Below are 57671 nucleotides of genomic sequence, written 5' to 3'. Positions count from 1 at the left end.
CCTGTATCAGGCGGAAGACGATCATGGCGGGCATCGACCACGCGAAGCCCGCGAGTATCGACCCGACGAGAAAGATGGCGATGCCGGCGAGTATCGCGGGCTTGCGGCCGTAAAGATCCGCGAGCTTGCCGAATACGACGGTAAGCGCGGTCTGCGTCAGCAAGAACGACGAGAACACCCAGCTATACAGATTGAGGCCGCCGAGTTGCGTAGCGATCTGCGGCATGGCGGTCGAAACGATGGTGGCTTCGATCGCCACCATGGCCATCGAGGCCATCACTGCGGCGATGACGAGGGGACGGACGGTCTGCTTGTGTTGGGGCATGCGGTCGGAAGCTGATGAAAGAGGACGCCGATCCGCAGCGGGCATGCGCGGTTCGACTCGTCATGGTATCCCGGTGGGCCACGCGCTGCTTGCGCGGTCTAACTTACCGCCTTTGCGGCACAACGTCGTCATGAGGCGAGGAAATTTCGGCTCGACACGCATGCGTTCGTCAGCACACGATGCCTTTCTTGCAAGCCACTGCCGCGCCGCACCATCCCGTGCTATCTTGTTTCATAGGGATTTCATACGGAACGCAGCGGATTCGCTGACGTACCTCTCGTCGAAACGTCCTTCGTGAGCGCCGCCATGAACGATGTGCCTCGTACCCTGAGTGCCCGGGACCGCGTTGAATTGCTCTGCTGGCTGACATGCGGCAGTCTGGGCGCGTTCTATCTGAACGGAGACTGGCCGGCGGCGGCTTTCCACGTGCAGGCCGCGCACAAGTGGCTCGACAGGCATGAACGGCTCGCGGACTGGCTGACGGTCGCGAAGCTCGCCGCCATTGCGCGCGAGCTGGCCGCGCGTCATTGCGCGATACTCGAGGCGGACTGGGCGCGAGATGCCGTCGAGGAGATACTCGACAGCGAAGACCTCAACTATCAGTCGGATGTGGTGAGACAGGTCTTCGACGACTGCCGCCGCGCACTCGCGGAAAAGCGCGCGGCAGAGTAGCCGCTGAAGCGTCGCTGGAGGGCCGCTGGCGAAAATCACTGTATGAATGTACAGTAAGCCATTTTCGACTTCGGCCCTAAGCGCTCTTGCTCTTGCTTTTGCGCTCGCCTTTCGCCGTCGATGGACGCCTCACTGCCTTCTTCGTTCGCTTCGCAAACGCCGCCGCGCCGTATCGCGCATCTCGACATGGATGCGTTTTTCGCATCCGTCGAACTGCTGCGCTATCCGGAATTACGCGGCGAGCCGGTGGTGGTCGGAGGCGGCCGGAATGCCGCGCCCGAGACGCTGGCGGACGGCACGCGACGCTTCAAGCGATTGCGCGACTATGCGGGCCGCGGCGTGGTGACGACGTCCACCTACGAAGCGCGCAAATTCGGCGTGTTCTCTGCAATGGGCATGATGAAAGCGGCCCAGCTCGCGCCCGACGCCATTCTTCTTCCGACGGATTTCGAGTCTTACCGGCATTACTCGCGGCTCTTCAAAGCGGCGATTGCCGGATTCACCACGCAAATCGAGAACCGCGGCATCGACGAAATCTATATCGACGTCACCGACATGCCCGGCGACTCCGCGGACATCGGTCAGCGCATGAAAGACGCGGTGCGCGAAGCGACCGGCCTCACGTGTTCCATCTGCATCGCGCCGAACAAGCTGCTCGCGAAGATCGGCTCGGAACTGGACAAGCCCGACGGTCTCACCATTCTTACGATGAACGACCTGCCCACGCGCATCTGGCCGCTGGCCGCGCGCAAGGTGAACGGCATCGGGCCCAAGGCGAATGACAAGCTCGCCGCGCTCGGCATCGTGACCGTGGGCGATATCGCGGCCGCCGACCTCGGCCTTCTGCAATCGCATTTCGGCCCGACTTATGCGGCGTGGCTCGCGCGCATCGCGCAAGGCCAAGACGAGCGGCCCGTCGTCGTCAGTTCCACGCCCAAGTCCATGAGCCGCGAGACCACGTTCGAGCGCGACCTGCATCCCAAACACGACCGCGCCACGCTCTCGGCGGAATTCACGGGCCTGTGCAAGCGCGTGGCGGACGATCTCGTGCGCAAAGGTTACGTGGGGCGCACCGTCGGTATCAAGCTGCGTTTCGACGACTTTCGCACCGTCACCCGCGACTTGACGATTCCGGTCGCCACGGCCGATGCATCCGAGATTCGTCGCGCAGCGACCGAGTGCCTCAAGCGCATCGTGCTCGACAAAAGGCTGCGCCTGCTCGGCGTGCGCGTGAGCGCGCTGGAGTCCGCTGACGAAGCCGGCGGTTCGGTCGCGCCGGTGCAGGTCGAATTGCCTTTCGATGCAATCGAAGACTGAGCTTTCGCGGTCTTAGCATCGCGCCAGATAACCAAATCGCGCATCGTTCGTTGCCGCGTGCGCGTGCCGGGCGTAGATTATTCGTCTGTCCGCCGCTTTTCATTACACCGTGACCATTCTTTCGCCGACTCACGACGCTGCCGAGGCCGTCGAGCAACATATCGTCATTCGTCCTTTCGACGGCCCGCTGGGCGCAGAGGTCATCGGGCTCGACCTGTCGCAGCCCTTGTCCACTGAGGATTTCACGCGCATTCATCGCGCTCACCTCGACCATCACGTGCTCGTGTTCCGCGAACAGCGCATCACGCCCGCGCAACAGGTCGAATTCAGCAAGCGGTTCGGGCCATTGCAGATTCACGTGCTGCACCAGTTCGGACTGGCTGGTTATCCCGAAGTGCTCGTGGTGTCGAACATCATCGAAAACGGCAAGCCCATTGGACTCGGCGACGCCGGCCACTTCTGGCACTCGGATCTCTCGTACAAAGAGAAGCCGAGCCTCGGCTCGATGCTTCATGCGCAAGAGCTCCCATCGACAGGCGGCGACACGCTGTTCGCGAACCAGCATCTCGCGTGGGAGACGTTGCCCGCGCATCTGAAGAACGCGGTCGAGGGGCGCTTCGCGGAGCACACGTATCTCGCGAAGTATGCGGAGCTGCAAAAGCGCAGTCCGTGGCGTCCGAATCTGACACCGGAGCAGATCGCGCAGGTGAAGCCTGTCGTGCAGCCCATCGTGCGCACGCATCCGGAGACGGGTCGTCAGGCGCTCTTCGTGAGCGAGCACTTCACCACGCGCATCGTCGACATGCCGGAAGACGAAAGCCGCGCATTGCTCGACGAAATCTTCGCGCACAGCGTGCGGCCCGAATTCGTCTATCGGCATGTTTGGCGCGACCACGACATGGTGTTCTGGGACAACCGCTCGGTCATGCATCTGGCGGCGGGCACGCCGGACGATCAGCGCCGCAAGCTGTATCGGACCACCATCGAAGGCGATGCGCCTTTCTAAGCCGAAACACAAATAGGTCTACAAACACGGGGTTTTTCGATGAATTCTCGAAAAGGGAAGGGCGCGTTGCGCGCATTTGTCTGCGCGTTGGCGCTTTCGCTCGGTGGCACTTGCAACGCGTTCGCAGAAGGCACACTGCGCATTGCGGAGCAATATGGCGTCGTCTATTTGCTATTGAACGTCGCGCGCGACCAGAAGTTCATCGAACAGGAAGGCAAGAAGCAGGGCATCGATATCAAGGTGGATTGGGCGAAGCTCTCCGGCGGCGCGAGCATCAACGACGCGCTGCTGTCCGGTTCCGTGGATATTGCAGCGGCGGGCGTCGGGCCGCTCCTGACCATCTGGGACCGCACCCACGGGCGCCAGAACGTGAAGGGCGTCGCTTCGCTCGGCAATCTGCCGTATTACCTCATATCGAATGATCCGCGCGTAAAGACCATCGCCGACTTCACGGACAAGGACCGTATTGCGTTGCCCGCGGTGGGCGTATCGGTGCAGTCGCGCATTCTGCAATATGCCGCCGCGAAGCAATGGGGCGACAAAGAATATGATCGCCTCGACAAGCTGACGCAAGCGGTGCCGCATCCGGATGCAGCGGCCGCGATCATCGCGGGCGGCACGGAAATAAACTCGCATTTCGGCAATCCGCCGTTCCAGCAACAGGAGTTGGCGGGAAATCCGAAGGCGCACATCGTTCTCAGTTCCTACGACGTGCTCGGCGGACCCAGTTCCGCAACGGTGCTCTATGCGACCGAGAAGTTCCGCAACGCCAATCCAAAGACCCATCGCGCGTTCGTCGATGGTTTAGCCGATGCCGCGCGCTTCGTGACGCAGCATCCGAACGAAGCAGCGGACATCTATCTGCGCGTGAATCAGGCCAAGATCGACCGCGCCTTGCTCGTCAAGATCATCACGGACCCTTCGGTGCAGTTCAAGATCGCGCCGCAGAACACCTTCGCGCTCGCGCAGTTCATGCATCGCGTGGGCGTCATCAAGAATGAACCGAAGTCGTGGCAAGACTACTTCTTTAGCGACCCCGCCACGCGCGACGGAAGTTGAGCGATTGGAGCGAGCGCCTTATCCGCGATCGTGCATTGGATATGCGCAATCATTGGTTAGGCGCTGAAACGCGCGCCGGTATCTTGATGGTTTGCGTTTCTGCACTGCGATCATGGCTGCCAATCCTCATGTGCTTTATCCGGTCGAAAGCAACAAGGCCGTTTCATCGACCACCAAGCTGTTGAGCGCGCGCAATGTCTCGCTCGAATACCGCACGCCGGAGCGTCTCGTGCGCGCGACGCATGACGTGAGCTTCGATGTCTATGGCGCCGACCGCTTCGTGCTGCTGGGACCGTCGGGGTGCGGCAAGTCCACCTTGCTCAAGGCAGTGGCGGGATTCATTCAGCCGGTGGCCGGCAGCATCGAAATCGACGGCGAGCGCGTGCGCGGACCGGGCGTGGATCGCATTGTCGTGTTTCAGGAGTTCGATCAGCTTCCGCCGTGGAAGACGGTCCTGCAAAACGTGGCCTTTCCGTTGCGCGTCGCGCGCAAGCTGGGCCGCGCGGAAGCCCGTGAACGGGCGCTTCACTATCTCGACAAGGTCGGCCTTGCGCATGTGGCCGACGCCTATCCGCATACGCTTTCCGGCGGAATGAAGCAGCGTGTCGCGATTGCGCGGGCGCTTGCCATGCAACCGCGCGTGCTTCTCATGGATGAGCCGTTCGCCGCGCTCGATGCGCTCACGCGCCGCCGCATGCAGGAAGAACTGCTGCGGCTGTGGAGCGATGAACGCTTCACGTTGCTGTTCGTGACGCACTCCATCGAGGAGGCGCTGATCGTCGGGAATCGCATTCTGCTGTTGACGCCGCATCCCGGCCGCGTGCGCGCCGAATTGAACAGTCACCAGTATTCGCAGGAGAGCGTGGGCCGAGGCGATTTTCAACAGAGTGTCGCGCGTATCCATCGTCTGTTGTTCGAAGAGGAGATCGCGCAATGAGCACGCCGCAATTGATCGAACCGCCGGTGCGGCCCGAGTTCGAACGGCATCCGTCGACATTCGCGCCCACAGCCGATGTTACGCAGCGCGACGCGACGTTGCCGCTTGCGACACGTCTTTTCGACCGCGCGTGGCTGCGCAAGTTGCTGATCGCGGTCGTGCTCATGGCGTTATGGGAAGGCATCGCGCGCTTCGTCGATAACGACTTGCTCTTGCCCACCTTCAGCGCGACCTGCGTTGCCTTCGCGCAGGGCATGATCTCCGGCGAACTGATCGCGAAGACCGCGATCTCGCTGTCCGTGCTGCTGCGCGGTTATCTGCTGGGCGCGGCGCTCGCGTTCGCTCTGACATCGCTTGCGGTATCGACACGCATCGGCCGTGACATTCTTTCGATGCTCACCGCCATGTTCAATCCCTTGCCCTCCATTGCGTTGCTGCCGCTCGCGTTGCTGTGGTTCGGGCTCGGCACGGGCAGTCTTCTTTTCGTGCTCGTGCACTCGGTGTTGTGGCCGCTCGCGCTCAATACGTATGCGGGATTCCAGGCGGTGCCGTCGACGCTGCGCATGACCGGCCGCAATTACGGGCTCACGGGCCTGCGGCACGTCGTGCTGATTCTCGTGCCCGCCGCGTTGCCTTCCATTCTCGCCGGCTTGCGAGTGGGTTGGGCGTTCGCGTGGCGCACCCTGATTGCAGCGGAGCTCGTGTTCGGCGCGAGTTCGGGCAGGGGCGGGCTCGGCTGGTACATCTTCCAGAACCGCAACGAACTCTATACGGACCGCGTGTTCGCGGGGCTGGCAGCGGTCATCGTGATCGGGCTGGCGGTCGAACACCTGGTGTTCGATACCATCGAACGCGCGACCGTGCGGCGCTGGGGCGTTCAGTCGTAGATTGCAATGGGTTGAGTTTTCTCCCAATCCTCCGAGGTCATCGGTGGCGGCACGCATCCTGCGATGCGTGTACGATCGACGGCGCTAAGCGCCATGACCGATGGAGACCGCTGGATGAAAATCGCGACCTTCAACATCAACGGCATACGCTCGCGTCTCGATGCCTTGCTCGCATGGCTCGAACGCGAAGCGCCGGATGTCGTCTGCTTGCAGGAACTCAAGGCCACCGACGCACAGTTCCCCATTTCCGCCATACAGGCTGCCGGTTATGGCGCGGTGTGGCACGGACAGGCATCGTGGAACGGCGTGGCGATACTGGCGAGGGACGCCGAGCCGGTCCTGAGCCGTCGCGGCTTGCCCGGCTACGAAGACGACACGCACAGCCGCTATATCGAAGCAGCGGTGCATGGCATCCTGATCGGCTGTCTTTATCTTCCCAATGGCAACCCGCAACCGGGCCCGAAGTTCGATTACAAGCTCGCATGGTTCGAGCGCTTCAACGCCCACGCGAAGACGCTTTTCGACAGCGGACACCCGGTGATACTGGCGGGCGACTATAACGTCGTGCCGACCGACGAAGACATCTACAACACGCGCTCATGGCTCAAGGACGCTTTGCTTCAGCCGGAAAGCCGCGCGGCATACGCGCAACTGCTCGCGCAGGGCTGGACGGATGCGCTGCGCAAGAAGCACCCGCATGAGCGCATCTACACGTTCTGGGATTATTTCCGCCAGCACTGGCAGACGAACTCGGGGCTGCGCATCGATCACATCCTGCTCAGCAAGGATCTTGCGCCCCGGCTTCAGGATGCGGGCGTCGATACGTGGGTGCGCGGCGAGCCGCACGCGAGCGACCATGCGCCCACGTGGGTCGTGTTGAAGGAGCCGCGTGGGAAGAAGAAGGCGGCCGAGTAAGACCGCCTCGGGTGCTTAGCCTTGACGACGCGACGACGAACGCGGCGGCTTGACCGGCGCGCTCTGCGCTTCTTCCGCCGGCAGGACCAGTTGCTTGGTTTCTTCGGCGGACTCGCTGGCGGCTTCGTTCGCGATTTCGCCGCTTGCGTCGAGGATCACGCCGCTCGTGTTCGCCGCTGCTTCGCTCGTCGTTTCCGCGAGATTGGTCACGACGAGGCTCGTCGATTCCGTCGTCTCCTGAGCCGCTTGTGCGCCGCTGTCGAACAGGCCTTTCAGCGTGATGCCGTTGCGCTCGTACTGGCTGCGCACTTCGCCGAGCATGTCCGCTTCGGTCGACGTGATGATCGACAGCACATGCTGTCCATACGAAGCCGCTTTTTGCGGCAATTGCGCGAGCATTACCGATTGCCAGCTCAACACTTCGCCGGGGCTCGTATCGTCGCCGGTGCGCAGCAGCGAATTGCTTTCCTCGATGACCGTGCGTACCGTCTGCACATTCAGTTCTGTCAGCGCATGCAGGCCGTTCGCGAAACGCTCGCTGGCGTTGAGGAACGCCTGAAGATTGGCGCGTGCGATCGACGGCATTTGATAAGCGATGAGACCGGGATACTGAAACATTGACCGCTCCTTTCCTTAAGCCGAATATCAATCGGTAAATAACGAATGCGGGGCGGGACAGCCGCGCCTTGTGAGTTGGTTCTGACGAAGCACATGCTACGCGGTTCCCGTATGAAGCCCGATTTTTTCAAGCACGGTCGGTCACGTTGCGTCGGAGATTTTTTGGCGGTCGCGCGCGCTCACAGAGGCCAGAAACTGCATGACGTGTGTGCGCCCGCCGTTGCGCCATGCATCGAGATGGTCGGCGTCTTCGATCATCGCCAGATGTTTGTCGCCGCGCGCTGCTTCGAAAAGACGCTGAAAGTGAACAGGCGGCACCACGAAGTCCCGCGTTCCGCCGTAGATGAGAATAGGCGCGCGTATCGAAGCGATCTTCGAGAGGTTGTCATAGCGGTCGCGTGCGAGCGCGCGCACCGGAAAGAAGCGGAAGCGCGCGGCCGCCACATCCACGATGCTGGTGAAAGGCGCTTCCAGTATCAGCGCGAGTACGCTCGCTTCGCTCGCGAGCTGCACGGCTACGCCCGATCCCAGCGAATAGCCGTGCAGCACGATCAATCGCGAACGCGCGCGAGCGTAGGCGTAAGCGGCGCGCGCATCCGCATAAAGCCCGGCCTCGTGCGGTTTGCCGGGATTGCCGCCATAGCCGCGATATTCGGCTAGCAACACGCCGTAGCCGGCTTCGATCATCTCGTGCGCAATGTGCGCGCGTTGCGTCAGGTCTTCTCCGTTGCCGTGAAAAAGCAGCACGGTCGGCGCGTGCGCGTCGGGCGGCGCGCGATAACGCGCTTTCAATTCCAGACCGTCTTGCGTTTGCAGCGTGATGACTTCGGTGCTCTGTTCGAGCGTCGCATCGACGAAAGCCTGAATGTGTTCGAGCGGATACACGAGCCGGCCTTGCAGCCAATACAGTGCGGCGAGCGCGGAGAGATACGCCAAAGCAACGGCCGCAAGCAAAACGCATAGTGCTTCGATCATGAGTCGCTGCAATGCAAGGGGTTTGTCATTCGCGCGGGCGCATGCGGGCTTCATCGCTTTGCCGCAGACTCAACGGCATGTCCGCCGCAATGTCGCGCTGCACGGTGTCCGCAGATTCTCCGCGATTGAACAGCGCGTTTAAACAGATCGCGAAGATGGCGGCAAGCGTAATGCCGCTATGCGTGAGCGGGCCGGCCCACGCGGGCATCTGCGCGAAGAACGTCGGCGCCGCGAGCGGAATGACGCCGACGCCGAGACTGATGGCAATGATGAGCAGGTTGTTCTTGTTTTCATAATCCACTTTGCTGAGGATCTTGACGCCGGTGGCCGCGACCATGCCGAACATCGCGATGCCCGCGCCGCCCAACACGACGACCGGTATTGACGCAATGAGATTGGAGAGCTTCGGCAATAGCCCGAGCAGCATCAGGATAACGCCCGATACCGCGACTACCCAGCGGCTTTTGACGCCCGTAATGCCGACGAGCCCGATGTTCTGCGAAAACGACGAATGCGGGAACGTATTGAACACGCCGCCGATCACGGTGCCGAGTCCGTCCGTGCGAAGGCCGCGCGTGGCATCGGCGCGCGTGACGGGGCGCATCGCGAGATCGCCGAGCGCGAGGAACATGCCGAGCGATTCGACCATGATGACGATCATCACGAGGCACAAGGACGCAATCGCGGCGATGTCGAAGGTCGGCAAGCCGAACGCGAACGGCCGCACCGGCGCGAACCACGCGGCACGCCCGACGCCCGAGAAGTTCACGAGGCCCATCGGCAGCGCGACGAGAAAGCCGATCGCCATGCCGAGCAGCACCGAGATGTTGGCGACGAAGCCCTTCAGATACTTGTTGATGAGCAGAATGGCGAGCAGCACGATGCTTGCGATCATCAGGTTCTTCGGTTCGCCGAAATGCGGCGCGCCATGCCCGCCGCCCGCCCAGTTGATCGCGACGGGAAAGAGCGTCATACCGATGGTCAGGATGATCGTGCCGGTCACGATAGGCGGGAAGAAGCGCATCAGCCGCCCGAAGAACGGCGCGATGACGATGGCGAACACGCCCGCGGCGATGGTTGCGCCGAAGATGGCGGGCAGTCCCGCGCCCGACGAAGCCATGGCGACCATCGGCCCGACCGGCGCAAAGCTGACGCCCATGATGACGGGCAGCCGGATGCCGAACTTCCAGATGCCGATGCACTGGATCAGCGTGACGATGCCGCATGCAAAGAGGTCCGAACTGATGAGGAAGGCCACCTGATCCTTCGGCAGCTTGAGCGCCGCGCCGATGATCAGCGGCACCGCGATGGCCCCTGCATACATGACGAGCACGTGCTGTATGCCGACGGCGAGCATTTGTCCGAGGGGCAGCACTTCGTCGACGGGATGAGGGGTCTTGGCCATGTGCGCTCCGGCGGCAGGTGAATCGCGTTGTGCTACCGAGTATTGCACCCGCTGGCGCGCAAAAAAATAATGCCGCCGCTATACGCCGCATCGCACATTCGATGAAAAGCGGCAAGGACTTATGACCGCCTTTTGTCCATACCCTAACGAACGCGCGGCACATTTTGCCGCCTTACCGATACTGCGCGATCAATCTTCGCAGGAATCGCGTTAACTCTTGCAAATCAAGGCGGAGCGCACTGTCGAATTTCGAGATGGCGTGCTACATTCCGAGCGCCTTTGCGTTGCGCGGGGGCGGGCGCGACATACGCGGCCCGATGCTTTCAACGCAAATAACGGCGACATCCGGGGCTTTGGCGCCCATAAAAAATCATCATTCGCACAGGGATCTCGGCATGGAAATGGTCGGCGGAACGCGACTCGCCCAACTCTTTACTTCGAATCAGGCGGAATTGCTCGCTGAATGGATCACGCAGCAGCACGCCATTGCGTCGCGGCGCGGACTCGTCGGGGAAGCCGAGTTGCGCAACCAGTTCGGACAGTTCATCTCGTTGCTGCTGACTGCGCTCGATGCCTCCGATCGCGTCGATTTCAAGGCGTCGCACTGGCAGGAAGTGCGCGCGTTTCTCGCGGACATGTCGGGGCAGCGCGCCCGTCAGGGCTTTTCGCCGGTCGAAACTGCGATGTTCGTGTTCTCGCTGAAGCAACCGCTCGTCGCGCGTCTGCGTCAACAGCTCGCCAACGAGCCGGTCGTGCTCGCCGATCTCACGTGGACCGTCAGCTCGCTTTTCGACGAACTCGGCCTCTATACCACCGAAGTGTTTCAGGCGAGCCGCGAGCAAGTGATCGTGCGCCAGCAGCAGGAACTGCTCGAATTGTCGACGCCGGTCGTGCAGCTGTGGGACGGCATTCTCGCGCTGCCGCTCATCGGCACGCTGGACTCGGCGCGCACGCAAGTCGTGATGGAGAACCTGCTGCAGAAGATCGTCGAAACCGGCGCGGCCATTGCGATCATCGACATCACGGGCGTGCCGACCGTCGATACGCTCGTCGCGCAGCATCTGCTCAAGACGGTCGCGGCGGCGCGGCTCATGGGCGCCGACTGCATCATCAGCGGCATTCGTCCGCAGATCGCGCAGACCATCGTGCATCTGGGCGTGAACCTGTCGAACGTGACGACGAAGGCGTCGCTCGCGGCGGCGTTCATCGTCGCGCTGCAGCGCACCGGCAAGTCCGTGACGGCGGCGGGCGCGCAAGACAACGCCGCGCGCAACGGCGCGGGCGGCTTGCACGATTCGTCGCTGCCGGAATGACGGCGCGCGAGATCGACAACCGCATGCAACGCGACTGAACAGGGCCCCAAGCGATGGATCGCATTCCAATTCTCACGATGGGCAAGCTGCTGCTCGTCACCATTCAAGTGGACATGCACGACCGCCTCGCGCTCGCGCTGCAGGACGATCTGACGAGCCGCATCGTCAAAGACGGCGCGAAGGGCGTGCTGATCGACATCTCGTCGCTCGACGTGGTGGATTCGTTCATCGGCAGGATGATCGGCAACACGGCGGCCATGGCGCGCGTGCTGGATGCGGAGACGGTCGTCGTCGGCATGCAGCCGTCGGTCGCGATCACGCTCGTGGAACTCGGGCTCACGCTCTCGGGCGTGCGCACGGCGCTCAATGTGGAAAAGGGCATGGCGCTGCTTACCGGGGGCGGCGCGGTCTGACGGCCGCCCAGCGAACCATTCCATGATCACCTTCGATTCCTCGGCAGCGCGCGCTGCCTCTTCTCCGGCCGAGACGCTGCCGATCCGCTCGGACGAGCAGATCGTGCGGCTGCGTCAGTTCGTGCGCGAGAAGGCGGTGGCGCAGGGCTTGTCCCTCATCGACCAGACCAAGTTCGTGACGGCGGCGAGCGAACTGGCACGCAACACGCTCATCTACGGTGGCGGCGGCGACGTGCACTGCACGCTTGTCGAGCGCAATGGCCGCCGTGGCCTCAAACTCGAATTCGTCGATAACGGGCCCGGCATTCCCGACATCGCCCGCGCGCTCTCGGACGGCTACACGTCCGGCAGCGGGCTGGGACTAGGTCTCGGCGGCGCGAAGCGCCTGTGCGACGAGTTCGATATCCGCTCTGCGCCGGGTGAAGGTACGCACGTCTCGATCACGAAATGGAAACCGTTCTGAAGGAATCGATGGCCGCGCAACAGCGCCACGAGATCGCGGAGGCAAGCCAGATCGCCTTCGCGCGACGCTCGATCGGCGAACTGGCGCGCGGACTCGGTTTCAACGAGACAGTCGCGGGCGAGCTCGCGATTGTCGTCACCGAATGCGGCACCAATCTTCTCAAGCATGCAGGCAGCGGCGAGCTGCTCGTGCGTCCGCTCTTGGACGCAGGCGACCGTTACGGCATCGAGGTTCTGTCCGTCGATAGCGGCCCCGGCATCCACGATCTTTACCGCTGCTTCGAAGATGGCTACACGACGGCCGGCAGCCCCGGCAACGGCATGGGCGCGATCCGGCGTCTGTCCGGCGAGCTCGACATCTGGAGCAGGCCGCAACAGGGTACGGTGATGCGCGTCGTCTGCTGGAACCGTGCGCCCGCGCCTCTGCCGAAGCTGACCGATGCGCGCGTGACCTACGGCGTCGTGAACCTGCCGCTTCAGACCGAGACGGTGTGCGGCGATGCGTGGTCCTGTAGCACGGGCGAAAACGGCTTCACCGTGCTGGTGGCCGACGGCCTCGGCCACGGTCCGCTCGCGAACGTCGCGGCGGTCGAGGCGGCGCGCGTGCTGGGCTGCCACGGCGATGCGCCGCTGGAACGCATCATGGAGCTCGCCAACGATGCCTTGCGTTCGACGCGCGGAGCGGCGGTCGGCATCGCGCGCATGCCGGTGCTGGCGAGCGCCGCGTCGGCGGGCAGCGCGAAGGTCGCGTTCACCGGCATCGGCAACATCGCGGCGAGCGTGTGGACGGAGGATTCGCACCGGCATCTGGTGTCGCACAGCGGCATCGTCGGGCACGGGGCGCGACGCGTTCAGCAATTCGACGTGCCGTATCCGCCGAACGCGCTCGTCGTGCTGCATTCGGATGGAATCGGTTCGCGCTGGGATCTCGCGCGCTATCCGGGCCTGAGCGCGCGGCATCCGGCGCTCGTCGCGGCGGTGCTGTACCGCGATTTCGCGCGTGGCCGCGACGACGTCACCGTGTTCGTCGCCCGCGCGGCCGGGAGCGCGTGATGACGCTCCCGCTCTACTCGATGCAGATCGACGGCGAGCACGACATTGTCGCGGCTCGCCGCAAGGCGCGCGACGCGAGCGCGGCGCTCGGCTTTTCGGCGCAGGACCAGACGCGCATTTCGACCTCGGTGCTCGAAGCGGCGCGCACGGTGCTGACCGCGGGCGCCCGGGCGCGGGCGGATTTTGCGGTCGACGACGCGACGTATCCGCCGCGCTTCGTCGTGCGCTTTCTGGCGTGCGCGGGCGCGGGCGAGCGGCTTCGCGCGATGAAGAACGACGATTCGCAAGCCGCGCTCGGCCTGCTCGCCGCGCAGCGACTGATGGACCAGTGCGCGATCGCCGACGAAGCCGGCGGCGGCACGGCCATTTCGCTCGCGAAGACGCTGCCCGACAACGCGCCGGTCGATGCCAGCGCGGTGCAGGCCATATCCGCCACGCTGTCGCGCCAGGACAGCGATGATTCGACCGCGGAACTCGCGCGTCAAAACCGCGAGTTGATCGGCGCGCTCGCCGACTTGCGCGAGCGCCAGGAAGAACTCACACGCCTCACGCGCGAACTCGAAGACACGAATCGCGGCGTCGTCGCGCTGTACGCCGAACTCGACGCGCGCGCGGATCATCTGCGCCGCGCGGATGAGTCGAAATCGCGGTTCCTGTCGAACATGAGCCACGAATTCCGCACGCCGCTTTCGTCGATTCGCGCGCTGTCCAAGCTGCTGCTCGAACGTATCGACGGCGATCTGACGGAAGAGCAGGAAAAGCAGGTGCGCTTCATTCGCAAAGCGGCTGAAGATCTCTCCGAAACGGTCGACGATCTGCTCGACCTCGCGAAGATCGAAGCCGGGAAGATCGAAGTGCGCGCCGCGGAATTCGAAGTCGATACGCTCTTTTCCGCGCTGCGCGGCATGCTGCGCCCGCTTACGCCGGGCGGCGCGGTGGAACTCGTCTTCGAATCGTGCGAAGGGCTTCCGCCCATTCGCACCGACGAAGCGAAGGTCGCGCAGGTGCTGCGCAACTTCGTGTCGAATGCGCTGAAGTTCACCGAGCGCGGCGAAGTGCGCGTGTCGGCGAGTTATGACGAAGTGCGGCGCCTCATCACGTTCGCGGTAAAGGACACGGGCATCGGCATCGCGCCCGAGCATCAGCACGTCGTCTTCGAAGAATTCGGACAGGTCGAGAACCGGCTTCAGCAATACGTGAAGGGCACGGGACTCGGCCTGCCGCTGTGCAGAAAGCTCTGCAAGCTGCTCGGCGGCGACGTCTCGCTCGAGAGCGAACTCGGGCGCGGCTCCACCTTCATTGCGACGATACCGGCCGAGTACGGCGCACCGGACAGCGGTCATGCCGCGCACGGCGACGCGCGTGCTACGGTGCTTGTCGTCGCGAGCAACCCGATCGAGCGGCTCGATTGCGAAGCCGCGCTCAAGGCTTCGCCGTATCGCACGGTGAGCGCCGCGACGCTCGACGAAGCGAGCCGCGCGCTCGCGCGCACGCCGCCGGCCGCGCTGCTGCTCGCGGTGCGGCCTGCGGCGTCCGAAGCATGGATCTGGCTCGCCGCGTTGCGCGCGCAGGCAGCGACACGCAATGTACCGGTCGTCGTGCTCGGTGAGTCCGAGGACCGCAACGAGGCCGAGGCGCTCGGCGCGGCCGCGTTCATCCAGAAGCCGATCTCCGGCGGCGAACTGGCCGGCGTGCTGGACATGGTGTCGAAGGCGATGGACGGCTTGCGTCGCGGGGAAGGACTGGCGACATGAAAAGCGACTGGACAGAAGTGCTGATTCTCAACGTCGACGACAACGACGGCGCGCGCTACGCGAAGACGCGCATTCTTTCGCGTGCGGGATTCAACGTGATCGAAGCGGGAACCGGCACCGCCGCGCTGGAGCGCGTGCGCGCCGAATCGCCGGATCTCGTGCTGCTCGACGTGAAGCTGCCCGATATCAACGGCCTCGAGGTGTGCCGGCAGATCAAGGCGTCGGCGGAGACGGCGGGAACGCTCGTGCTGCAAACGTCGGCGGCGGCGGTGCATAGCATGGATCGCATTCGCGGGCTGGAAGGCGGCGCGGATAGCTATCTGACGGAACCGGTCGAGCCCGCCGAACTGATTGCGCACGTGCGCGCGCTGCTGCGCGTGCGGCTCGCGGAAAACGCGTTGCGCGAGAGCGAGGAGCGGTTTCGCCAGCTGGCGGAGAACATCGACGACGTCTTCTGGATGCTCGATCCCGCCGCGAATCGCCTGCTTTACGTGAGCCCCGCTTACGCCCGGCTGTGGGATTGCGGCGATGGCGCGCCGACGCCCGAGCCCGGTCCGGATCACTGGTCGGGCGAGATTCATCCGCTGGATCGTGAGCATGTGGCGGCGGCGTACCGGCAATTGCTCGCGAGCGGCGCGCCGTATCAGGTCGAATATCGTATTCCGCGCGCGCACGGCGAACCGCGCTGGGTGGCCGAGCGGGCCTCGCTCGTGAAAGGGGCGCACGGGCGGCCGGCGCGTATCGCGGGCATCGTCAACGACATCTCGGAGCGCAAGGCCGCGGAGATGCTGTTACGCGACGCCGACCGCCGCAAGGACGAGTTTCTCGCGATGCTCGCGCACGAGTTGCGCAATCCGCTCGCGCCGATTCGCAATGCCGTGGACCTGCTCGACCCCGAACGCGCGCCCTCGCCGCAGAACTTCTCGACGGTGCGCGCGATCATCGACCGGCAGGTGCGGCATCTGAGCCGTCTCGTGGACGATCTGCTCGACGTGGCGCGCATCACGCAGGGCAAGATCACGCTGCGGCGCGAAGTGGTGGATATCGCGGCGGCGGTGGAAGCGGCCGTCGAAACGGCGCAGCCCGCGCTCGACAGGAAGCGTCACCGGCTCACGATGAAGCTCTCGGATGCGCCGCTCTTCATTATCGGCGACAGCGTGCGGATCGCGCAGGTGTTCGGCAATCTGCTGTCGAACGCGTCGAAGTACAGCGTCGAAGAAGGCGAGGTCGCCATCGAGACCGAGCAGGTCGGCGACGAAGTGCGCATCACCGTGCGCGACAAGGGCATCGGCATTGCGGCGGACATGCTGCCGCATATCTTCGATTTGTTCGTGCAGTCGGAGACATCGCTCGAACGCTCGGAAGGCGGCCTCGGCATCGGCTTGCCGCTGGCGAAGACGCTCGTCGAATTGCAGGGCGGGCGTATCGACGCGCATTCGGCCGGGCCGCATCAGGGCAGCGAGTTCGTCGTGTGGCTGCCGCTCGCGAAGGGGGCGGAAGTCACGCCGCGTCCCGTCGAACGTGCGCCGGCGAGTGTGAGCGGCGGCATGCGCGTGCTGCTCGTCGATGACAGCGTGGATGCGGCAACGGCGATGTCCTTGTTGCTGGAGGACGATGGCTTCGATGTGCGCACCGCGCACGATGCGACCACGGCGCTCGCCATCAGCGATGGCTTCGCGCCGCAGATCATATTGCTCGATATCGGACTGCCGGGAATGGACGGTTACACGCTTGCGGCGGAGATGCGTTCACGTCCCGCGACGAAGGATGCGCTGATGCTCGCGGTAACGGGCTATGGGCAGGCGAATGATCGGCAGCGATCGAGGGAAGCGGGCTTCGATCATCATCTGGTGAAGCCGGTGGCGTTCGCGGAGATTTTGAAAGCCGTGCGGGATCGGTTTGGCGGGTGACGGGCTTGTTGGCCTGTCGGCTTGTGATGCGGCAGGAACGGTGATGCGCGTTGTGGCAACGGTTGTGGGATTGAGCGGCGCGCGTCCTTTCGTCTTTTGCCTCGTAAGGGGGCACGCCTAAGCTTGAGATCGTAAGTACTTCTACGTTATTGGGCGCCAGTGATGCATCCACGCTATTGTGCGGCGCGTTTCTCTTCGCAAGCGGAAGACCTGTTGGGCGATAGCCAACACGTGTGACGAATACGTATCGCATGCGAGTCCTTCTCGGCATGGAATAGATCGCGATGTGCCGCGGTTAACCATTCGAAGCCTCAATGCTTGGAACCCGGGCCGAGCGAGGTTAGCGGATCGCATGCGATCCACGTCAACCCTACTCGTCGGAGTTGCACTCACCATGAATACCATCGCCAAGGTTGTCTTGTCGGTCGCCGCTGTCATTGCGCCGACGTTTGCATTCGCGCACGATCAGACTGGCCCGGTGACTCGTGCGCAGGTCAAGGCTGAACTCGTGCAGTTAGAGCGGGCGGGATTTTCGCCAGCCACGGGAGAGAACGCGTCATACCCCGCGGACATTCAGGCGGCGGAGGCCAAGGTCGCGGCGCGGAACGCGCAGGAGGCTTACGGCGGCATGCCCGTGGGCGCAACTGCGTCGGGGTCGATGCGGCGCGGTGGCTCGTCGGCTGCGGCGGCGGATTGCGTCGGTCCTGCGGGCTTCTGCGTTCCGTTCTTCGGCAACTGAGCGTTCGAACTTATCGATGCTCTGCGCGCCAGCGGATATCTTGCTGTGAATGCACGCACTGGCGCGCTTTTTACTGCCTTTTTTAGTGCCTACTCGTCGCCCGAAAATAATTTGGAAAAAGGGGTTGACCTATGTGTCTTGCGCCAGTCATAATTCGCCTCCCGTTAGATGACGGCGCGCAAGAAAGCAAGCAAATAAGCAAAGCGATTCTTGTGCAATTGCTCTTTAAAAACTAACAGCCGATAAGTGTGGGCGCTTGATGGTGAGTGCGGCCGGTTCTTCGGAGCCGGGCAAGCAAAAGTATCAAGAGTCTCACACGAAGTATTAGAGGAAGGTTTATCTGTCGAGAGACGGATTAATCATCGTCAGTACGTTGAGTGAGCGACCGGTTGGTAAGACAACCGAAAACAGTAACAGGGTTTGAACTGAAGAGTTTGATCCTGGCTCAGATTGAACGCTGGCGGCATGCCTTACACATGCAAGTCGGACGGCAGCGCGGGCTTCGGCCTGGCGGCGAGTGGCGAACGGGTGAGTAATACATCGGAACGTGTCCTGTAGTGGGGGATAGCCCGGCGAAAGCCGGATTAATACCGCATACGATCTACGGAGGAAAGCGGGGGATCTTCGGACCTCGCGCTGTAGGGGCGGCCGATGGCAGATTAGCTAGTTGGTGGGGTAAAGGCCTACCAAGGCGACGATCTGTAGCTGGTCTGAGAGGACGACCAGCCACACTGGGACTGAGACACGGCCCAGACTCCTACGGGAGGCAGCAGTGGGGAATTTTGGACAATGGGGGCAACCCTGATCCAGCAATGCCGCGTGTGTGAAGAAGGCCTTCGGGTTGTAAAGCACTTTTGTCCGGAAAGAAAACTTCGTCCCTAATATGGATGGAGGATGACGGTACCGGAAGAATAAGCACCGGCTAACTACGTGCCAGCAGCCGCGGTAATACGTAGGGTGCGAGCGTTAATCGGAATTACTGGGCGTAAAGCGTGCGCAGGCGGTCTGTTAAGACCGATGTGAAATCCCCGGGCTTAACCTGGGAACTGCATTGGTGACTGGCAGGCTTTGAGTGTGGCAGAGGGAGGTAGAATTCCACGTGTAGCAGTGAAATGCGTAGAGATGTGGAGGAATACCGATGGCGAAGGCAGCCTCCTGGGCCAACACTGACGCTCATGCACGAAAGCGTGGGGAGCAAACAGGATTAGATACCCTGGTAGTCCACGCCCTAAACGATGTCAACTAGTTGTTGGGGATTCATTTCCTTAGTAACGTAGCTAACGCGTGAAGTTGACCGCCTGGGGAGTACGGTCGCAAGATTAAAACTCAAAGGAATTGACGGGGACCCGCACAAGCGGTGGATGATGTGGATTAATTCGATGCAACGCGAAAAACCTTACCTACCCTTGACATGGTCGGAATCCTGCTGAGAGGCGGGAGTGCTCGAAAGAGAACCGGCGCACAGGTGCTGCATGGCTGTCGTCAGCTCGTGTCGTGAGATGTTGGGTTAAGTCCCGCAACGAGCGCAACCCTTGTCCTTAGTTGCTACGCAAGAGCACTCTAAGGAGACTGCCGGTGACAAACCGGAGGAAGGTGGGGATGACGTCAAGTCCTCATGGCCCTTATGGGTAGGGCTTCACACGTCATACAATGGTCGGAACAGAGGGTTGCCAAGCCGCGAGGTGGAGCCAATCCCAGAAAACCGATCGTAGTCCGGATCGCAGTCTGCAACTCGACTGCGTGAAGCTGGAATCGCTAGTAATCGCGGATCAGCATGCCGCGGTGAATACGTTCCCGGGTCTTGTACACACCGCCCGTCACACCATGGGAGTGGGTTTTACCAGAAGTGGCTAGTCTAACCGCAAGGAGGACGGTCACCACGGTAGGATTCATGACTGGGGTGAAGTCGTAACAAGGTAGCCGTATCGGAAGGTGCGGCTGGATCACCTCCTTTCTCGAGCTTCGCACGAAACTAGCAAGCGCTCACGCTTATCGGCTGTGGTTTAGAAACAGGCTAAGGGTCTGTAGCTCAGTCGGTTAGAGCACCGTCTTGATAAGGCGGGGGTCGTTGGTTCGAATCCAACCAGACCCACCATACCGGGGGATTAGCTCAGCTGGGAGAGCACCTGCTTTGCAAGCAGGGGGTCGTCGGTTCGATCCCGTCATCCTCCACCAATCTTCAATGCCAAGTGTTTGACACGAGCACTTGGCATTGGCGATTGCTAGCCAGTTGATGCTGTGGGTATTGCAAGACACCTATCGGCTAAACGTTCTTTAACAATCAGGAAGAAGTAGTAAAGAGATTATCTGAAAGCACTTAGAGATGGGTGTGAGTAGGGTAGTCAGGGTAGTGATTGTATCGAGTATGAAAAGTGATCTTAATTGATGACTTGGAATACGGCACAACGCGAATACTCAGCCTGTAGCGTGTGAGTCTAGAGCAGCAAAGAGACACACTCGTTATAGGGTCAAGCGAACAAGTGCATGTGGTGGATGCCTTGGCGATCACAGGCGATGAAGGACGCGGTAGCCTGCGAAAAGCTTCGGGGAGCTGGCAAACGAGCATTGATCCGAAGATGTCCGAATGGGGAAACCCACTCCGTATGGAGTATCCATAGCTGAATACATAGGCTATGTGAAGCGAACGCGGTGAACTGAAACATCTAAGTAACCGCAGGAAAAGAAATCAACCGAGATTCCCAAAGTAGTGGCGAGCGAAATGGGAAGAGCCTGTACTCTTTATTTGTATTGTTAGCTGAACGCTCTGGAAAGTGCGGCCATAGCAGGTGATAGCCCTGTAAGCGAAAACAGTATGAAAGAACTAGGGGTACGACAAGTAGGGCGGGACACGTGAAATCCTGTCTGAAGATGGGGGGACCATCCTCCAAGGCTAAATACTCGTGATCGACCGATAGTGAACCAGTACCGTGAGGGAAAGGCGAAAAGAACCCCGGGAGGGGAGTGAAATAGATCCTGAAACCGCATGCATACAAACAGTCGGAGCCCTGTCAAGGGGTGACGGCGTACCTTTTGTATAATGGGTCAGCGACTTACGTTCAGTAGCGAGCTTAACTGATTAAGGCAGGCGTAGCGAAAGCGAGTCCGAATAGGGCGATCAGTTGCTGGGCGTAGACCCGAAACCAAGTGATCTATCCATGGCCAGGTTGAAGGTGCGGTAACACGTACTGGAGGACCGAACCCACTAACGTTGAAAAGTTAGGGGATGAGCTGTGGATAGGGGTGAAAGGCTAAACAAACTTGGAAATAGCTGGTTCTCTCCGAAAACTATTTAGGTAGTGCCTCGTGTATCACCTTCGGGGGTAGAGCACTGTCATGGTTGTGGGGTCCATTGCGGATTACTACGCCATAGCAAACTCCGAATACCGAAGAGTGCAATCACGGGAGACAGACATCGGGTGCTAACGTCCGGTGTCAAGAGGGAAACAACCCAGACCGCCAGCTAAGGTCCCAAAGATTGGCTAAGTGGGAAACGAAGTGGGAAGGCTAAAACAGTCAGGAGGTTGGCTTAGAAGCAGCCACCCTTTAAAGAAAGCGTAATAGCTCACTGATCGAGTCGTCCTGCGCGGAAGATGTAACGGGGCTCAAGCCAGTCACCGAAGCTGCGGATGCGTGTTTTACACGCATGGTAGGAGAGCGTTCCGTAAGCCTGCGAAGGTGCGTTGAAAAGCGTGCTGGAGGTATCGGAAGTGCGAATGCTGACATGAGTAGCGATAAAGGGGGTGAAAAGCCCCCTCGCCGTAAGCCCAAGGTTTCCTACGCAACGTTCATCGGCGTAGGGTGAGTCGGCCCCTAAGGCGAGGCAGAAATGCGTAGCTGATGGGAAGCAGGTCAATATTCCTGCACCATTGTTAGATGCGATGGGGGGACGGATCGCGGAAGGTTGTCCGGGTGTTGGACGTCCCGGTCGCTGCATTGGAGAAGGTGCTTAGGCAAATCCGGGCACATAATTCAAGGGTGTGGCGCGAGTGACTTCGGTCACGAAGCAATTGGAAGTGGTTCCAAGAAAAGCCTCTAAGCTTCAGTCTAACGATGACCGTACCGCAAACCGACACAGGTGGGCGAGATGAGTATTCTAAGGCGCTTGAGAGAACTCGGGAGAAGGAACTCGGCAAATTGGTACCGTAACTTCGGGATAAGGTACGCCCTGGTAGCTTGACTGGCCTGCGCCAGGAGGGTGAAAGGGTTGCAATAAACTGGTGGCTGCGACTGTTTAATAAAAACACAGCACTCTGCAAACACGAAAGTGGACGTATAGGGTGTGACGCCTGCCCGGTGCCGGAAGATTAAATGATGGGGTGCAAGCTCTTGATTGAAGTCCCGGTAAACGGCGGCCGTAACTATAACGGTCCTAAGGTAGCGAAATTCCTTGTCGGGTAAGTTCCGACCTGCACGAATGGCGTAACGATGGCCACACTGTCTCCTCCCGAGACTCAGCGAAGTTGAAGTGTTTGTGATGATGCAATCTCCCCGCGGCTAGACGGAAAGACCCCATGAACCTTTACTGTAGCTTTGCATTGGACTTTGAACCGATCTGTGTAGGATAGGTGGGAGGCTATGAAACCGGAACGCCAGTTTCGGTGGAGCCGTCCTTGAAATACCACCCTGGTTTGTTTGAGGTTCTAACCTTGGTCCGTGATCCGGATCGGGGACAGTGCATGGTAGGCAGTTTGACTGGGGCGGTCTCCTCCCAAAGCGTAACGGAGGAGTACGAAGGTACGCTAGGTACGGTCGGAAATCGTGCTGATAGTGCAATGGCATAAGCGTGCTTAACTGCGAGACCGACAAGTCGAGCAGGTGCGAAAGCAGGTCATAGTGATCCGGTGGTTCTGTATGGAAGGGCCATCGCTCAACGGATAAAAGGTACTCTGGGGATAACAGGCTGATACCGCCCAAGAGTTCATATCGACGGCGGTGTTTGGCACCTCGATGTCGGCTCATCTCATCCTGGGGCTGTAGCCGGTCCCAAGGGTATGGCTGTTCGCCATTTAAAGAGGTACGTGAGCTGGGTTTAAAACGTCGTGAGACAGTTTGGTCCCTATCTGCCGTGGGCGTTGGATATTTGAAGGGGGCTGCTCCTAGTACGAGAGGACCGGAGTGGACGAACCTCTGGTGTACCGGTTGTCACGCCAGTGGCATCGCCGGGTAGCTATGTTCGGAAGAGATAACCGCTGAAAGCATCTAAGCGGGAAACTCGCCTTAAGATGAGATATCCCCGGGGCTTCGAGCCCCTTGAAGGGTCGTTCCAGACCAGGACGTTGATAGGTCAGGTGTGTAAGTGCAGTAATGCATTGAGCTAACTGATACTAATTGCCCGTAAGGCTTGATCCTATAACCAGTGTGTTTTGTCGGTCAAAGTTAGCGCTTCAACGCTTACTTGGACCCCACCCTCGAAGAGGGCGCCACTGGTCGAGTAACAGCGTGTGCGACAATCGCCACCCGAAACACTACTTCTTCCCCGATTGGTTGTAGCGCCCCCACAGGCGATACAACATCCCCTTTATGCCTGATGACCATAGCGAGTCGGTCCCACCCCTTCCCATCCCGAACAGGACCGTGAAACGACTCCACGCCGATGATAGTGCGGATTGCCCGTGTGAAAGTAGGTAATCGTCAGGCTACCCCTTGCCACAAACAAAAACCCCACCCCGAAAAGGTGGGGTTTTTGCGTTTGGGGCGGCGAAATATAGCAAAAGTCCCGACCCTGACGCTTGCCGGACGCGGCAATTCTGTCGGTAGAATGGCATCGGCAGGCGTACTACAACGCCGATATCACCGGAGCGCACATGAGAACGAGCCTGTTGATCGCCGCTGTCAGCGTCGTGCTGTTGGCTGCGGCCTGTGGCAAAAAGAACGATGCGAGCGAGTCCACGTTGGGCGATGCTATTTCCGCTGACATGAAAACTAACCGCGGCCTGCTATGTCTGAATCGCAGCGGCCGGGGTGCCTTCACATTTCCGTCTACCTATAGCAATCGCGATCTCAACGAATATTCGGCCGCCGCGTTGCGCGAGCAATTGGCGGCGCTCGAAAAGAGCGGCCTGATCGCGCGCACTGCCGCCGCGGCGCCCGCCAACGCCAATGCAAAGCAGGACGGCGTCGCGTACAGCTTGACGGGCGAAGGTCAGAAGTATGCGGTGGAAACCGTGCGTCAGGCAGGCGACCCTAACGCCACAGCGGACTCCCGCGTCTCAATGATCTGCTACGCGCGAGTCAAGCTCGACAAAGTAACCGCGTGGACAGAGCCCGACCCGAACACGCATCGTTCGGATGTCACATACACGTACAAGCTCGACAACGTCGCGCCCTGGGCCGACGACCGCGACATCAAGCGCGCGTTTGCCGACCTCACCGCCGCCGACCGCGAAGCCGGCGAAACGAAGCTGCACGTCACGCTCGAGCAGCGTCCGGACGGCTGGGTGAGGGTCGATTGAGCAACGTATCTGCTACTGCCGAAGATTTCCCTCGCGTCCCGCCGCGCATGTCAGACGTCGCGCGGCTTGCCGGCGTCTCGAAGATGACGGTGTCCCGCGTGCTGGCGGGTCATAGCGTTGCATCCGCGACGCGTGAACGCGTACAGCAGGCCATCGACGAACTCGGCTACGTGGCCGATGCCGCAGCAGGCGCGCTCTCGTCCGGGCGCTCCGAGTTCGTCGCAGTCATGGTGCCGTCGCTCGCTAGCTCCAACTTTTCCGATACCGTCCGCGGCCTCGCTGCCGCGCTGGAGCCGCACGGTCTGCAATTGTTGATCGGCGACACCGACTATCACCTCGACCGCGAAGAGAGCCTGATCCGCTCGATGCTGCGGCACCAGCCGCGCTGCATCGCGCTGACCGGCTCGCGTCATACGGATGCGACCCGCACGTTGCTGCGCCGCTCAGGCGTGCCTGTCGTCGAGATGTGGGACTTCCCGAGCGATCCCATCGATGCCGCGGTCGGCTTCTCCAACGTCAATGCCGCGCGCGAGATGGTGCGCTATCTCGCCGAGCGGGGCCACGAGCGCATTGGCTTTCTGGGCGGAGCGAGTGAACTGGATCGACGCGGCCTCGACCGGCTCAAAGGCTTTCGCATGGAGATGAAGGCACTCGGCCTCGACGCCGAGCGTGTCGTGCGTCTCGGCGAATCGCCGATCACGATGAGCCACGGCGGACCCGCCATCGCGTCGCTGCTCGCGGCGTGGCCCGACACGCAGGCCGTGATGTGCGTGAGCGACATGTCGGCCTTTGGCGCGATAATGGAGTGTCACCGGCGTGGGCTTTCGGTTCCCGGCGACATCGCAGTGGCCGGCTTCGGCAACTTCGAGGTCGCGGCATGTTGCACGCCTTCGATCACGACCGTATCCGTCGATGCGTATGGCATCGGCTTGCGCACGGGCGAGGTATTGCTGGCCGCACTCGAAGAACGCGAACAGGGCGCCGTCAAACACGCGAGCAAGCGGGTGCGAATAGCGTATCAGGTGCTGGCACGAGAGAGCGCCTGAGCCTTAGACGTCGCACGAATGCGTGCTAACATGTTCCGATGTTACCGGTAACTATACCGGCTCGCCCGCGAAAAAACGCGAGAGCGCGAGAGCAAACCCCACGGAGAGAGACGCCATGTCCCAACAGACACCCCGCCGCCTGCGCAGTCAGGAATGGTTCGACGACCCTTCGCACGCCGACATGACCGCGCTGTATGTCGAGCGATTCATGAATTACGGTCTCACGCGCGAAGAGTTGCAGTCCGGCCGCCCGATCATCGGCATTGCGCAGACCGGCAGCGACCTTGCGCCGTGCAACCGGCATCACATCGAGCTTGCAGTACGCACGAAAGCCGGCATCCGCGATGCCGGCGGCATTCCGATGGAATTCCCCGTGCATCCGCTCGCCGAGCAAAGCCGCCGCCCGACCGCCGCGCTGGATCGCAACCTCGCGTATCTCGGTCTCGTCGAGATCATGCATGGCTTCCCGCTCGATGGCGTCGTGCTGACGACCGGTTGCGACAAGACCACGCCCGCATGCCTGATGGCGGCGGCAACGGTCGACATGCCGTCGATCGTGCTATCCGGCGGCCCGATGCTCGACGGCTGGTACGAAGGCAAGCGCGTCGGCTCCGGCACGGTGATCTGGCATGCGCGTAATTTGCTCGCGGCCGGCGAGATCGACTACGAAGGCTTCATGCGCCTGACGACGGCTTCGTCGCCCTCGATCGGGCACTGCAACACGATGGGCACCGCGCTCTCGATGAACAGCCTTGCCGAAGCGCTCGGCATGTCCTTGCCGACGTGCGCGAGCATTCCCGCCGCATATCGCGAGCGCGGACAGATGGCGTACGCAACGGGCAAGCGCATCGTCGATATGGTGCGAGAGGACATGCGCCCGTCGAAGATCATGACGCGCGATGCGTTCATCAATGCGATCGTCGTTGCGTCCGCGCTCGGCGCGTCGACCAATTGCCCGCCGCATCTGATCGCGATTGCGCGGCACATGGGCATCGAACTGAGTCTGGAAGACTGGCAGCGTTACGGCGAAGAGATTCCGCTCATCGTCAACTGCATGCCCGCGGGCGAATATCTGGGCGAGAGCTTCCATCGCGCGGGCGGGGTGCCTGCGGTGCTGCGTCAACTGGATGCAGCGGGGCTCTTGCGTCGCGATTGCTTGACGGTATCGGGCCGCAAGATCGGTGAGATCGCCGATGAAGCGCCCGTCGCCGATCAGGACGTGATCCGTACCGCCGACGAACCGCTGATGCACGGCGCGGGCTTCATGGTCCTGTCGGGCAACTTCTTCGACAGCGCGATCATGAAGATGTCGGTGGTCGGCGATGCATTCAGGAAGACCTATCTGAGCGAGCCGGGCGCGGAGAACGTGTTCGAAGCCCGCGCGATCGTCTTCGATGGTCCGGAGGACTATCACGCACGCATCAACGATCCGTCGCTCGAAATCGACGAGCACTGCATTCTCGTCATCCGCGGCTGCGGCACGGTGGGTTATCCGGGAAGCGCGGAAGTGGTCAACATGGCGCCGCCCGCGGAACTGATCAAGCGAGGCGTCGATTCCCTGCCGTGCATGGGCGATGGCCGGCAAAGCGGCACGTCGGCGAGTCCGTCGATTCTCAATATGTCGCCGGAAGCAGCGGTCGGCGGCGGCCTCGCGCTGTTGCGCACCAACGACCGCATCCGTGTCGATCTGAACGCGCGCTCCGTCAACGTGTTGATCGACGAAGCGGAACTGCAAAGCCGCAGCAAGGACGCGGCGTTTGCCCCGCCGGTCGCGCAAACGCCGTGGCAGGAGCTTTATCGGCAGACCGTGGGTCAGCTATCGACGGGCGGATGTCTCGAGCCCGCGACGCTTTATCTGAAGGTCATCGAAACGCGCGGCAACCCGCGGCATTCGCACTGAGCAGCCAGGTCACAGACGCGCGTCGCGCTGGCGCGCGGTCTGTGGCTTAGCCTTGACCTTCGGCATCTTGCCTTTCTCGATGTAGTCCTGCACCGTGTCCGCTGCGTCGTAGTAGTCGCGCTCGTCGAGCCAGTGCCACACGGCCGCGAGAAAGAGCCCGAGCCCGGCGTGTCCGCAATGCGCGATCACGGCGGCGATGCCTTCTGCAAGTGCTTCGTCGCGTCCGCTTTCCGTGAACGCGCTTGCAATATGCGACGCGCTGCGCGAAACCAGCATCGCGTGCATCGGATGAAGTTGTGGGTTGAACGTGCGTGACGCAAGACTTTTGTATTTACTGCTGCCCATGGGGCCCCCGTGTATTGCTGGCGTACTGCGCGATCCTGCATGCGCGCCGCTGTTGGTTTCGTTAGGTCGCTGAGATCAGCGCCGCAGACATAGGCAAGAAGCGGGCCGAGGGCGCGCATATTGCTCTCGGGCCTTTGTACGTTGGGCTAGCGTCTACCGTGTCGTTCACGGGGACGTCTTGCAAACGGGGCATAGTGTCCCTTTCTACATTCCGTATGAACGATGTGCAATGCGGAATCTCACCTCAAGATCCCGCCATGCGCTTCGCCTATGCTGCCGCCCGTGTTGTTAGAGCCCAGACGCGGATTGCCGTCTGTACGCTCGCGCTCATGACAGGATGCGCGACTGGACGAACCGCTGCGAGCGGCGAAGCGCCCATGACGTCGAACGAACCGCAACCGCTGCATCACGCGAAGCACACGTCGTCGGGCTTCGAAAACAACTACGGACATCTGCCGCGCGAATCATTCTTGAAGTGGCAGTGGCAGCGCTTCACGCAGGGTCTGCCGAAGCCGCCCGCAAACGGTTATCGCTTTCCCTCTGCGCGTCCGGACGTTGCCTTTCTGAAGTCGAACCGCAGTGTCGATACGCTCACGTGGATCGGTCATTCGACTGCACTCGTGCAGATAAACGGCGTCAACGTGCTGACCGACCCTGTGTTCTCCGAGCGAGCATCGCCGTTCACGTTCATCGGGCCGAAGCGCAAGACGCCGCCCGGGCTCGCGCTCGATGAGCTGCCGCATATCGACATCGTGCTGATCTCGCACAATCACTACGATCATCTCGACAAGGCGAGCGTTGCCGCATTGAACCGTCAAGCGGGAGGCCCGCCGCGGTTTCTCGTTCCAATGGGCGTAAAGGCGTGGATGACGAACGTCGGCATAACGAACGCCGAAGAGCTGGATTGGGGCGATGAAACGCACGCCGCCGGCCTCGATATCTGGTTTGCGCCCGCGCAGCACTGGTCGGCTCGCACGCCGTTCGATCGCGCCGAGACTTTATGGGGCAGTTGGGTGGTCAAGACGCCGCCGGCATCGGCGCATCCTTATTCGTTCTTCTTCGCGGGCGACACGGGCTATTCGCCGGACTTTCGCGACATAGGCGCACGCTTCGGCGGCTTCGATCTCGCGTTGATTCCCATCGGCGCCTACGACCCGCGCTGGTTCATGCATGCGCAGCACGTCGATCCGGAAGAGGCCGTGCGCATCTTCGAGGACATCCATGCGAAGCGTGCCATTGGCGTTCACTGGGGCACATTCGAGCTTACCGACGAACCGCTCGACGAACCGCCGCATCGTCTCTCAGAAGCGGTCCGAAAAGCGGGTCTGCCCGCCGATGCTTTCACCGTGCTCATGCATGGACAAACGGTTCGTCTCAAGGCGCCGGTCTCGCAGGAATCCGTAAGCACACCGTAGCAATAAGCGCGATACAAAAACGCGCGAGCCATCCGGCCCGCGCGTTCCGTTTGCAACATATGCGATGAAGCAATCGTCATCGCCTGAACACGCCGAGCAACAGAGTCGCGAGGAAAATCACGATGAAGATGAAGAACAGGATCTTGGCGATTTCCGCCGCGCCCGTTGCGATACCGCCGAAGCCGAAAACGGCCGCGATGATCGCGATGATGAAAAAGATTGCTGCGTAACGGAGCATGAGGCCTCCTACGGGGTTCGGTTGGTAGTTCGATTTGCATGCGGACTGAAACCGTTGCCGCCTTCGCTCATCGGTCGTGCCGCGCTTTTGTTCAGGGTCTGGCGGCACGAAGGGTCAAAGCAACCGCTGTGCCTAAATGGGCGAATGTGTCCGCCACAGAAACGAAAACGCCGCAATGCCCCGTGCGAACGGGCATTGCGGCGTGGGGCGCGTTGCTCTGCGGGCTAGCGTCCCGGCGTGCGATCGGAGTCGGTTTCCTCGTCTTCGTCGTCCTCGTCGACGCGGCTTTGCGCATCCAGCAAGTGGTTCTCCAATTCGTCGCGCTCGATCTGATCGGCGAGGTCGAGGGCTTTGCGCGTGGCGGGACCGGATGGGCGGTTGGCTCCAGACATGGCGTACTCCTTGAACGGATTGCGAGGCCGCGCCATCGAATATGGCGCGAAAGAACGAGCAGGCAGGCATGCCGCATCGGCTGTGAAGCGGCAGGTCAGGCTGCCTTAAAGGATCGCTTACGGGACGTTGTGCGCGCGATCGTCGTGGCAGTCTGACAGAGAGCGGAAAGAAAAATGCCGTCCCATTCTTGCAAGCGGGACGGCAAGTTTTGCCTGGCCGGCGCGTACGCCGAGTATGCGCCGGTCCTGCGTCGCGGCAAAGCGCTTTATTGCCGCCGTGCCTCGCGCTTCGACACGCGGATCATTTGAAGAAGTGCGCGACGATCGGATACAGCGACAGCACGAGCAACGCGGCCATCGTCAGATTGAAGAGGCGCAACAGTCGCGGATTGGCGAGAAAGCGCCGCAGCGACACGCCGAAGGCCGCCCACGCCGTGATGCACGGCAGACCGATCACGATGAACACGAGCGCCATGAACGCCGCATTCAGCGAAAGACTCGCATGCAGATGAATGGTGGTCGCGGCAGTCAGCACCATCATCCATGCTTTCGGATTGACCCACTGGAACGCGACGGCTTCGTGAAAGCGCATCGGGCGGCGCTCGCCGTCGCGCGTCTGCACGGACGACGACGTGCCGATCTTCCACGCGAGATACAGCAGGTACGCGACGCTCGCGGTCTCCAGCACCGTATAGAGCCACGGCAGATGGCCGAATGCCTCGGCGAGACCGAAGCCTGCGGCCAGCATCAGGAGCGCCACGCCCGCGCTGATTCCGAGCACATGCGGCACCGTGCGTCTCAAGCCGAAATTCACGCCCGAGGCGAGCAGCATCGTGTTGTTCGGGCCGGGCGTGATGCTCATGACGAGCGCGAAAAGCGCGGCAGCAGGTAGGGCGCTGAGGAGAGTAGAGGACATGGCGCAATCCGAATGGAAGGTGGATTGCTGCCAGTGTACGGGCGCGCATCTGTACAGTACCGGTACAGATGCGCATATGAATCCCGGTACGGCGCGCGCCGGCCGTTATACCGGTGAAGGATTACGCTCCGCGAAGCCTTCCTGATGCCAGTACGGATACACCGGGCGCACCTTGCTCGCTTCGTCGAGCCGCTTGACCTGCTCGGCCGTCAGGTTCCAGCCGACCGCGCCGAGGTTCTGCTTCAGTTGTTCCTCGTTGCGCGCGCCGATCAGCACGGTGGCGACCGTCGGCCGCTGCAGCAGCCAGTTGAGCGCGATCTGCGGCACGGTCTTGCCCGTTTCAGCGGCGATCGCATCGAGCGCATCGACGACGCGGTACAGATATTCGTCGGGCACGGGCGGCCCCATGTCGGCCGTCTTGTGCAGCCGGCTCGAATCGGGCAGCGGCTGCCCGCGCCGGATCTTGCCCGTCAGACGCCCCCAGCCGAGCGGACTCCAGACGACAGCGCCGACACCCTGATCGAGACCGAGCGGCATGAGTTCCCATTCGTAATCGCGGCCGATCAGCGAGTAATACGTCTGGTTAGCGACATAGCGCGGATAGCCATAACGGTCCGCGACATCGAGCGATTTCTGCAGATGCCAGCCCGAGAAATTGGACACGCCCGTATAGCGGATCTTGCCCGCGCGCACGAGATCGTCGAGCGTGGAAAGCGTCTCTTCCACCGGCGTTTTCGCGTCGAAACCATGCAGCTGGAACAGGTCGATGTAGTCCGTTTGCAGGCGCTTCAATGCATCGTTGACCGCGTTGATGAGATGAAAGCGCGAGGACCCGACGCTGTTGGGATCGTCCGCATCGAAACGAAAGGTGGCTTTGGTCGAGATGAGCACCTTGTCGCGCCGGCCTTTGAGCGCCTCGCCGAGAATGGATTCCGACGAGCCGTGCGAATAGATGTCGGCAGAGTCGAACATGGTGACGCCGGCATCGAGGCAGATGTCGACGAGCTGGCGCGCTTCGCTCACGTCGGTCTCGCCCCAAGCCTGAAAGAATTCGCCCTTGCCGCCGAACGTTCCGGTGCCGAAGCTGAGCACCGGAACCTTGAAACCGGAAGCGCCTAAGTGTCGATATTCCATTGCGTGTCCTTGTCGTTGAACGCTGCGTTGAAAGAGGGATGCCGTTCACGCGTTGCAGTGAACGTCGATAACGTCGATTGACGAGACTACCGCAAGCGCCGTTCGCGCGCAGGAGTCCCCGTGGTCACTACGCCTCGCGGGCATGCGGCTTGCAAACTGCTGACGCGAGACCTCTTGCGCATGCCTTCTCACACGGAGAGCATTTGAACGACACATCCACGGGCGTTTCCCGTGCGAACGCCACGACGACCGACGACCTCGGCGCATCCTTCTTGGAGCCCGGACGCAATTGCGCAAGCGTGCGTCACGCGGACCGCTTCAGCCTGCTCATCGACGGGTCGGATTATTTTCGCGTGCTGCGCGAGGCGATCACGCGCGCCGAACGCACGGTGTTCATTCTCGGCTGGGACATCGACAGCCGCATGAAGCTCACGCCCGAAGGCGCGAACGACGGCTATCCCGAAGCGCTCGGCGACTTCCTGCATGCCATCGCGGCGGAGAAGCGCCGGCTGCGCATCTACATCCTCGCGTGGGACTTCGCGATGCTGTACGCATTCGAGCGCGAATGGCTGCCCGTCTACAAGATGGGTTGGCGCACACATCGGCGCGTCGCCTTCCAGATGGACGGCAAGCATCCGCTCGGCGGTTCGCAGCATCAGAAGATCGTCGTGATCGACGACCGGCTCGCGTTCGTGGGCGGCCTCGACCTGACGCGCTCGCGCTGGGACACGCCCGCGCATGCGCCGGCGGACCCGCATCGGCGCGACGCGAACGGCACCGCGTATCAGCCGTTTCACGATGTCCACTCCATGTTCGATGGCGACGCCGCACGAGAAGTCGGCCTGCTCGCGCGCGAGCGTTGGTCGCGCGCATGCGGCAGACGGCTTGCGATCCGCGCGCATCGCGCGGCGTCGCAAGGCGATCCGTGGCCGCCTCCGCGCGCGGTCGATATCGACGATGTGCAGATCGCGCTGTCGCTCACCGAGCCCGCGTATCTAGGACGCCCCGCCGTGCAGCAGATCCGCACGCAATATCTCGACGCCATCGCGCGGGCGCGGCGGAGCATCTATATCGAGAACCAGTACTTCACATCGGGCTCCATCGGCGCGGCGCTCTCCGATTCGCTCGCGCGCGAGGACGGTCCTGATCTCGCCATCGTGGTGCCGCGCAATCAGAGCGGCTGGCTTCAGGAAGTGACGATGGGCGTGCTGCGCGCGCGCTTGCACGCGCTCCTGAAGCAGGCGGACCGGCACGGCCGCTATCGTCTGTTGTGCCCGACGGTGCCCGATCTCGGCGAGCAGATCGTCAACGTGCACAGCAAGCTGATGATCGTCGATGACGACCTGCTCATCGTCGGCTCGGCGAATCTGAACAATCGCTCGATGGTGCTCGACAGCGAATGCAATGTCTCGATCGATGCGGGCGCGGACGCGCGCATCCGCCGCGCGATTGCGAAGATGCGCGACACGCTGCTCGCCGAACATCTCGGCTGCGAAGTCGAAGATGTCGTCCGGGAGCGCGAGGCACGCGGCGGCCTGAACGCGGCGATCACGGCTCTTTCGCGCGATCGCGACGAACACCGCACGCTGGTGCCGCTCGATCCCGTGGTGTCGCGCGAACTCGATCAGCTCATTCCGCCCGACGCGCTCATCGATCCCGAAACGCCCATTGCCGCCGATGAGCTCGTCGATCAGTTCGTGCCTGCCGAGAAGACGCGACCGCTCATCGGCCGCTTCGCGCTGCTCGGCGTGCTCGCGCTCCTGGCGGTCGGCGTGGCGGCTGCATGGCACTGGACGCCGCTCGGCGAGTACGTGAACTTGAAGTCGCTCACCAGTGCGACGCGGCGCATCGACGGGTTGCCGCTCGCGCCGCTATGGATCGTGTTGTGTTTCGCGGCGGCGGCCGTCGTTTCGGTGCCCGTCACGCTGCTCATTGCGACGACCGGCCTCGTGTTCGGCGCGGGATGGGGCTGCGTGTACGCGTTCGCAGGCACCATGACATCGGCGGCCGTCTCGTATCTGCTGGGGCTGTGGCTCGGCCGCGATGCGGTGCGCAAGCTCGCGGGCGCGCGCGTGAACCGGCTTTCCGAACGCGTCGCCAGGCGCGGCATCGTCGCGGTCGTCGTGCTGAGGCTGCTGCCGGTGGCGCCGTTTTCGATCGTGAACATGGTGGCGGGCGCGTCGCATATTCGGATGCGGGACTTTCTTATCGGCACGCTGCTCGGCATGGGACCGGGCATTGTGCTGACGGTCGCGTTCGCGCATCAGCTCATCGCTTCGCTGCGGCATCCGACGGTAGGCTCGTTCGCGGTGCTGATCGGCATCGGCGCCGTGTTGATCGCCGTGTCGATCCTGCTGCAACGCTTTCTGGGCCGCGCCGATCCGAAAGAAGAAGTCGTGCACGAAGGCGCGCCGAGCGACGAAGACAGAGCGCGCGCAAGCGAGGAAGCGGCGCGTGCAAGCGTCCTGCGCGATCGCAACGCGATTCCGCGCGATGCAGCGCCGAATGCAGCGCCGAATGCATCGTCGAATGGATCGTCGAATGCATCGTCGAACGCATCGCCCCGCAGCCACGACGAGGTCAGCTCATGACGTTGATGCACGAGGCCGGAATCGACATCGAAAGCGGGAGCGCGGCGCGCGCGAAGGAACTGCGCATCGCGACGTACAACGTGCACGGCGCGGTCGGCATCGACGGCAAGTTCGCGCCGGAACGCATCGGCGAAGTGCTCGCCGAGATCGACGCGGATATCTTCGCGCTTCAGGAAGTGCCGCTCGGCGGCCGCAGTTCGCCCGACGTGCTGGACTTGCTGCAACGCATGACGAACCTTTATGCGGTGCCCGGCCCGACGCTCGATACCCCCGAGCGCCGCTATGGCAACGCCGTGCTGACGCGCTATCCGGTGCAGGCGGTGCGCACGCTCGATCTTTCGTTCGGCAGCCGCGAGCCGCGCGGCGCGCTCGACGCGGACATCGACTGTGGCGGCGAAACATGGCGCGTCGTGGCGACGCATCTGGGACTCGCATCGAGCGAGCGTCGCGCGCAGGTCGAACAGGTGCTTCAGAGCTTCGACACGCCCGCGCTTCCCGTGATCCTGCTCGGCGATCTGAACGAATGGTTCGTCTATGGCCGCACGCTGCGGCGCCTCGTCACGCACTTTCATCGTGCCAGCGCGCTGCGCACGTTCCCGACGCGCTGGCCGCTCTTCGCGCTCGATCGCATCTGGGTGCATCCCGGCGAGCGGCTCATGCGTGTGGACGTGCATCGCACGCGGCTTTCGCGCATCGCATCGGATCACTATCCGCTCATCGCGCATATCGAGAACGCTTCGACGAACGGCGGCTGATGCACGTGCAAGCGAAAGCGATTGCATGTGCGATGCATGCATGAGCCATGTACGTGTCAGCAGCAAGCCACGCGCGACACGAAAAGCCCTGAAAAAACGATATAAAAACGCAAAAGACTCGCACGAACGCGTCCGGCATATGTAGAATCCGCGTGATACGCACGCATCGGTGCGGACGTATTCGATATCAACGACCAAACAGGTAGGAGAAACATGCCGACTTCCGCTAAAACCGCTGCTAAGAAAGCCACGGCCAAGAAGGCCACGGCAAAGACCGCCGCACCGGCCAAGAAAGCAGCCACGAAGGTTGCCGCGAAGAAAGTAGCCAGCAAGACGGTTGCCGCCAAGAAGACGCCGGGCACCTTCGCACCGGTCAAGGACACGTTCACGAAGGCATCGCTGGCCGCGCATCTGGCAGACCGCGCCGAAGTGGATGTGAAGGCAGTCAAGGCCGTGCTGGTCGCGCTGGAAGACACCATTCTCGGTTCCGTTCACAAGAAGGGTTCGGGCGAATTCACGCTGTCGGGCCTCTTGAAGATTTCCGCGCAAGCTGTTCCGGCGAAGAAGAAGCGCTTCGGCAAAGACCCGTTCACCGGCGAAGAGCGCTGGTTCCCGGCCAAGCCCGCAAGCGTGCGCATCAAGGCACGCGCGCTGAAGAAGCTGAAGGACGCAGCAGCGTAACTCTAAAATCGCGCTCGACGTATCCGTCGGTGCCTGAAGAGGCCAGCTTTCCTCGCGGAAAGCTGGCCTCTTTTGCATTGCGCCGCGTTAGCTCTCGCGTGCATTGGCTTCGTCGAAGACGGACGCCACCCAATCCACGAAAACCCTGACGCGCGCCGACAATTGACGGCTGTGCGGATAGAGCAGCGACACCGGCATCGGCGGTGGCGGAAACGTAGGCAGCACGCATTGCAGGCGACCGTCCGCGAGCGCATCGTCGATGTGATAGCGCGGCACTTGCACGATCCCGAGGCCCGCGAGCGCCGCCTGCGTGTAAAGCTCGACGCCGGTCACGGAGATAGCGGATTGCAGCTCGACGGATTCAATGGTCCCGTCGACATCGAATTCCAGCGGCACGGCGCGACCCGTCGCGCTCGATATGTAGTTGACCGCGCGATGTGATTCGAGCGCGCGCAAGTCATGCGGGGCGCCGTGCCGCGCGAGGTACGCCGGACTCGCCACCGTCGCTTGTTCGAGCAACGCGACGCGCCGCGCGATCATCGACGAATCTTGCAGCGTGCCCGCGCGCAGCACGCAATCGACGCCTTCGCGCACGAGATCGACGAGCCGGTCGTCTTCGCCGACATGCAGTTCGATCTGCGGATAGCGTTCGAGAAACGCGGGCAGCGCCGGCACGATGAAGCGTCGCGCGAGCGTGCCTTGCAGATTCACGCGCAACAGGCCCTTCGGTTCGGCATGCCGAAAGGAACCTTCCGCTTCTTCCAGATCTTGTATGAGGCGCACGCAGCGCCGGTAATGCGCTTCTCCATCGGGCGTGAGGCGCACGGTGCGCGTCGTGCGTTCGAGCAGACGCGCGCCGAGGCGTTCTTCGAGACGCTTCATCAGATTCGTGACGGTGGCGCGCGGCATCTGCAAATCGTCGGCGGCTTGCGTGAAGCTGTGGCGCTCCGCAATGCGCACGAACACCTGCATCTCCTGAAAGCGATCCATGTTTCCGGGCCTTTTTGTTTTGCGTTGAATTGTTGAAGCAACTGGAACGATGATACTAAGCCGCGCCCGATGATCGCTCATGTCGAATGATTCATGATGCATCGCATTCAGCAGCCACTTTCAAGGAGCGAATCATGAGTCAGGCACAAGCAAAACGTGTGGTCATCGTCACGGGTGCATCGCGTGGCATCGGTGCGGCGATTGCGCGAAGGCTCGCGCGCGAGCAGTACGCGGTCGCGGTGAACTATGCATCGAGTGCGACGGAAGCGAATGCGCTCGTCGATGAATTGCGCGCGGCGGGCGGCGCGGCCATCGCGGTGAAGGCGAACGTTGCATCGGCCGATGACGTGCGGCGCATGTTCGATGCGGTCGAAGCCGAACTCGGCAAGGTCGATGCGCTCATCAACAACGCGGGCGTGCTGAAGCCGACGCCGCTCGCCGATACGAGCGACGCGCTCTACGATCACACGTTCGACATCAACGTGCGCGGCACCTTCAATACGCTGCGCGAAGCGGCGTCACGCATGAACGACGGCGGGCGCATCGTGAACTTTTCGAGCACGACGCTCGCGCTCAACATGCCGGGCTACGCCGTCTATAACGCGACGAAAGCGAGCGTCGAAGCATTCACGCATGTCTTCGCGAAGGAGTTGCGCGGGCGGAACATCACGGTGAACGCGGTCGCGCCGGGACCGGTTGCCACTGCGCTCTTTCTCGACGGCAAGACCGACGCGCAGATTGCGAACTTCGCGAAGATGCCGCCGCTGGAACGTCTCGGTCAGCCGGACGATATCGCGTCGGTCGTGGCGTTTCTCGTCGGCGACGATGCGGGCTGGGTCAACGGGCAAGTGCTGCGCGCGAACGGCGGCGTCGCCTAGACAGAGAGTGCGAGTTGCCCGGCGCTGCCATTCGGCGCAGTGACGGCGCGGCGGCGCGCTGCGGTGCGCTTGTCATGCGATACAGCCGGCAACGCCAGTGCTTGCTGCATGACGAGGCTGAATGCGGGACGCGCGTCGCACGCGATCCATTCGAGTTGACCCGATGCGAGGCGTTTCGCGATCAGGCTGTACACGTCGGCATCGAATGGGCGAAGCTCGGGCGCGCTCGCGAGCAGCGCGGGGATTTCGTCCCGCGACGCGCACGTGCCCACATAGCACCAGCGATCGATCACGTGCCACGCTTCGCTCGCGGTCTGTGCATCGCGCTCCGCGATCGCGACGGGGCCATCGTGAGGCCAGCGCACGATGCGCGACGCATCGAGTGCGACGAGCGCGCGCGCCGCATGATCCGCGAGCGATTCGACGCCCGCGCACGCGCCGAGGCAGCGCTTCACCTGAAAGCCGAAGCAGCCGCGCATTCGTCCGGGCGGCGCTTTTTCCAGACCGAGCGTCGTCGCGCAGAGATTGTGCTCATCGGCGAGATGACGCATGAACGCATGCGCCTTGCCGCGCGACGCGAACACGCCGAAGAGATGCGGCTCGCGCGAGAGATCGCGTTTGTCGGCGCGCAGCAGCACGGGCGCGGGCGCGCTCGGCAGCCATTGCCACGCACAGGCCGGCGACACGCGCTTGAGCAGGCGATTGTGAATGGGCCGCAAGTCTTTCACGAGCTTCGCTTCGAGCAGCAGCGCGCCGAGTTCGCCGACGGTCTCGCGATGTTCGATCCGCCGTATCGCCTGCGAGATGGACAAGTCCTTCGCGAGCCGATGGTCGCCCGAGAAATGCGCCGTCACGCGCTGCTTCAGATTGATGCTCTTGCCGACGTAAAGCGCCACGTCGTCGTCGCCGTGAAAGAGATAGACGCCGGGCGTGGAAGGCAGCGCGTCGAGCGCGCCTTCGGGAAGAGCCGCGGGCAGACTCGCGCGCTTCACCAGCGTCTTGATGGCCGCATCGACGAGCTCTTGCGAATACAGCGCGTGAATCTTCAGCCAGAACTGCCACAGCAAGTCGGCATCGGCGAGCGCGCGGTGGCGTCCTTGCGGCGCGAGATCGAGCCGCGCGATGAGCGCATCGAGACCATGCCGCTCGACCGATGGAAAGAGCGCGCGCGACAGCCGCACGGTGCAGAGCGTATCGGCGCGAAACGCGATGCCCGCGCGACGGAATTCGTTCTTCAGGAAGCCGTAGTCGAAGCGCGCGTTGTGCGCGACGAAGAGCTTGCCGTGCAGCCGCTCCGCCAGCGCCGGCGCGAGCGATTCGAACGTCGGCTGCCCGCGCAACATCGCGTCGTCGATACCCGTGAGGCGCGAGATGAATGGCGGCACCGGCACGCCCGGATCGACGAGCACACTCCATCGCTCGATGCCCGCCGTGCTCGCCTCGACAACGCCGATTTCGGTGATGCGGTCTGCGGTGGCATCGCTGCCGGTGGTTTCGAGATCGACGAATACGATGGGACGCGCAAGCCCGGCTACGAGGGCATCGGCGAGGGAATCTTCTTGCATGAAGGCAACGGGAACGAAAGAAGCCGCGGTGCGCCGAGTCTATCGCGAAACGCGCATCCGCATTCACGCTCAAGCAACGGCGCACCGTTGCCGTTAAGCAAAAACGCGCATGCGCCATGCGATGCGCAGACAGATCAGTACAATAGTGGCTTGGCTTTTTGTTTTCGGAAATTTCGACATGACTTACTGCGTGGGCATGTGCGTGGACGAGGGTCTCGTGTTCTTGTCCGACACGCGCACCAACGCTGGCGTGGACCACGTCAGCGCCGCTCGCAAGATGGCTGTTTTCGAGCAGCCGGGCGAGCGCGTGATCGTGTTGCTCGCGGCCGGCAACCTGGCGCTCACGCAAGCGGTGACGCAGTTGCTCGCCGAGCCCGCCGACCATCACGCGCCGACGCTCTATAGCTGCACCACGATGGCGGAAGCCGCGCGCATCGTCGGCGATGCGGTGCGCGAAGTGCATCGGCGCGATGCGCTGTCGCTCGCGGAATTCAGCGTCGACTTCAATTGCAGCTTCATTCTCGGCGGCCAGATTCATGGGCAGGGTCCGCGCCTTTTCATGGTGTACGCGGCCGGCAATTTCATCGAGTCGACGCGCGTGTCGCCGTATTTTCAGATCGGCGAGTCGAAGTACGGCAAGCCGATCATCGACCGCGTGATCACGCCGACCTCGCCGCTCGACGAGGCCGCCAAATGCGCGCTCATTTCGATGGATTCGACGCTGCGCTCGAATCTCTCGGTCGGTCTGCCGCTCGATTTGCTGGTCTACGAGAAGGACGCGCTGCGCGTCACGCGCTTTGCCACGCTGGACAACAACAGCGCGTACTACCAGATGATCAACCGCACGTGGGGCGAGCGGCTGCGGCAGCTTTTCGGCGAGATTCCGAACCCGACGTGGACTGATCTGGCCGACGTGCCGCTGCGCCGGCGTGAAGCGGACAACATGGTGCCGCGGCTCGTGATCGGCGATCTGCCTGCCGGTCCCGATGCGCCTGCGCAGACGCTCGCGCAGGACGTCGAGGGCGGAGGAAACCTGCCGCAGCAGTGAGTCTTAGCGGGCGTCGGCGGGGCATTGCAGTGGCATCGCGAGGCTCGCCTTGATCGCCTGCATTCTGCGCGGTGAATCCGCCAGCACGGCGTCGATGCCGAGACACGCGGCCGCGCGATAGTCCTCGGCGTTGTCGATGCCGATGGCGAGCACATGCACCTCGCCCCGCGCCCGGAAGCACGCGAGCGACTCGCGCGTCCACAGCTTCGCTTCCACCGGCGAGCGCGCTTCGCCGAGCGTGAAGGTCTCGACCAGTTCCATCTGCCTTTTCCACTCGAATGCAGCCCATGTGCCGGGCTGCGGCGCGTCGGCGCACGTTTGCCCCAACGCGACGCCCGCGAGCCGCCCACGAGTCGCATCGCGCGATTCGAAAAGCCGCGCCTGCGGGTAGGCGGCGAACGCCGTCTGATAGGCCGCGTCGGTGGAATAGATCAGCACACGCGACCACGCATTCGCGCGATCGAGCACGCGGGCGACGGCCGCGGTCTGCGGCTCGGCGGGCAGCGCCTTCATGTCGAGCATCACGGGCACGGACGCCGGAATCGCGGAGAGCGCGTCTTCGAGCGTCGGAATGCGCAGCGGATGCGCGCGGTACGGATACGTCCGGGCGCCGCGCGCATCGGCGTGAGCGAAGTTCCAGCCTGCGTTCAGGCGTTGCAGCGCGGTAAGGTTCAGGCTCGCGACGGCGCCTTTGCCGTCGGTATTCGCCGACGAATCCGCCGGGCGATACAGCACCGGCACGCCGTCACGCGTGATCTGTACCGAAAGCCAGATGGCATCCGCGCGATGCGCCAGCGCGCCCGCGATGGCAAGCAGCGTGTTTTCCGGGAAGTCGGCCGTGCCGGCGCGATGCGCGACGATCATCGGCAAGGCGGGTGGCTCGTCCGCGAACGCACGCGCAAGGCCGCTCGCCAGCAGCGAAGCGAGAGCGATCCGGCGGAGAAAGGCGATCATTCAATGGACTCCGTAGCAGCGGTATCGAGCGCGCATAAAAAAACAGCCATCGGAGAACCGATGGCTGTTCGAGATACCGCTTGTCCGCTGACGCAGCACTTGCGTGCCACGCCAATCGGTTGTTCTTAGAACTTGTGACGCAGGCCGATCAGGACCAGTTCCTGGTGGCTGCGGCCGCTGTCGAAGCCGAAGTCGCTGATCGAAGCCGTTGCGTTGACCCGCGACTGCGTGCCGTCCGCGTTGTTCACGCGTTGCGTGCCGCTTGCGTGCTGGTACGCGCCGACTGCGTAGACATCCGTGCGCTTCGACAGCGAGTAGTCCGCACCGATCGAAGCCTGGTGGTACGTCGCCGACGTGTCGCCGCTTGCGTGCGTGTACGTGTAGCCGAGGCCCAGCAGCATGGCCGGCGTCAGCTGGAAGTTCACGTAGCCGTTGCCGACGTTGAACTTCTCTTGCTGCTGGAACAGCGAGCTGGCGTCGTTCTTGTACTGCGCGAAGCTGTACGACGCGCCGACCGTGAACGGACCGAACACGTACTGGCCTGCGCCGCGCGCGATGCCGATTGCATGAGCCGTCGAGTAGCCGCTGTTGATCACCGAGTTGAACAGCGAATCCGACGACGGGCTGTTCCAGCCGGTGTTCGTTCCCGTCAGAGGCGCGCGGCCGGTCGTCGGGTTGTTCACGTACAGGTAGCTGCCTGCCAGGCCGACCGGACCGTTGTTATACGTGACCGCGCCGCCCCAGGTCTGGCCCTGGCCGGTCGCGCCCGCCAGGTTGCTGAAGCCGTAGATGCCTTCGAACTGGAAGCCCGAGAACACCGGCGAAACATACTTGACCGCGTTGCTGACGCGCAGGCTGTTGTCGTAGTTGTCGACGTCGCCCGGCGTGGCGAACGCTGCGCCCCAGTAGTTGTCGGCCGTGAGGCCCTGGACCATGTCGACCGACGGGTCATATTGACGACCCAGCGTGACCGTACCCCACTGGTTGCCGCTCAAACCGACGAATGCCTGACGACCGAACTCGCGCCCACCCTGATTCAGACGACCCGTACCCGGATCGAAGCCGCTTTCCAACTGGAACAGTGCCTTCAGGCCGCCGCCGAGGTCTTCCTGACCCTTCAAGCCCCAACGCGGGCCGGACAGCGTGCCGTTGACCATGCCGAAGAGGTGGTCGCCTGCCGAGTTGGCATGGCTGACATAGGCCAAGCCCGTATCGATCACGCCATACAGCGTCACGCTCGTTTGTGCCTGTGCTGCGCCAGCTGCGCCGAGCAGGGCCAGCGAGAGGGACGTCAGTGCGAATCGTTTCATCGAATTCTCCACGCGAATGATTAAAATCGTTGTTACCGGCGCAGAGAATAACGCAACGTTTCGTTACGTTAGAAACGAAAAAAAATGGACTGTCTCCAAAAAGACACAGTGCCGCGAGACGCCCGCCCATACACGGTTTACGGCTGTCTCTTTTGAAAACTGAGACACGACAAAGTCCCGCCGCAAAAGTTCCGCGCACAGTTTGACGCGCGAAGCGAAACTCGCGGGGTTATTACGATTAATGCCGAAGCGGATAACAAACCCGATTTTCTATTGGCGCGAGCAGCCCCGGTCGGCCGTTCAAACGTCGCCGGAAGGACCGCCGCCGTCGCGCCGCGACAGCAGCGCCACGGCCACGCCCGCGGTCGCCGCGACGAGCACCGCGCGCCACGGGTGGCGCTTCACCGCGGCGTTCGCCTGCGACGCCTTGCGCCCCGCGCCGACCATCGCAACGGCGGTGGCGCGCGTGGCCGTCGATTCGGCGCGCGCCACCTTGCGGGAAAGTTCGATCGCCCGCCTGAGCGCGAGCGCGGCCTTGCGCGTGCGGCCGCCGTTCGGAATCCGCGCGGGTTGCGGGCGCGCGCGTCGAACGTCGAGCGTGGTCGGCGCGGGCGGTTCGATGTCCGCCGCCATGTCGACGCGCGTGGAGGCCGCGAGCATCGACCCGATCTTGGCGCGGCTTCCCGGCGGCACGCTGCCGTTGTCCTGCACGCCCCACGCGCCGCGCGGATCGTGCATGCGCGCGCGCGCCGCCGAAAACTCGGCGCCCAGCAAAAGCACCGCCGCCGAGAAGTACAGCCACATAAGCAGCACCGCGAGCGATCCTGCCGCGCCGAACGCGCTGGCGGTGCCCGCGTGCGTCAGATAGAAGGCGAACAGCTTTTTTCCCACCGAGAAGAAGATCGCCGCCACGACGCCGCCGACGAGCGCATCGCGCCACTGAACCGGCGCATCGGGCAGAAACTTGAGGAGCGCGCCGAACGCGACGGAGAGAATTGCGAGCCCGACCACCAGTTGCACGACATCGCCGATGACGACGAACGGCGAGTCGCCCCACAGCCACAGGCCGACCGCCTGAATCGCAGTGTCGAGCACGAGGGAGACGATGAGCAGGAACGCGACGCCCAGCACGAGCCCGAACGACACCAGCCGCACGCGCACCATCGCGAGCACGCTGGAACGCTGTTCGCCGGTGAGCGGCCAGACGATATTGAGCGCCGTGTTGAGCGAGGAGAACGTCGCCGACGCGCCCACGGCGAGCAGCACGAAGGAGATGATCGCGGCGATCCCCGTTCCGCCGCTGCGATGCGCGTTTTCCACGATGCTCTGCACGCCCGCCGCCGCCTGATCGCCGATCAGCCCGTTGACCTGATGAAACAGCTGGCCGCGCGCCGCTTCCGGGCCGAACACCCAGCCGGCCACCGCGATCACCATGACGAGCGTCGGCGCGAGCGAGAACGCGGAATAGAACGCGATGCTCGCGGCCATCGCGGCGCAGCGGTCTTCGGAGAACTGCTTGAGCGCGCCCAGCGCCCACGACGCATCTTTTTTGACTGCGGAACCTATTTTTTGCGTGGAAACGGAGCTCATGACGAATCTCTCGGTTCGATCGAACGGTGGCGGCGCGGGCTTTGTGCGCGTTGCGCGAGCCCGCGGGCGGTAATTGCAACCGATCGAGCAGGTTCCGTTCCAAGACAGGCGCGAACGGGCGAAGCGCATCAATAAGAAGATTGCTATGATCGCGCCTGCCGCGACGGGACGCTCGTTCGTTTCGCGCGGCGCAACCGCCAGACCGCGCGCCAGCCAGGACGGCTGCAGCGTCGGCGGATCGAGAAATCGACGCTGCGTGCGACGGCAGGACCCAGGCCGAACGCGCGCTTCTATACTTTTAGAGCACCCCTCTTCACGACGCGCCGAGGACATCATGCTTCAAATGTCACGGCGACAGTTCCTCAAGGTTTCCGCGAGCACGCTCGCCGGATCGAGCCTGGCTGCACTGGGCTTCTCTCCGGCACCCGCACTCGCCGAAGTCCGACAATACAAACTGTCGCGCACCACTGAAACGCGCAACACCTGTCCGTACTGCTCGGTCGGGTGCGGCATCCTGATGTACGGTCTCGGCGACAACGCCAAGAACGCGAAGGCCAGCATCATCCATATCGAAGGCGATCCCGACCATCCGGTCAATCGCGGCACGCTGTGCCCGAAGGGCGCATCGCTCATCGACTTCATCCATAGCCCGAGCCGGCTGATGTATCCCGAGTATCGCGCGCCCGGTTCGTCGGAATGGAAGCGCATCTCGTGGGACGACGCGCTCGACCGCATCGCGAAGCTGATGAAGGAAGACCGCGACGCGAACTTCGTCGAGACGACGGCGGACGGCAAGAAGGTCAACCGCTGGCTCACGACGGGCATGCTCGCCGCGTCGGCGGGCAGCAACGAAGTCGGCTATCTGACGCACAAGACTATCCGCAGTCTTGGCATGCTCGCATTCGACAATCAGGCGCGTGTCTGACATGGCCCGACGGTGGCAGGTCTTGCCCCGACGTTTGGCCGTGGAGCGATGACGAACCATTGGGTCGACATCAAGAACGCGGACGTAATTCTGGTGATGGGCGGCAATTCGGCCGAGGCGCACCCGTGCGGTTTCAAATGGGTGACCGAGGCGAAGGCGCACAGAAAGGCGCGGCTGATCGTAGTCGATCCGCGCTTCACGCGCACGGCATCGGTCGCGGATTTCTACGCGCCGATTCGCACCGGCACGGACATCGCCTTCCTTGGCGGCGTCATCAACTATCTGTTGACGCACGACAAGATCCAGCACGAGTACGTGAAGAACTACACGGACATGTCGTTCATCGTGCGCGAGGACTTCGCGTTCAAGGACGGCACGTTCTCGGGCTATGACGCCGAGCATCGCAAGTACGACAAGACGAGCTGGGACTACGAGCGCGGCGACGACGGCTTCGTGAAGGTCGACCCGACGCTGCAGCATCCGCGCTGCGTCTACAACCTGATGAAGCAGCATTACGCCGCCTACACGCCCGAAATGGTGACGAAGGTGTGCGGCACGCCGACCGACAAGTTCCTGAAGGTCTGCGAGATGCTCGCATCGACGGCGGCGACGAACCGCGCGGGCACCATTCTGTACGCGCTCGGCTGGACGCATCACTCGGTCGGCGCGCAGATGATCCGCACCGGCGCGATGGTGCAGCTTCTGCTCGGCAACATCGGCATTGCGGGCGGCGGCATGAACGCGCTGCGCGGTCACTCGAACATCCAGGGGCTGACCGACCTCGGCCTGATGTCCAACCTTCTGCCGGGCTACATGACCCTGCCGATGGAAGGCGAGCAAGACTACGAGCAATACATCACGAAGCGCGCGACGCAGCCGCTGCGGCCCAACCAGCTGAGCTACTGGAAGAACTATCGCGCGTTCCACGTGAGCTTCATGAAGTCGTGGTGGGGCGACAACGCCACCGCCGAGAACAACTTCGGCTTCGACTTCCTGCCCAAGCTCGACAAGTCCTACGACATGCTCCAGGTCTTCGAGCTGATGGCGCAGGGCAAGATGAACGGCTACATCGCGCAGGGCTTCAATCCGCTCGCCGCCGCGCCCAACAAGGCGAAGATCGGCCTCGGATTGTCCAAGCTGAAGTGGCTCGCCATCATGGACCCGCTCGCGACCGAAACGTCGGAGTTCTGGAAGAACCACGGCGAGTTCAACGACGTGGATTCGTCGAAGATCCAGACCGAAGTGTTCCGTCTGCCTACGACTTGCTTCGCGGAAGAGCGCGGCTCGCTCGTGTCTTCGTCGCGCGTGCTGCAATGGCACTGGCAGGGCGCGCAGCCGCCGGGCGAGGCGAGGAGCGACATCGAGATCATGTCGGGGCTGTGGCTGCGTATTCGCAAGGCGTATCAGGAGCAGGGCGGCAAGTATCCCGATCCGATCCTGAAGATGTCGTGGCCGTACGCGGACCCGGAAAGCCCGACGCCCGAAGAACTCGCGATGGAGTTCAACGGCCGCGCGCTCGCCGACGTCACCGATCCGACCGACAAGACCAAGGTGCTCGCGAAGAAGGGCGAACAGCTTTCGAGCTTCGCCTTGCTGCGCGACGACGGTTCCACGGCGAGCGGATGCTGGATCTACTGCGGCGCGTGGACGCAGGCGGGCAATCAGATGGGCCGCCGCGACAACAGCGATCCGACCGGCATCGGCCAGACGCTGAACTGGGCGTGGGCGTGGCCGGTGAATCGCCGCGTGCTGTACAACCGCGCATCGTGCGATGTGAGCGGCAAGCCGTTCGATCCGTCGCGCAAGCTGATCGGCTGGAACGGCCGTGCCTGGACCGGCGCGGACATACCGGACTTCAAGGCGGACGAACCGCCGGAAAACGGCATGAATCCGTTCATCATGAATCCGGAAGGCGTGGCGCGTTTCTTCGCTCGCGACGGCATGAACGAAGGTCCGTTCCCCGTTCACTACGAACCGTTCGAGACGCCGCTCGGCTACAACCCGTTCTTCCCGAATGAGAAGAACGTCACGAGCAATCCGGCGGCGCGCGTGTTCCCGGACGACCGCGCGGCCTTCGGCACTGCCGATCAGTTCCCGCATACGGCGACGACCTATCGCCTGACCGAGCACTTCCACTACTGGACGAAGCACGTGAAGCTCAACGCGATCGTGCAGCCGCAGCAGTTCGTGGAAATCGGCGAGGATCTCGCGAAGGAAGTGGGCGTCGTCGCGGGCGATCGCGTGAAGGTGTCGAGCAATCGCGGGCACATCATCGCGGTGGCGCTCGTCACCAAACGCATCAAACCGCTGACCGTGGAGGGCAAGAAGGTGCAAACCGTCGGCCTGCCGCTGCACTGGGGCTTCAAGGGCCTGACGCAGCCGGGCTATCTCGTCAACACGCTGACGCCTTCCGTGGGCGACGGGAACTCGCAGACACCGGAGTTCAAGTCGTTCCTCGTGAAGGTCGAGAAGGTATAAGGAGACGAGAATGGCTCTGCAATCGCTCGATATCAAGCGCGTTTCCGCCACCACCACGCCGCCGCCGCAAATCCGCGAGCCGGTCACGGGCACCGTCGCGAAGCTCATCGACGTGTCGAAGTGCATCGGCTGCAAGGCCTGCCAGACGGCGTGCATGGAGTGGAACGACCTGCGCGACGACGTGGGACACACGACCGGCGTCTACGACAACCCGCGCGATCTCACCGAACATTCGTGGACGGTGATGCGCTTCACGGAGTACGAGAACCCGAAGGGCGACCTCGAATGGCTGATCCGCAAGGACGGCTGCATGCACTGCGAGGACCCGGGCTGTCTGAAGGCGTGTCCGTCGCCGGGCGCGATCGTTCAGTACACGAACGGCATCGTGGATTTTCACGAGGAAAACTGCATCGGCTGCGGCTATTGCGTGACGGGCTGCCCGTTCAACATTCCGCGTATCTCGAAGGAAGACAACCGCGCGTACAAGTGCACGCTCTGTTCCGATCGCGTCGCGGTCGGACAGGAACCGGCGTGCGTGAAGACGTGTCCGACCGGCGCGATCATGTTCGGCACCAAGACCGACATGATCCAGCAGGCGGAAGACCGCGTGGAAGACCTGAAGGAGCGCGGTTTCGAGAACGCCGGTCTGTACAACCCGGCGGGCGTGGGCGGCACGCACGTCATGTACGTGCTGCATCACGCGGATCAGCCGGGGCTGTATCACGGGCTCGCGGAAAATCCTCGCATCAGTCCGCTCGTGTCGGTCTGGAAGGGCGTGACGAAGCCGCTCGCGGTCGCGGGCATGGCGCTCGCGGCGCTCGCCGGATTCTTCCACTACACGCGTGTCGGTCCGAACGAAGTGAGCGCGGAAGAGGAAGCCGAGGCGCAGCGCGAGGCCGATGAAGCACGCAACAACAGGGAGCGTTCGAATGAAACACGATAGCGAATTGCGCGACGTGCGAGGCAACCGCCTGATCGTGCGCTACACGCCGAACGAGCGCACGAACCACTGGATCACCGCGATCAGCTTCGTGCTGCTCGCGTTGTCCGGGCTCGCGATGTTTCATCCGTCGATGTCGTGGCTCTATGCGATCTTCGGCGGCGGGCAATGGACGCGCATCCTGCATCCGTTCGTCGGCTGCGTGATGTTCCTGTCGTTCATGGTCCTCGCGTTGCGCGTGTGGCATCACAACCATCTGGACAAGAGCGACATCCAGTGGATGAAGCAGATCGACGACGTGCTCGCCAACCGCGAAGACCGCCTGCCCGAGATCGGCAAGTACAACGCCGGTCAGAAGCTCGTGTTCTACGTGATGGTGGCGAGCCTGCTGTTGCTGCTCGCTTCCGGCGTCGTGATCTGGCGCGCGTACTTCGCGTTCTACTTTCCGATCACCGTCATCCGGCTCGCGGCGGTTGTCCACGCGGCGACGGCTTTCGTGCTGATTATGTCGATCATCATCCACATCTATGCGGGACTGTGGATCAAGGGATCGATCAGCGCGATGGTGCGCGGAACCGTGACGTACGGATGGGCGCGCAAGCATCATCCGCGCTGGTTCAAGGAAATCATCGGGAAGTAGGCGTCGCGGCTTTCTCGCGAAACGCCCGGCAGTGATCCAAACCGCTCGCGCCTCGTTCAGGCCGGGCGGTTCTTCTTTGCGCAGCACTATCCGCGCGACGCAGCGCACGCAGACGTGCGCCGTCTGAACGCTATCCGACAAGCTGTTATTCTCCCTTTCAATGCGCCGTTTTTTGCGCCGCACTCAAAGCACCTAAGCATTCCAAGGACGAACTCAAGTGGTCCAACGCATACTCGAATCCGCTGCATCGATCGAAGCACTCGATCAGTCGGCCATTCCACGGCTGCGCATGCCTGAACGCGCCACGGTGTTCAGCGCCCGCGCCGCGCGCCTGCGCCAGCTTGCGGACGCGAGCCATCCCATCGCGGGCTATTTGCGCCTGATGGCCGCGCTCGCCGACGCGCAACAGCATGTGCTCGCCGGCTTCACCGCGCCGATGCCGTCGCGCGAATCCATCGCGCTGAACCAGCAGCATTCGATGCCCATCGTTCCCGCGCTCGGCGCGAACGAGCGCGATCCCGCATGGCGCGACGTACTTTTCATGCTGCTCGATCGCATCGAGGCCGCGGGCGCGCTGACGCCGCCGCTCGCGCAACTCGTCGCGCATCTGCGGTCGATGCCCGCCGCCAAACTCGACGCGCAGGCCGACGCCATTCTCGCTTTGCGTTTCGCGGAGATCGAACCCGCCGCCGCGCCGTTCATCGTGGCGGCGCTGCAAGTGGTGTGGACGGACATCGCGAGCCGCATCGGCAGCGCGGAAGTGCCGTATATGGACACGTCGGGCGTGTGCCCCGTCTGCGGCACGATGCCGGTGGCGAGCATCGTGCGCGTGGGCGGCGTGCACGAAGGCTATCGCTACGTGCAGTGCGGCCTGTGCTCGACGGAATGGCACGTCGTGCGCGCGAAGTGCTCGAATTGCGATTCGACCAAGGGCATCGCGTATCACGCAATGGACGGCGCCGAAGCCAGCACCGCGCAAACCGCTGAAGACGAGCAAGCCCGCGCCGAACGCGCCCGCAACGCGCCGCTGAAAGCGGAGTCGTGCGACGAATGCGGCACGTACCGCAAGATCGGCTATCAGGAGAAAGCGTACGACTTCGAGCCGTTCGCGGACGATCTCGCGAGCCTGACGCTCGATCTTTTGATGGGCGATGCGGGCTTCCGACGCCCCGCGCCGAATCCGTGGCTGTGGCCCGAACAAAGCGCATCGGACGAAGCGGACCAAGCGGACCAAGCGGACCAAGCGGGCCAAGCGGGCCAAGCGGACCAAGCACGATGAGCGACGTGACCGGCGGCGACGGCAGCGAACTGCGCGCGCTGATGGCCCGCGTGCCGTCGGTGGAGCGCGTGCTCGCATCGGCGCTGTTCGAGCCGCTCATCGACGAATATGGCCGTACGCAGACGCTCGCCGCCCTGCGCGCGACGCTCGACGCGTGGCGCGCCGACGCGCAGGCGGGCCGCGCATCCGTGGAGGCGCTCACGGAAACCATGCTCGGCCACGCCGTGAGTCTGCGGCTCGCGAGCCGCGCGCAAAGCCGCGTGCGAACCGTGTTCAATCTGACGGGCACGGTGCTGCACACGAACCTCGGCCGCGCGCTGTTGCCGGACGAAGCCGTGCGCGCCGTGGCCGACGTGCTCACGCGTCCCGCGAATCTCGAATTCGATCTGGATACCGGCGCGCGCGGCGATCGCGACGACCTGATCAACGCGCTCATCTGCGAACTGACGGGCGCGGAAGCGGCGACTGTCGTGAACAACAACGCGGCGGCCGTGCTGCTCACGTTGTCCGCGCTCGCGCCGAGAAAAGAAGTGATCGTGTCGCGCGGCGAGCTGGTGGAAATCGGCGGCGCGTTTCGCATTCCGGACATCATGAGCCGCGCGGGCGCGAAGCTGCGCGAAGTTGGCACGACGAACCGCACGCATCTGAAGGACTACGAGGAAGCGATCAACGCGAAGACCGCGCTGCTGATGAAGGTCCATTGCAGCAATTACGCGGTGACCGGCTTCACGAAGGAAGTCACCACAGCCGAACTCGCGCCGCTCGCGCATGAACGCGGCTTGCCGGTCGTCGTCGATCTCGGCAGCGGCACGCTCGTCGATCTCACGCAATGGGGCTTGCCGCGCGAAGCGACCGTGCGCGAGACGGTCGAAGCGGGCGCGGATCTCGTGACGTTCAGCGGAGACAAGCTGCTCGGCGGACCGCAAGCCGGCCTTATCGTCGGCGCCAAGGATCTGATCGCGAAGATCAAGAAGCATCCGCTCAAGCGTGCGCTGCGCGTCGGCAAGCTCACGCTCGCGGCGCTCGAGGCGGTGCTGCGCCTGTATCGCACGCCCGAGACGCTGCAAGCGCGCCTCACGACGCTGCGCCTGCTCACGCGTCCCGCCGACGCGATGCGCCTCGCCGCCGAGCGCATTCAGCCCGCGTTGCAGCGCCTGACGGGCGATGCGTTCGCCGTGACTACCGAGCCGATGTTCAGCCAGATCGGCAGCGGCGCATTGCCGGTGGACGTGCTGCCGAGCTACGGCCTCGCCGTGCGGCTCGCGAGCGGCAAGCGCGGCGGCGGGCAACTGAACCGCATCGAGCGCAAGCTGCGCGCGTTGCCGCGGCCGGTGATCGGGCGCATTGCGGACGGCGCGCTCTGGCTCGATCTGCGTTGTCTCGAAGAAGCCGACGAAGCCGCATTCATCGCGCAACTCGACGGCCAGGGCCGGAGCGAAGGCGCATGATCGTCGGCACGGCGGGGCATATCGATCACGGCAAGACCACGCTCGTGCGCGCGCTGTCCGGCGTGGACACCGACCGCCTCAAGGAAGAGAAAGCGCGCGGCATTTCCATCGAACTCGGCTACGCGTATGTGCCGCTCTCGGATGGCGGCATGCTCGGCTTCATCGACGTGCCGGGCCACGAAAAGCTCGTGCATACGATGGCGGCGGGCGCGAGCGGCATCGACTTCGCGCTCCTCGTGATTGCCGCCGACGACGGCGTGATGCCGCAGACGCGCGAGCATCTCGCGATTCTCGAACTGCTCGGCGTGACGACGGGCGCGGTGGCGTTGACGAAGACCGACCGCGTCGACGAAAGCCGCCTGCGCGAAGTCCACGCGCAAATCCGAACGCTGCTCGCGCCGACGCCGCTCTGCGATGCGCCGATCTTCGACACCAACGCCACCGCCGCCGACGATCCCGGCGTGGCCGCGCTGAACGCGCATTTGCGCGATGCCGCCGCGCACTGGCGCGCGCGCCGCGACGATGGCTTCTTCCGCCTCGCGGTCGATCGCGTGTTCACGCTGTCGGGGCAAGGCACCATCGCGACGGGCACGGCGTTCGCGGGGCGCGTGAGCGTGGGCGACGTGCTCGCGCTCGCGCCGCGCGAATCGGCGAGCGACGTGCGCGTGCGCAGCATTCACGCGCAGAACCGCCCGGCGGAGGCGGGCCACGCGGGCGAGCGTTGCGCGCTCAATCTCGCGGGCATCGAGAAAGATGCGCTCGCACGCGGCGACTGGATCGTGGATGCGCGCATTGCGAAGGCGTCCGAGCGGCTCGACGTCGAACTCACGCTGCTCGCCGATGCCGGGCTCACGCTTGCGCACTGGACGCCGCTGCATGTGCACCTCGGCACGACGCATCGCGTGGCGCACGTCGCGTTGCTGGAGGCGGACACGCTCGCGGCGGGACAATCGGCGCGCGTGCAGCTCGTCTTCGATCAACCGGTGTGCGCGTTGCCGGGCGACCGCTTCATCGTGCGCAATGCGCAGGCGAGCCGCACGGTAGGCGGCGGCCGCGTGCTCGATCCGTTCGCGCCTGCCCGCAAGCGCCGCACGCCGCAGCGCCGCGCGTGGCTCGACGCGCTGGCCGCCTGGCTCGACACGCATCGCGCCGATGCGCTTTTCGATGAATCGCCGTACGGCTTGCCGCGCTCGCTCGTCGAGCATCTGTGCGGCCGTCCGGCGGCATCGGTCGCGCTGCCGGACGGCTTGCGCCGCGTGCCTCTGCCCGACGACGCGCTCTTCATCGCCGCCGCGCAGTGGAATGCGCTCGCCGCGCGTCTCACGAGCGCGCTCGCCGCTTTCCACGAACGCTTTCCCGACGAGCAAGGACCCGACGCCGCGCGTCTGCGCCGCATGGCCGCGCCGCTCGCATCGGATGCGCTGTGGCGCGCCCTGATCGACGACGCCGTGGCGCGCGGGACCGTCGCGCGCAGCGGGCCGTGGCTGCATCTGCCGTCGCATACGGTGGCGCTCGATGCAGCCGAAGAATCGCTCGCGCAGGCGGTGCTGGCGTCGATCGAACGCGGACGTTTCGACCCGCCGTGGGTGCGCGACCTCGCGCGCGAACACGGCGCACAGGAAGAGGACATGCGGCGCCTCTTGCGCAAGCTCGCGCGGCGCGGCGACGTGTTGCAGGTCGTGCGCGATCTCTTTTATTCGCGATCCGCGATAGCAGAACTCGCGCGACTCGCGGCCGAACATGCCCGCACGCGCGACGGGACTACGAGTGCGGCGAGCGGCATCGGCGCAGCGGAGTTCCGCGATGCAAGCGGCCTCGGCCGCAAACGCGCGATTCAGGTTTTGGAGTTCTTCGACCGCGTTGGTTACACTCGCTTTCATCGCGACCTGCACCTGTTGCGCACCGACAGCCGCTGGCACGAGCCGGTCTGAGCGGCTCCCGCCGCGCCCTTTGCGCTACTGCGCCAGGCGAACCGATGGAGCATTCCTACTACGCGCTGCTGCATCTGCTGTCGGGCCATCCCGAATGGACGCTCGCGGTCGTGCTGCTCGCGTCGTTTCTGGAATCGGTCGCGTTCATCGGCACCTTCGTGCCCGGCAGCACTGCGATGTTCGTCGCGGGCGCGCTCGTCGGCGCGGGCGCGCTGAATCTCGTTCTGGTATTCGTCTGCGCGATCGCGGGCGCGATTGCCGGCGACGCCGCGAGCTTCTGCTTCGGCGCGCGCTATGCCGATGTCATCGCGCAGATGTGGCCGTTCCGCCGCCATCCGGGTGCGCTCGCCGCGGGCAAGCGGTACTTCCACGCGCACGGCGCGAAGAGCGTGGTGCTCGCGCGCTTCGTGGCGCCGATGCGCGCCGTGGTGCCGGTCGTCGCGGGCCTCTCGGGCATGACGCCCGCGCGCTTTCTCGCCGTCAACGTCCTGAGCGCGCTGATCTGGGCGCCGCTGCATATCCTGCCGGGCGTGGTGTTCGGCGCATCCATCGAACTGGCGGGCGCGGTGTCCATCCGGCTCGTCGTCATACTCGTGGCCGTGACGGCGATCGGCTGGCTCGTCTTCAATCTGACGCGCGTGATCGTGGGGCACGCGAAGGGCTGGACGCTCGCTTCGCGCGCAACGCTGCTCGCGTGGGCGCAGCGCAACGACGGCGCGCCGGCGCGAATCGTCTCGCGCGCCCTCGATCCGGCGAATCCGGCGACTTCGCTCATCGTTGCCATTTCCGTGTTGCTCCTTGCATCGGTCATGGCGTTCTTCTACGTGATGTCGAACGTGGCGCGCGGCTCGTCGCTCGTGCAGGTGGATGTCTCCACGTACCGCCTGTTGCAGTCGTTCCGCTCGACGTGGGCCGATTCGATCCTCGACGGCGCGGCCGCGCTCGGCAGCACGCCGACCTTGCTTGCGGTCGCGGCGACCGTCATCGTCTGGATGATCGTCGAGCGGCGCTGGCGCACGGTCGCCTACTGGATGGTCGCGGTCGTGTTCTCGCAACTGCTCGTCGCCGCGATTCGCATGACCGCGCATCACCGCTTGCCGCTGTCGTTCGCGCCGGTGGAGCACACGTTCCCGAGCCCGCATCTCGCGGCGGCCGTGATCATCTACGGCTTTCTGGCGTTTTTGCTGCTGCGCCGCGTGGGCATGCTGACCGGCGTGTGCATCGCCACGGCGACGTCGGGCATCGTGACGGCCATCGCGCTCGCGGGCCTCTACTTCGGACGCTTCACCATCTCGGACGCGCTCGGCAGCGCGGCGCTCGCGGCCATGTGGGTGTTTCTCATCGCGCTGACCGCTGTTTGGCGGCATCCGGGCAAGCCAAGACGCCGTCCGCTGATGCCGTTCGCGATTCTCGCCGTGATCTGCGCGAGCGTCGGCTTGCAGCTGAGCGACGACACGCAGGCGCACAGCGCCGCGCCGCCGACGGTCGTCATCACGCCGATCCAGTGGACGGACACCGTCTGGCGCACCTTTTCGTGCTACCGCGCGAGCATGGACGGCGACCGCCGCGAGCCGATCACCGTGCAATGGGCCGCGACGCCCGCCGAGATTCGCGCGCAGCTGTCGAGCCGCGGCTGGACGCAAGCCACGGGACTGACGATGAAGAGCGTGATGTCGGTCGTCTCGCCGAACGCGCACGCGACCGCGCTGCCGGTGCTGCCGCGTCTGAACAACGGCGAGCCGTCGAAGCTCATGTTCACGCGCTCGCGCCGCGGCGCTGACGAGCGCGACGTGCTGCGCTTCTGGCCGACGCGCTATGTGCTGAAGGAGCGCGCCGATGCCGCGCCGACGCCTATCTGGCTCGGCTCGATCGTTCATGAGCGGCTGCGCCGTCCGTCGTGGCCGTTCAACGTGCTGCGGCCGGACCGGCGCGTCGATTCGATGGCGCTGGACCGTGGCGATGCGTCGTCATGGCACGGCATCGAAATTGCGAACAGCGCGGGGTGCGGCAGCGTGCCGGTGATGCTGGTCCAGTCGAGGACTCAATGATTTTTCGAAGCGAATGCCGGCGCGCGCGCCGCGGAGGTGGCAGTTGATTCAGATTCCGCCGTCGGCGATTGCGCAGTGGGGCGCGGCCGCGGTCTTCGGCAACGTGCTGCTGACGCGGCTGGGCGTGCCGCTGCCGTCGGCGCCGCTGCTCGTCTTCGCCGGATCGATGATCGCGAGCGGGCGGCTATCGCTTTGGCATGTGCTGATCGCGGCGGTTTGCGGCGCGCTGCTCGGCGACAGCGCGTGGTTTTCGGCGGGACGCATCTACGGACGGCGGCTCGTGGCCGCGCTTTCGCGTCGTTCGTATGCGATCGAATCCGGCATGCGCACGACGAGCGAGCTATTCGAGCGGTACGGCGCGCCGATCATCGCGATATCGAAGTTCGTGCCGGGACTCGGACTCGTCACGCCGCCGCTGATGGGCACGACGCGTATCGCCGCGCTTGTCTTTCTGCTCTGGGATGCGGCGGGCATTGTCGCGTGGTCCGCGTTCTGGGTGCTGGGCGGCGCGTTGTTCCAGCGGCAATTGCACTTCGCGCTCGTCGAGTTGCAGATGCATGGCGCGACTGTCATCGATCTGCTCGCGCTCGTCGCGTTGCTGTACTGCGCGTATCGACTTCTGCGCCGACGCACGCCGGGGCGGTCCGGCGACGATGCGCGCTGACGCGTGCGGTTTTGGTTCCGCCGCTATAATCGTGGGCTTCGTTCTTTTCAGCCGGGGAAGGCATTCGTATCCGGTGGTGCGGCTGGGCTTCAAACCCAGTTGGGGGTGTCAGACACTCCCAGGTAGGTTCGACTCCTGCTGCCTTCCGCCAATTGCGCTTTGGGCGTGATCGGAGCGTCGCGCTCCGTGGTCCGTCGGGTTGCTTCCCGGCCGGCCCTCGACTTCTCAGCTAGCCACGCACGAAAACGTCAGTTCCGCTTCCTGCGGCGTCCAGCCTCGAACGCCATGCGTCTGCATATCGACCTGATGCATTCGCTTTCCTTGTTGCCTGCAGTACTCATCGGCGCGCTTCAGGCTCGACGCCTTGATTTCGCCCCAGGAAGTCATCCCGCCGCGTACCTGTGTGGTCACGGTGTAGTTTGCGTCGCTGGCCGGGGCAACTTCAGAGACGGATGTGCAGGCTGCCAGAAAGATCGAGGCGGTGAGGACGGTAACGAGCTTCATTTTGTTTGGGTTCAACGGCTAGAAACGAAAAGAGGGGACGGTCAAAGTGGCTCGGAACGCGCACTGAGCGTTCGACGCCCGGAGGAAGACGGTGCCCGTTCCTCGCGCGCATCCCGCAAGGTCACGAAGCGCAATCCCGACGACCGAACCCTCTCGATGAGCCGAGGCAGCACCGCCAGCACCACCGGCTCGCCCGCCGATGTCAACGCCGCGCCGGCGTCGTGGATCAGGAGGATGTCTCGGGCGGCGAGTCCGTTCACGAGTCGTTCGAGCACGCGATCAGCGTCACATTCGCGCGTATCGAATCCTCGCCGCGTCCACGCCGCGAGCTGAAGGTCCAGCCGTTGCAGCACCGGGTCGAGAAAGAGATTTCGTAACCCGGCTGGCGCGCGAAAGAACATTGGCCGCTCGCCTGTCACTGCTTCGAGCGTCCGTTGAGCAGCGGCGATTTCCTTCGTGAGCCAGAACGGCCACGTGACCGAGAACGTGTGCACGTGCCTGTGCGTATGATTCTCGACGGCGTGACCTCGCGCGACGATTTCCCGTACCAGCGCCGGATGCTCCGCAGCGCGTCTTCCAATGCAGAAGAACGTCGCGCGCACGCGATGCCGATCCAGGATGTCCAGAATCTTCGGCGTTACGACCGGATCGGGACCATCGTCGATCGTGAGCGCCACGGCATCGGCGTTGGAGGGCGTGTCAGGCAGGCGGGTCCAGTTACGGCCAAGCAGCGTGGAGCGCGGCCACAGCCCGATCGAAACCACGACGATATGACTCGCGAGCACGCCCGCGAGCCACCACGGCCACGCCGAAGCCCGCAGCAGCCATCCGGCCAGCGCGACCGCGTGCCAGGC

The 57671-nt window shown here is 63.4% G+C and carries 47 protein-coding genes, 3 tRNA genes and 3 rRNA genes (2 of these 53 running past the window's edge); 37 read left to right on the top strand and 16 right to left on the bottom strand.

The genetic code is table 11. From position 1 onward, the window contains the following. On the bottom strand, positions 1-370 hold the start of the coding sequence (locus LDZ26_RS18320; protein WP_255774976.1) for an MDR family MFS transporter. It extends 1190 nt beyond the left edge of the window; 370 of the gene's 1560 nt are visible here — the first part of the coding sequence; the start codon lies at positions 368-370; the stop codon falls past the left edge of the window. A gap of 261 nt (positions 371-631) precedes the next feature. Between LDZ26_RS18320 and LDZ26_RS18315 the strand changes: the two genes are divergently transcribed. The 7 genes from LDZ26_RS18315 to LDZ26_RS18285 all read left to right on the top strand — a co-directional run bounded on the left by LDZ26_RS18315 (position 632) and on the right by LDZ26_RS18285 (position 7118). Continuing rightward, the gene (locus tag LDZ26_RS18315; RefSeq protein WP_244849562.1) at positions 632-997 is read left to right on the top strand and encodes a hypothetical protein; all 366 of its coding nucleotides are present in this window, start codon (positions 632-634) and stop codon (positions 995-997) included. A 120-nt stretch (positions 998-1117) separates the two neighbouring features. After that, entirely contained in the window at positions 1118-2314 is a 1197-nt protein-coding gene (gene dinB, locus LDZ26_RS18310; protein ID WP_255774975.1) for a DNA polymerase IV, read from the top strand. A 109-nt stretch (positions 2315-2423) separates the two neighbouring features. Next, complete coding sequence (locus tag LDZ26_RS18305) at positions 2424-3320, top strand: TauD/TfdA family dioxygenase (RefSeq protein WP_244849560.1); 897 nt, start codon at positions 2424-2426, stop codon at positions 3318-3320. Between the two features lie 39 nt (positions 3321-3359). Further along, positions 3360-4379: an ABC transporter substrate-binding protein gene (locus LDZ26_RS18300; protein ID WP_244849559.1), complete on the top strand. Its 1020-nt coding sequence runs from the start codon at positions 3360-3362 to the stop codon at positions 4377-4379. A 112-nt stretch (positions 4380-4491) separates the two neighbouring features. Continuing rightward, positions 4492-5316, top strand: a complete 825-nt coding sequence (locus LDZ26_RS18295) for an ABC transporter ATP-binding protein (protein ID WP_244849558.1) — start codon at positions 4492-4494, stop codon at positions 5314-5316. Then, entirely contained in the window at positions 5313-6203 is an 891-nt protein-coding gene (locus LDZ26_RS18290) for an ABC transporter permease (RefSeq protein WP_244849557.1), read from the top strand. Before LDZ26_RS18295 ends, LDZ26_RS18290 begins: the two co-directional genes overlap by 4 nt. A gap of 114 nt (positions 6204-6317) precedes the next feature. Then, entirely contained in the window at positions 6318-7118 is an 801-nt protein-coding gene (locus tag LDZ26_RS18285; RefSeq protein WP_244850310.1) for an exodeoxyribonuclease III, read from the top strand. A gap of 15 nt (positions 7119-7133) precedes the next feature. On the opposite strand, the gene LDZ26_RS18280 is transcribed toward LDZ26_RS18285, so the two are convergent. From LDZ26_RS18280 to LDZ26_RS18270, 3 genes are all read right to left on the bottom strand, one after another. Beyond that, the gene (locus LDZ26_RS18280) at positions 7134-7736 is read right to left on the bottom strand and encodes a phasin family protein (RefSeq protein ID WP_244849556.1); all 603 of its coding nucleotides are present in this window, start codon (positions 7734-7736) and stop codon (positions 7134-7136) included. Between the two features lie 141 nt (positions 7737-7877). After that, complete coding sequence (locus tag LDZ26_RS18275; protein WP_244849555.1) at positions 7878-8711, bottom strand: alpha/beta hydrolase; 834 nt, start codon at positions 8709-8711, stop codon at positions 7878-7880. A 25-nt stretch (positions 8712-8736) separates the two neighbouring features. After that, complete coding sequence (locus LDZ26_RS18270; RefSeq protein WP_244849554.1) at positions 8737-10116, bottom strand: nucleobase:cation symporter-2 family protein; 1380 nt, start codon at positions 10114-10116, stop codon at positions 8737-8739. 395 nt (positions 10117-10511) lie between these two features. On the opposite strand from LDZ26_RS18270, the gene LDZ26_RS18265 reads away from it, so the two are divergent. The 15 genes from LDZ26_RS18265 (at position 10512) to LDZ26_RS18195 (ending at position 27158) form a co-directional block, all read left to right on the top strand. Continuing rightward, entirely contained in the window at positions 10512-11429 is a 918-nt protein-coding gene (locus LDZ26_RS18265; RefSeq protein WP_244849553.1) for an STAS domain-containing protein, read from the top strand. 53 nt (positions 11430-11482) lie between these two features. Further along, positions 11483-11842, top strand: a complete 360-nt coding sequence (locus LDZ26_RS18260; protein WP_175940676.1) for an STAS domain-containing protein — start codon at positions 11483-11485, stop codon at positions 11840-11842. Between the two features lie 22 nt (positions 11843-11864). Further along, positions 11865-12305 carry an anti-sigma regulatory factor gene (locus LDZ26_RS18255; RefSeq protein ID WP_244849551.1) on the top strand — a complete coding sequence of 147 codons (441 nt, stop codon included), beginning with the start codon at positions 11865-11867 and terminating at the stop codon, positions 12303-12305. After that, positions 12290-13357 (top strand): ATP-binding SpoIIE family protein phosphatase, encoded by a 1068-nt coding sequence (locus LDZ26_RS18250; protein ID WP_244849550.1) that lies wholly within the window; start codon positions 12290-12292, stop codon positions 13355-13357. The genes LDZ26_RS18255 and LDZ26_RS18250 overlap by 16 nt, the downstream gene beginning before the upstream one ends. Then, positions 13357-15111: an ATP-binding protein gene (locus LDZ26_RS18245; protein WP_244849549.1), complete on the top strand. Its 1755-nt coding sequence runs from the start codon at positions 13357-13359 to the stop codon at positions 15109-15111. Before LDZ26_RS18250 ends, LDZ26_RS18245 begins: the two co-directional genes overlap by 1 nt. Continuing rightward, positions 15108-17021, top strand: coding sequence for a response regulator (locus tag LDZ26_RS18240; RefSeq protein WP_244849547.1), 1914 nt, complete (start codon positions 15108-15110; stop codon positions 17019-17021). Before LDZ26_RS18245 ends, LDZ26_RS18240 begins: the two co-directional genes overlap by 4 nt. A 394-nt stretch (positions 17022-17415) precedes the next feature. Continuing rightward, on the top strand, positions 17416-17760 hold the full coding sequence (locus tag LDZ26_RS18235; RefSeq protein WP_244849546.1) for a DUF4148 domain-containing protein: 345 nt from the start codon (positions 17416-17418) through the stop codon (positions 17758-17760). A 422-nt stretch (positions 17761-18182) separates the two neighbouring features. Beyond that, a 16S ribosomal RNA gene (locus tag LDZ26_RS18230) occupies positions 18183-19714 on the top strand. A 64-nt stretch (positions 19715-19778) separates the two neighbouring features. Next, positions 19779-19855: transfer RNA gene (locus LDZ26_RS18225), tRNA-Ile, on the top strand. Positions 19856-19859: 4 nt separating this feature from the next. Next, positions 19860-19935: transfer RNA gene (locus LDZ26_RS18220), tRNA-Ala, on the top strand. Between the two features lie 291 nt (positions 19936-20226). Beyond that, positions 20227-23109 (top strand): 23S ribosomal RNA (locus LDZ26_RS18215). Positions 23110-23283: 174 nt separating this feature from the next. Next, positions 23284-23397: ribosomal RNA gene (gene rrf / locus LDZ26_RS18210) — 5S ribosomal RNA — on the top strand. The 16S, 23S and 5S rRNA genes sit together here with 2 tRNA genes alongside, the layout of an rRNA operon. Before the next feature lie 167 nt (positions 23398-23564). Beyond that, the gene (locus tag LDZ26_RS18205) at positions 23565-24212 is read left to right on the top strand and encodes a hypothetical protein (RefSeq protein WP_244849545.1); all 648 of its coding nucleotides are present in this window, start codon (positions 23565-23567) and stop codon (positions 24210-24212) included. Positions 24213-24259: 47 nt separating this feature from the next. Further along, on the top strand, positions 24260-25258 hold the full coding sequence (locus tag LDZ26_RS18200) for a LacI family DNA-binding transcriptional regulator (protein WP_244849544.1): 999 nt from the start codon (positions 24260-24262) through the stop codon (positions 25256-25258). A gap of 115 nt (positions 25259-25373) precedes the next feature. Then, positions 25374-27158 (top strand): IlvD/Edd family dehydratase, encoded by a 1785-nt coding sequence (locus LDZ26_RS18195; protein ID WP_244849543.1) that lies wholly within the window; start codon positions 25374-25376, stop codon positions 27156-27158. Between the two features lie 9 nt (positions 27159-27167). Here LDZ26_RS18195 and LDZ26_RS18190 read toward each other — a convergent pair whose 3' ends face one another. Further along, positions 27168-27434, bottom strand: coding sequence for a hypothetical protein (locus LDZ26_RS18190; protein WP_244849542.1), 267 nt, complete (start codon positions 27432-27434; stop codon positions 27168-27170). A gap of 446 nt (positions 27435-27880) precedes the next feature. Between LDZ26_RS18190 and LDZ26_RS18185 the strand changes: the two genes are divergently transcribed. Further along, entirely contained in the window at positions 27881-28918 is a 1038-nt protein-coding gene (locus LDZ26_RS18185; RefSeq protein ID WP_244849541.1) for an MBL fold metallo-hydrolase, read from the top strand. Between the two features lie 76 nt (positions 28919-28994). Here the strand turns inward: LDZ26_RS18185 and LDZ26_RS18180 are convergent, their stop codons facing one another. The 4 genes from LDZ26_RS18180 to LDZ26_RS18165 all read right to left on the bottom strand — a co-directional run bounded on the left by LDZ26_RS18180 (position 28995) and on the right by LDZ26_RS18165 (position 31598). Further along, a complete protein-coding gene (locus tag LDZ26_RS18180; RefSeq protein WP_044042785.1) occupies positions 28995-29156 on the bottom strand; it encodes a DUF1328 family protein in 162 nt (53 codons plus the stop codon). Positions 29157-29380: 224 nt separating this feature from the next. Then, positions 29381-29548 carry a hypothetical protein gene (locus tag LDZ26_RS18175; protein ID WP_244849540.1) on the bottom strand — a complete coding sequence of 56 codons (168 nt, stop codon included), beginning with the start codon at positions 29546-29548 and terminating at the stop codon, positions 29381-29383. 301 nt (positions 29549-29849) lie between these two features. Then, on the bottom strand, positions 29850-30464 hold the full coding sequence (locus LDZ26_RS18170) for a LysE family translocator (RefSeq protein WP_244849539.1): 615 nt from the start codon (positions 30462-30464) through the stop codon (positions 29850-29852). A 105-nt stretch (positions 30465-30569) separates the two neighbouring features. Next, entirely contained in the window at positions 30570-31598 is a 1029-nt protein-coding gene (locus tag LDZ26_RS18165; protein WP_244849538.1) for an aldo/keto reductase, read from the bottom strand. 203 nt (positions 31599-31801) lie between these two features. On the opposite strand from LDZ26_RS18165, the gene LDZ26_RS18160 reads away from it, so the two are divergent. The 3 genes from LDZ26_RS18160 (at position 31802) to LDZ26_RS18150 (ending at position 35625) form a co-directional block, all read left to right on the top strand. Further along, entirely contained in the window at positions 31802-34189 is a 2388-nt protein-coding gene (locus tag LDZ26_RS18160) for a VTT domain-containing protein (protein WP_370650705.1), read from the top strand. Further along, positions 34186-34944, top strand: a complete 759-nt coding sequence (locus LDZ26_RS18155) for an endonuclease/exonuclease/phosphatase family protein (RefSeq protein ID WP_244849537.1) — start codon at positions 34186-34188, stop codon at positions 34942-34944. The genes LDZ26_RS18160 and LDZ26_RS18155 overlap by 4 nt, the downstream gene beginning before the upstream one ends. A 213-nt stretch (positions 34945-35157) precedes the next feature. After that, on the top strand, positions 35158-35625 hold the full coding sequence (locus LDZ26_RS18150; protein WP_244849536.1) for an HU family DNA-binding protein: 468 nt from the start codon (positions 35158-35160) through the stop codon (positions 35623-35625). A gap of 87 nt (positions 35626-35712) precedes the next feature. Here LDZ26_RS18150 and LDZ26_RS18145 read toward each other — a convergent pair whose 3' ends face one another. Further along, positions 35713-36615 carry a LysR family transcriptional regulator gene (locus tag LDZ26_RS18145; RefSeq protein WP_244849535.1) on the bottom strand — a complete coding sequence of 301 codons (903 nt, stop codon included), beginning with the start codon at positions 36613-36615 and terminating at the stop codon, positions 35713-35715. 134 nt (positions 36616-36749) lie between these two features. Between LDZ26_RS18145 and LDZ26_RS18140 the strand changes: the two genes are divergently transcribed. After that, positions 36750-37493, top strand: a complete 744-nt coding sequence (locus LDZ26_RS18140) for an SDR family oxidoreductase (RefSeq protein ID WP_244849534.1) — start codon at positions 36750-36752, stop codon at positions 37491-37493. On the opposite strand, the gene LDZ26_RS18135 is transcribed toward LDZ26_RS18140, so the two are convergent. After that, the gene (locus LDZ26_RS18135) at positions 37490-39058 is read right to left on the bottom strand and encodes a 3'-5' exonuclease family protein (RefSeq protein ID WP_244849533.1); all 1569 of its coding nucleotides are present in this window, start codon (positions 39056-39058) and stop codon (positions 37490-37492) included. The genes LDZ26_RS18140 and LDZ26_RS18135 overlap by 4 nt on opposite strands. Before the next feature lie 178 nt (positions 39059-39236). On the opposite strand from LDZ26_RS18135, the gene LDZ26_RS18130 reads away from it, so the two are divergent. Then, on the top strand, positions 39237-40106 hold the full coding sequence (locus tag LDZ26_RS18130; RefSeq protein WP_244849532.1) for a proteasome-type protease: 870 nt from the start codon (positions 39237-39239) through the stop codon (positions 40104-40106). Between the two features lie 3 nt (positions 40107-40109). On the opposite strand, the gene LDZ26_RS18125 is transcribed toward LDZ26_RS18130, so the two are convergent. The 3 genes from LDZ26_RS18125 to LDZ26_RS18115 all read right to left on the bottom strand — a co-directional run bounded on the left by LDZ26_RS18125 (position 40110) and on the right by LDZ26_RS18115 (position 43960). Then, on the bottom strand, positions 40110-41060 hold the full coding sequence (locus LDZ26_RS18125; protein ID WP_244849531.1) for a glycerophosphodiester phosphodiesterase family protein: 951 nt from the start codon (positions 41058-41060) through the stop codon (positions 40110-40112). Positions 41061-41185: 125 nt separating this feature from the next. Next, entirely contained in the window at positions 41186-42370 is a 1185-nt protein-coding gene (locus tag LDZ26_RS18120) for a porin (RefSeq protein WP_244849530.1), read from the bottom strand. Positions 42371-42670: 300 nt separating this feature from the next. Beyond that, complete coding sequence (locus LDZ26_RS18115) at positions 42671-43960, bottom strand: YihY/virulence factor BrkB family protein (RefSeq protein WP_244849528.1); 1290 nt, start codon at positions 43958-43960, stop codon at positions 42671-42673. Between the two features lie 334 nt (positions 43961-44294). Here LDZ26_RS18115 and fdnG point away from each other — a divergent pair, with 334 nt between their 5' ends. The 9 genes from fdnG (at position 44295) to LDZ26_RS18070 (ending at position 56464) form a co-directional block, all read left to right on the top strand. After that, entirely contained in the window at positions 44295-47363 is a 3069-nt protein-coding gene (gene fdnG / locus LDZ26_RS18110) for a formate dehydrogenase-N subunit alpha (protein ID WP_244849527.1), read from the top strand. A gap of 10 nt (positions 47364-47373) precedes the next feature. Beyond that, complete coding sequence (gene fdxH, locus LDZ26_RS18105; protein WP_244849526.1) at positions 47374-48306, top strand: formate dehydrogenase subunit beta; 933 nt, start codon at positions 47374-47376, stop codon at positions 48304-48306. Next, the gene (locus tag LDZ26_RS18100; protein WP_175942253.1) at positions 48293-48943 is read left to right on the top strand and encodes a formate dehydrogenase subunit gamma; all 651 of its coding nucleotides are present in this window, start codon (positions 48293-48295) and stop codon (positions 48941-48943) included. The genes fdxH and LDZ26_RS18100 overlap by 14 nt, the downstream gene beginning before the upstream one ends. Positions 48944-49160: 217 nt before the next feature. Further along, the gene (fdhE, locus tag LDZ26_RS18095; RefSeq protein WP_244849525.1) at positions 49161-50222 is read left to right on the top strand and encodes a formate dehydrogenase accessory protein FdhE; all 1062 of its coding nucleotides are present in this window, start codon (positions 49161-49163) and stop codon (positions 50220-50222) included. Then, entirely contained in the window at positions 50219-51670 is a 1452-nt protein-coding gene (gene selA, locus LDZ26_RS18090; protein WP_244849524.1) for an L-seryl-tRNA(Sec) selenium transferase, read from the top strand. The genes fdhE and selA overlap by 4 nt, the downstream gene beginning before the upstream one ends. Next, positions 51667-53601: a selenocysteine-specific translation elongation factor gene (gene selB / locus LDZ26_RS18085; RefSeq protein ID WP_244849523.1), complete on the top strand. Its 1935-nt coding sequence runs from the start codon at positions 51667-51669 to the stop codon at positions 53599-53601. Before selA ends, selB begins: the two co-directional genes overlap by 4 nt. Positions 53602-53645: 44 nt before the next feature. Further along, the gene (locus LDZ26_RS18080; protein ID WP_244849522.1) at positions 53646-55649 is read left to right on the top strand and encodes a VTT domain-containing protein; all 2004 of its coding nucleotides are present in this window, start codon (positions 53646-53648) and stop codon (positions 55647-55649) included. A 43-nt stretch (positions 55650-55692) separates the two neighbouring features. Continuing rightward, positions 55693-56313 carry a DedA family protein gene (locus tag LDZ26_RS18075; RefSeq protein WP_244849521.1) on the top strand — a complete coding sequence of 207 codons (621 nt, stop codon included), beginning with the start codon at positions 55693-55695 and terminating at the stop codon, positions 56311-56313. 55 nt (positions 56314-56368) lie between these two features. Beyond that, positions 56369-56464, top strand: a tRNA-Sec gene (locus LDZ26_RS18070). 74 nt (positions 56465-56538) lie between these two features. On the opposite strand, the gene LDZ26_RS18065 is transcribed toward LDZ26_RS18070, so the two are convergent. Next, positions 56539-56817 carry a hypothetical protein gene (locus LDZ26_RS18065; RefSeq protein WP_244849520.1) on the bottom strand — a complete coding sequence of 93 codons (279 nt, stop codon included), beginning with the start codon at positions 56815-56817 and terminating at the stop codon, positions 56539-56541. 41 nt (positions 56818-56858) lie between these two features. Next, on the bottom strand, positions 56859-57671 hold the 3' portion of the coding sequence (locus tag LDZ26_RS18060) for a polysaccharide deacetylase family protein (RefSeq protein WP_244849519.1). It continues 87 nt past the right edge of the window; only the last 813 of its 900 coding nucleotides appear in the window; its start codon lies off the right edge, out of view; its stop codon occupies positions 56859-56861.

The organism is Caballeronia sp. SL2Y3 (genome assembly GCF_022879575.1).
Classification (GTDB): domain Bacteria; phylum Pseudomonadota; class Gammaproteobacteria; order Burkholderiales; family Burkholderiaceae; genus Caballeronia.
Note: the sequence above shows the minus strand (reverse complement) of the source record. Positions and strands in the feature narration are given on the sequence as shown.

Coding starts and splice junctions, on each gene's coding strand:
- LDZ26_RS18165 (WP_244849538.1), bottom strand. CDS start 31,598: ATGGAATATCGACACTTAGGCGCTTCCGGTTTCAAGGTTCCGGTGCTC.
- LDZ26_RS18130 (WP_244849532.1), top strand. CDS start 39,237: ATGACTTACTGCGTGGGCATGTGCGTGGACGAGGGTCTCGTGTTCTTG.
- LDZ26_RS18100 (WP_175942253.1), top strand. CDS start 48,293: ATGAAACACGATAGCGAATTGCGCGACGTGCGAGGCAACCGCCTGATC.
- LDZ26_RS18280 (WP_244849556.1), bottom strand. CDS start 7,736: ATGTTTCAGTATCCCGGTCTCATCGCTTATCAAATGCCGTCGATCGCA.
- LDZ26_RS18300 (WP_244849559.1), top strand. CDS start 3,360: ATGAATTCTCGAAAAGGGAAGGGCGCGTTGCGCGCATTTGTCTGCGCG.
- LDZ26_RS18155 (WP_244849537.1), top strand. CDS start 34,186: ATGACGTTGATGCACGAGGCCGGAATCGACATCGAAAGCGGGAGCGCG.
- LDZ26_RS18260 (WP_175940676.1), top strand. CDS start 11,483: ATGGATCGCATTCCAATTCTCACGATGGGCAAGCTGCTGCTCGTCACC.
- LDZ26_RS18200 (WP_244849544.1), top strand. CDS start 24,260: ATGTCAGACGTCGCGCGGCTTGCCGGCGTCTCGAAGATGACGGTGTCC.
- LDZ26_RS18265 (WP_244849553.1), top strand. CDS start 10,512: ATGGAAATGGTCGGCGGAACGCGACTCGCCCAACTCTTTACTTCGAAT.
- LDZ26_RS18235 (WP_244849546.1), top strand. CDS start 17,416: ATGAATACCATCGCCAAGGTTGTCTTGTCGGTCGCCGCTGTCATTGCG.
- LDZ26_RS18115 (WP_244849528.1), bottom strand. CDS start 43,960: ATGAGCTCCGTTTCCACGCAAAAAATAGGTTCCGCAGTCAAAAAAGAT.
- LDZ26_RS18150 (WP_244849536.1), top strand. CDS start 35,158: ATGCCGACTTCCGCTAAAACCGCTGCTAAGAAAGCCACGGCCAAGAAG.
- LDZ26_RS18140 (WP_244849534.1), top strand. CDS start 36,750: ATGAGTCAGGCACAAGCAAAACGTGTGGTCATCGTCACGGGTGCATCG.
- LDZ26_RS18290 (WP_244849557.1), top strand. CDS start 5,313: ATGAGCACGCCGCAATTGATCGAACCGCCGGTGCGGCCCGAGTTCGAA.
- LDZ26_RS18195 (WP_244849543.1), top strand. CDS start 25,374: ATGTCCCAACAGACACCCCGCCGCCTGCGCAGTCAGGAATGGTTCGAC.
- LDZ26_RS18065 (WP_244849520.1), bottom strand. CDS start 56,817: ATGAAGCTCGTTACCGTCCTCACCGCCTCGATCTTTCTGGCAGCCTGC.
- LDZ26_RS18170 (WP_244849539.1), bottom strand. CDS start 30,464: ATGTCCTCTACTCTCCTCAGCGCCCTACCTGCTGCCGCGCTTTTCGCG.
- LDZ26_RS18250 (WP_244849550.1), top strand. CDS start 12,290: ATGGAAACCGTTCTGAAGGAATCGATGGCCGCGCAACAGCGCCACGAG.
- LDZ26_RS18180 (WP_044042785.1), bottom strand. CDS start 29,156: ATGCTCCGTTACGCAGCAATCTTTTTCATCATCGCGATCATCGCGGCC.
- LDZ26_RS18270 (WP_244849554.1), bottom strand. CDS start 10,116: ATGGCCAAGACCCCTCATCCCGTCGACGAAGTGCTGCCCCTCGGACAA.
- LDZ26_RS18285 (WP_244850310.1), top strand. CDS start 6,318: ATGAAAATCGCGACCTTCAACATCAACGGCATACGCTCGCGTCTCGAT.
- LDZ26_RS18275 (WP_244849555.1), bottom strand. CDS start 8,711: ATGATCGAAGCACTATGCGTTTTGCTTGCGGCCGTTGCTTTGGCGTAT.
- LDZ26_RS18245 (WP_244849549.1), top strand. CDS start 13,357: ATGACGCTCCCGCTCTACTCGATGCAGATCGACGGCGAGCACGACATT.
- selA (WP_244849524.1), top strand. CDS start 50,219: ATGAGCGACGTGACCGGCGGCGACGGCAGCGAACTGCGCGCGCTGATG.
- selB (WP_244849523.1), top strand. CDS start 51,667: ATGATCGTCGGCACGGCGGGGCATATCGATCACGGCAAGACCACGCTC.
- fdxH (WP_244849526.1), top strand. CDS start 47,374: ATGGCTCTGCAATCGCTCGATATCAAGCGCGTTTCCGCCACCACCACG.
- LDZ26_RS18255 (WP_244849551.1), top strand. CDS start 11,865: ATGATCACCTTCGATTCCTCGGCAGCGCGCGCTGCCTCTTCTCCGGCC.
- LDZ26_RS18135 (WP_244849533.1), bottom strand. CDS start 39,058: ATGCAAGAAGATTCCCTCGCCGATGCCCTCGTAGCCGGGCTTGCGCGT.
- LDZ26_RS18175 (WP_244849540.1), bottom strand. CDS start 29,548: ATGTCTGGAGCCAACCGCCCATCCGGTCCCGCCACGCGCAAAGCCCTC.
- LDZ26_RS18125 (WP_244849531.1), bottom strand. CDS start 41,060: ATGATCGCCTTTCTCCGCCGGATCGCTCTCGCTTCGCTGCTGGCGAGC.
- LDZ26_RS18240 (WP_244849547.1), top strand. CDS start 15,108: ATGAAAAGCGACTGGACAGAAGTGCTGATTCTCAACGTCGACGACAAC.
- LDZ26_RS18080 (WP_244849522.1), top strand. CDS start 53,646: ATGGAGCATTCCTACTACGCGCTGCTGCATCTGCTGTCGGGCCATCCC.
- LDZ26_RS18205 (WP_244849545.1), top strand. CDS start 23,565: ATGAGAACGAGCCTGTTGATCGCCGCTGTCAGCGTCGTGCTGTTGGCT.
- dinB (WP_255774975.1), top strand. CDS start 1,118: ATGGACGCCTCACTGCCTTCTTCGTTCGCTTCGCAAACGCCGCCGCGC.
- LDZ26_RS18120 (WP_244849530.1), bottom strand. CDS start 42,370: ATGAAACGATTCGCACTGACGTCCCTCTCGCTGGCCCTGCTCGGCGCA.
- LDZ26_RS18315 (WP_244849562.1), top strand. CDS start 632: ATGAACGATGTGCCTCGTACCCTGAGTGCCCGGGACCGCGTTGAATTG.
- LDZ26_RS18295 (WP_244849558.1), top strand. CDS start 4,492: ATGGCTGCCAATCCTCATGTGCTTTATCCGGTCGAAAGCAACAAGGCC.
- LDZ26_RS18190 (WP_244849542.1), bottom strand. CDS start 27,434: ATGCTGGTTTCGCGCAGCGCGTCGCATATTGCAAGCGCGTTCACGGAA.
- LDZ26_RS18145 (WP_244849535.1), bottom strand. CDS start 36,615: ATGGATCGCTTTCAGGAGATGCAGGTGTTCGTGCGCATTGCGGAGCGC.
- LDZ26_RS18185 (WP_244849541.1), top strand. CDS start 27,881: ATGACGTCGAACGAACCGCAACCGCTGCATCACGCGAAGCACACGTCG.